Origin of the sequence: Buchnera aphidicola (Neophyllaphis podocarpi) (assembly GCF_964059055.1) — a bacterium.
Taxonomy (GTDB): domain Bacteria; phylum Pseudomonadota; class Gammaproteobacteria; order Enterobacterales; family Enterobacteriaceae; genus Buchnera_M; species Buchnera_M aphidicola_A.
Genome location: NZ_OZ060386.1, coordinates 173014 through 230684 on the forward strand (window position 1 = coordinate 173014; position 57671 = coordinate 230684).

At 23.1% G+C, this 57671-nt stretch carries 49 protein-coding genes, 1 other RNA gene and 1 pseudogene (2 of these 51 only partly in view); 17 read left to right on the forward strand and 34 right to left on the reverse strand.

Features of this window, described 5'->3' with window-relative positions:
- The 3 genes from nrdB to gyrA all read right to left on the reverse strand — a co-directional run.
- A protein-coding gene (gene nrdB / locus AB4W60_RS00815; RefSeq protein ID WP_343188783.1) for a class Ia ribonucleoside-diphosphate reductase subunit beta crosses the window boundary here: on the reverse strand, positions 1–423 show its 5' end (the start). Its footprint begins 708 nt before the window's first position; the window shows 423 of its 1131 coding nt (coding positions 1–423); its start codon is at positions 421–423; its stop codon lies beyond the left edge, outside the window.
- A gap of 72 nt (positions 424–495) precedes the next feature.
- Complete coding sequence (gene nrdA / locus AB4W60_RS00820; protein WP_367676248.1) at positions 496–2781, reverse strand: class 1a ribonucleoside-diphosphate reductase subunit alpha; 2286 nt, start codon at positions 2779–2781, stop codon at positions 496–498.
- 48 nt (positions 2782–2829) lie between these two features.
- Complete coding sequence (gene gyrA, locus AB4W60_RS00825; RefSeq protein WP_367676249.1) at positions 2830–5400, reverse strand: DNA topoisomerase (ATP-hydrolyzing) subunit A; 2571 nt, start codon at positions 5398–5400, stop codon at positions 2830–2832.
- A gap of 281 nt (positions 5401–5681) precedes the next feature.
- Here gyrA and AB4W60_RS00830 point away from each other — a divergent pair, with 281 nt between their 5' ends.
- On the forward strand, positions 5682–6416 hold the full coding sequence (locus AB4W60_RS00830; protein ID WP_367676250.1) for a DUF2076 domain-containing protein: 735 nt from the start codon (positions 5682–5684) through the stop codon (positions 6414–6416).
- A gap of 49 nt (positions 6417–6465) precedes the next feature.
- Here AB4W60_RS00830 and AB4W60_RS00835 read toward each other — a convergent pair whose 3' ends face one another.
- Positions 6466–7059, reverse strand: coding sequence for a peroxiredoxin C (locus AB4W60_RS00835; protein ID WP_343188787.1), 594 nt, complete (start codon positions 7057–7059; stop codon positions 6466–6468).
- A 173-nt stretch (positions 7060–7232) separates the two neighbouring features.
- On the opposite strand from AB4W60_RS00835, the gene ung reads away from it, so the two are divergent.
- The gene (ung, locus tag AB4W60_RS00840; protein ID WP_367676251.1) at positions 7233–7883 is read left to right on the forward strand and encodes a uracil-DNA glycosylase; all 651 of its coding nucleotides are present in this window, start codon (positions 7233–7235) and stop codon (positions 7881–7883) included.
- Positions 7884–7922: 39 nt separating this feature from the next.
- Here ung and grpE read toward each other — a convergent pair whose 3' ends face one another.
- Complete coding sequence (gene grpE, locus AB4W60_RS00845) at positions 7923–8609, reverse strand: nucleotide exchange factor GrpE (RefSeq protein WP_367676252.1); 687 nt, start codon at positions 8607–8609, stop codon at positions 7923–7925.
- A 108-nt stretch (positions 8610–8717) separates the two neighbouring features.
- Here grpE and nadK point away from each other — a divergent pair, with 108 nt between their 5' ends.
- Positions 8718–9599: an NAD(+) kinase gene (nadK, locus tag AB4W60_RS00850; RefSeq protein ID WP_367676253.1), complete on the forward strand. Its 882-nt coding sequence runs from the start codon at positions 8718–8720 to the stop codon at positions 9597–9599.
- 4 nt (positions 9600–9603) lie between these two features.
- Here the strand turns inward: nadK and ssrA are convergent.
- Positions 9604–9967, reverse strand: a transfer-messenger RNA (tmRNA) gene (gene ssrA / locus AB4W60_RS00855).
- A gap of 97 nt (positions 9968–10064) precedes the next feature.
- On the opposite strand from ssrA, the gene grxD reads away from it, so the two are divergent.
- Positions 10065–10373 (forward strand): Grx4 family monothiol glutaredoxin, encoded by a 309-nt coding sequence (gene grxD / locus AB4W60_RS00860; protein WP_343188790.1) that lies wholly within the window; start codon positions 10065–10067, stop codon positions 10371–10373.
- A gap of 83 nt (positions 10374–10456) precedes the next feature.
- Here grxD and rnt read toward each other — a convergent pair whose 3' ends face one another.
- The gene (gene rnt / locus AB4W60_RS00865) at positions 10457–11104 is read right to left on the reverse strand and encodes a ribonuclease T (RefSeq protein ID WP_367676254.1); all 648 of its coding nucleotides are present in this window, start codon (positions 11102–11104) and stop codon (positions 10457–10459) included.
- 120 nt (positions 11105–11224) lie between these two features.
- Here rnt and AB4W60_RS00870 point away from each other — a divergent pair, with 120 nt between their 5' ends.
- The 4 genes from AB4W60_RS00870 to ychF all read left to right on the forward strand — a co-directional run bounded on the left by AB4W60_RS00870 (position 11225) and on the right by ychF (position 13679).
- The gene (locus AB4W60_RS00870) at positions 11225–11845 is read left to right on the forward strand and encodes a Fe-Mn family superoxide dismutase (RefSeq protein ID WP_367676255.1); all 621 of its coding nucleotides are present in this window, start codon (positions 11225–11227) and stop codon (positions 11843–11845) included.
- 96 nt (positions 11846–11941) lie between these two features.
- Positions 11942–12100, forward strand: coding sequence for a hypothetical protein (locus AB4W60_RS00875; protein ID WP_367676256.1), 159 nt, complete (start codon positions 11942–11944; stop codon positions 12098–12100).
- A gap of 29 nt (positions 12101–12129) precedes the next feature.
- Entirely contained in the window at positions 12130–12516 is a 387-nt protein-coding gene (pth, locus tag AB4W60_RS00880; protein ID WP_343188869.1) for an aminoacyl-tRNA hydrolase, read from the forward strand.
- Positions 12517–12584: 68 nt separating this feature from the next.
- A complete protein-coding gene (gene ychF / locus AB4W60_RS00885) occupies positions 12585–13679 on the forward strand; it encodes a redox-regulated ATPase YchF (RefSeq protein WP_367676257.1) in 1095 nt (364 codons plus the stop codon).
- A 58-nt stretch (positions 13680–13737) separates the two neighbouring features.
- Here the strand turns inward: ychF and thrC are convergent, their stop codons facing one another.
- From thrC to thrA, 3 genes are read right to left on the reverse strand one after another with little or no spacing between them, the layout of a single operon-like run.
- Positions 13738–15027 (reverse strand): threonine synthase, encoded by a 1290-nt coding sequence (thrC, locus tag AB4W60_RS00890; RefSeq protein WP_367676258.1) that lies wholly within the window; start codon positions 15025–15027, stop codon positions 13738–13740.
- A complete protein-coding gene (gene thrB / locus AB4W60_RS00895; protein WP_367676259.1) occupies positions 15014–15964 on the reverse strand; it encodes a homoserine kinase in 951 nt (316 codons plus the stop codon). Before thrB ends, thrC begins: the two co-directional genes overlap by 14 nt.
- 17 nt (positions 15965–15981) lie before the next feature.
- Positions 15982–18432, reverse strand: a complete 2451-nt coding sequence (thrA, locus tag AB4W60_RS00900; protein WP_367676260.1) for a bifunctional aspartate kinase/homoserine dehydrogenase I — start codon at positions 18430–18432, stop codon at positions 15982–15984.
- Between the two features lie 393 nt (positions 18433–18825).
- Between thrA and hpt the strand changes: the two genes are divergently transcribed.
- Positions 18826–19359 carry a hypoxanthine phosphoribosyltransferase gene (hpt, locus tag AB4W60_RS00905; RefSeq protein ID WP_343183233.1) on the forward strand — a complete coding sequence of 178 codons (534 nt, stop codon included), beginning with the start codon at positions 18826–18828 and terminating at the stop codon, positions 19357–19359.
- Positions 19360–19448: 89 nt separating this feature from the next.
- On the opposite strand, the gene panC is transcribed toward hpt, so the two are convergent.
- From panC to dksA, 4 genes are all read right to left on the reverse strand, one after another.
- A complete protein-coding gene (gene panC / locus AB4W60_RS00910) occupies positions 19449–20243 on the reverse strand; it encodes a pantoate--beta-alanine ligase (RefSeq protein ID WP_367676261.1) in 795 nt (264 codons plus the stop codon).
- A 64-nt stretch (positions 20244–20307) separates the two neighbouring features.
- Positions 20308–21102 carry a 3-methyl-2-oxobutanoate hydroxymethyltransferase gene (panB, locus tag AB4W60_RS00915; RefSeq protein WP_367676262.1) on the reverse strand — a complete coding sequence of 265 codons (795 nt, stop codon included), beginning with the start codon at positions 21100–21102 and terminating at the stop codon, positions 20308–20310.
- 106 nt (positions 21103–21208) lie between these two features.
- Positions 21209–21721: a 2-amino-4-hydroxy-6-hydroxymethyldihydropteridine diphosphokinase gene (gene folK, locus AB4W60_RS00920; RefSeq protein WP_367676263.1), complete on the reverse strand. Its 513-nt coding sequence runs from the start codon at positions 21719–21721 to the stop codon at positions 21209–21211.
- Positions 21722–21815: 94 nt separating this feature from the next.
- On the reverse strand, positions 21816–22271 hold the full coding sequence (gene dksA / locus AB4W60_RS00925) for an RNA polymerase-binding protein DksA (RefSeq protein ID WP_343188801.1): 456 nt from the start codon (positions 22269–22271) through the stop codon (positions 21816–21818).
- 207 nt (positions 22272–22478) lie between these two features.
- Here dksA and truA point away from each other — a divergent pair, with 207 nt between their 5' ends.
- The 3 genes and pseudogenes from truA to secA form a co-directional block, all read left to right on the forward strand.
- Positions 22479–23252, forward strand: a complete 774-nt coding sequence (gene truA, locus AB4W60_RS00930) for a tRNA pseudouridine(38-40) synthase TruA (protein WP_367676264.1) — start codon at positions 22479–22481, stop codon at positions 23250–23252.
- Positions 23253–23454: 202 nt separating this feature from the next.
- Entirely contained in the window at positions 23455–25740 is a 2286-nt protein-coding gene (gene mrcB / locus AB4W60_RS00935; protein ID WP_367676265.1) for a penicillin-binding protein 1B, read from the forward strand.
- A 50-nt stretch (positions 25741–25790) separates the two neighbouring features.
- Positions 25791–28274, forward strand: a pseudogene (gene secA, locus AB4W60_RS00940) (preprotein translocase subunit SecA); the annotation flags it as partial.
- A gap of 99 nt (positions 28275–28373) precedes the next feature.
- Here the strand turns inward: secA and coaE are convergent.
- Positions 28374–28976, reverse strand: coding sequence for a dephospho-CoA kinase (coaE, locus tag AB4W60_RS00945; RefSeq protein ID WP_367676266.1), 603 nt, complete (start codon positions 28974–28976; stop codon positions 28374–28376).
- A 108-nt stretch (positions 28977–29084) separates the two neighbouring features.
- On the opposite strand from coaE, the gene AB4W60_RS00950 reads away from it, so the two are divergent.
- The 4 genes from AB4W60_RS00950 (at position 29085) to lpdA (ending at position 35644) form a co-directional block, all read left to right on the forward strand.
- Positions 29085–30140: a GMP reductase gene (locus tag AB4W60_RS00950; protein ID WP_343188805.1), complete on the forward strand. Its 1056-nt coding sequence runs from the start codon at positions 29085–29087 to the stop codon at positions 30138–30140.
- Between the two features lie 136 nt (positions 30141–30276).
- Positions 30277–32946: a pyruvate dehydrogenase (acetyl-transferring), homodimeric type gene (gene aceE / locus AB4W60_RS00955; RefSeq protein WP_367676267.1), complete on the forward strand. Its 2670-nt coding sequence runs from the start codon at positions 30277–30279 to the stop codon at positions 32944–32946.
- Positions 32947–32962: 16 nt separating this feature from the next.
- On the forward strand, positions 32963–34156 hold the full coding sequence (locus AB4W60_RS00960; RefSeq protein WP_367676268.1) for a 2-oxo acid dehydrogenase subunit E2: 1194 nt from the start codon (positions 32963–32965) through the stop codon (positions 34154–34156).
- A 60-nt stretch (positions 34157–34216) separates the two neighbouring features.
- The gene (gene lpdA / locus AB4W60_RS00965) at positions 34217–35644 is read left to right on the forward strand and encodes a dihydrolipoyl dehydrogenase (RefSeq protein ID WP_367676269.1); all 1428 of its coding nucleotides are present in this window, start codon (positions 34217–34219) and stop codon (positions 35642–35644) included.
- Positions 35645–35698: 54 nt separating this feature from the next.
- Here lpdA and AB4W60_RS00970 read toward each other — a convergent pair whose 3' ends face one another.
- The 18 genes from AB4W60_RS00970 to ilvB all read right to left on the reverse strand — a co-directional run bounded on the left by AB4W60_RS00970 (position 35699) and on the right by ilvB (position 55137).
- Complete coding sequence (locus tag AB4W60_RS00970; RefSeq protein ID WP_367676270.1) at positions 35699–36421, reverse strand: 5'-methylthioadenosine/adenosylhomocysteine nucleosidase; 723 nt, start codon at positions 36419–36421, stop codon at positions 35699–35701.
- A 56-nt stretch (positions 36422–36477) separates the two neighbouring features.
- Positions 36478–36816 carry an iron-sulfur cluster insertion protein ErpA gene (erpA, locus tag AB4W60_RS00975; RefSeq protein ID WP_343188810.1) on the reverse strand — a complete coding sequence of 113 codons (339 nt, stop codon included), beginning with the start codon at positions 36814–36816 and terminating at the stop codon, positions 36478–36480.
- Positions 36817–36896: 80 nt separating this feature from the next.
- On the reverse strand, positions 36897–38033 hold the full coding sequence (gene ftsZ / locus AB4W60_RS00980) for a cell division protein FtsZ (protein WP_343188811.1): 1137 nt from the start codon (positions 38031–38033) through the stop codon (positions 36897–36899).
- Positions 38034–38073: 40 nt separating this feature from the next.
- Positions 38074–39330 (reverse strand): cell division protein FtsA, encoded by a 1257-nt coding sequence (gene ftsA / locus AB4W60_RS00985; protein WP_367676271.1) that lies wholly within the window; start codon positions 39328–39330, stop codon positions 38074–38076.
- A gap of 10 nt (positions 39331–39340) precedes the next feature.
- Positions 39341–40042 carry a cell division protein FtsQ/DivIB gene (locus tag AB4W60_RS00990; RefSeq protein ID WP_367676272.1) on the reverse strand — a complete coding sequence of 234 codons (702 nt, stop codon included), beginning with the start codon at positions 40040–40042 and terminating at the stop codon, positions 39341–39343.
- Positions 40043–40083: 41 nt separating this feature from the next.
- Positions 40084–41004 (reverse strand): D-alanine--D-alanine ligase, encoded by a 921-nt coding sequence (locus AB4W60_RS00995; RefSeq protein ID WP_367676273.1) that lies wholly within the window; start codon positions 41002–41004, stop codon positions 40084–40086.
- Positions 41005–41023: 19 nt separating this feature from the next.
- Positions 41024–42451, reverse strand: coding sequence for a UDP-N-acetylmuramate--L-alanine ligase (gene murC / locus AB4W60_RS01000; RefSeq protein WP_367676274.1), 1428 nt, complete (start codon positions 42449–42451; stop codon positions 41024–41026).
- Positions 42452–42460: 9 nt separating this feature from the next.
- Positions 42461–43498 carry an undecaprenyldiphospho-muramoylpentapeptide beta-N-acetylglucosaminyltransferase gene (gene murG / locus AB4W60_RS01005; protein WP_367676320.1) on the reverse strand — a complete coding sequence of 346 codons (1038 nt, stop codon included), beginning with the start codon at positions 43496–43498 and terminating at the stop codon, positions 42461–42463.
- Between the two features lie 39 nt (positions 43499–43537).
- Positions 43538–44680 (reverse strand): putative lipid II flippase FtsW, encoded by a 1143-nt coding sequence (ftsW, locus tag AB4W60_RS01010; RefSeq protein ID WP_343188816.1) that lies wholly within the window; start codon positions 44678–44680, stop codon positions 43538–43540.
- Positions 44655–45995, reverse strand: a complete 1341-nt coding sequence (gene murD, locus AB4W60_RS01015) for a UDP-N-acetylmuramoyl-L-alanine--D-glutamate ligase (protein WP_343188817.1) — start codon at positions 45993–45995, stop codon at positions 44655–44657. Before murD ends, ftsW begins: the two co-directional genes overlap by 26 nt.
- 11 nt (positions 45996–46006) lie before the next feature.
- Positions 46007–47065, reverse strand: a complete 1059-nt coding sequence (gene mraY, locus AB4W60_RS01020) for a phospho-N-acetylmuramoyl-pentapeptide-transferase (protein WP_367676321.1) — start codon at positions 47063–47065, stop codon at positions 46007–46009.
- A gap of 5 nt (positions 47066–47070) precedes the next feature.
- On the reverse strand, positions 47071–48429 hold the full coding sequence (gene murF / locus AB4W60_RS01025) for a UDP-N-acetylmuramoyl-tripeptide--D-alanyl-D-alanine ligase (protein ID WP_367676275.1): 1359 nt from the start codon (positions 48427–48429) through the stop codon (positions 47071–47073).
- A complete protein-coding gene (murE, locus tag AB4W60_RS01030; RefSeq protein ID WP_367676276.1) occupies positions 48407–49912 on the reverse strand; it encodes a UDP-N-acetylmuramoyl-L-alanyl-D-glutamate--2,6-diaminopimelate ligase in 1506 nt (501 codons plus the stop codon). The genes murF and murE overlap by 23 nt, the downstream gene beginning before the upstream one ends.
- A 29-nt stretch (positions 49913–49941) precedes the next feature.
- Entirely contained in the window at positions 49942–51555 is a 1614-nt protein-coding gene (locus AB4W60_RS01035; RefSeq protein ID WP_367676277.1) for a penicillin-binding transpeptidase domain-containing protein, read from the reverse strand.
- Between the two features lie 131 nt (positions 51556–51686).
- Positions 51687–51968: a cell division protein FtsL gene (locus AB4W60_RS01040; RefSeq protein ID WP_367676278.1), complete on the reverse strand. Its 282-nt coding sequence runs from the start codon at positions 51966–51968 to the stop codon at positions 51687–51689.
- 1 nt (position 51969) lies between these two features.
- Positions 51970–52908 carry a 16S rRNA (cytosine(1402)-N(4))-methyltransferase RsmH gene (gene rsmH, locus AB4W60_RS01045; protein ID WP_367676279.1) on the reverse strand — a complete coding sequence of 313 codons (939 nt, stop codon included), beginning with the start codon at positions 52906–52908 and terminating at the stop codon, positions 51970–51972.
- A gap of 30 nt (positions 52909–52938) precedes the next feature.
- Positions 52939–53415, reverse strand: coding sequence for an acetolactate synthase small subunit (gene ilvN, locus AB4W60_RS01050; RefSeq protein WP_367676280.1), 477 nt, complete (start codon positions 53413–53415; stop codon positions 52939–52941).
- A gap of 15 nt (positions 53416–53430) precedes the next feature.
- Positions 53431–55137 (reverse strand): biosynthetic-type acetolactate synthase large subunit, encoded by a 1707-nt coding sequence (gene ilvB / locus AB4W60_RS01055; protein ID WP_367676281.1) that lies wholly within the window; start codon positions 55135–55137, stop codon positions 53431–53433.
- A 328-nt stretch (positions 55138–55465) separates the two neighbouring features.
- On the opposite strand from ilvB, the gene degP reads away from it, so the two are divergent.
- Complete coding sequence (degP, locus tag AB4W60_RS01060) at positions 55466–56926, forward strand: serine endoprotease DegP (protein WP_367676282.1); 1461 nt, start codon at positions 55466–55468, stop codon at positions 56924–56926.
- 68 nt (positions 56927–56994) lie between these two features.
- Here degP and dapD read toward each other — a convergent pair whose 3' ends face one another.
- Positions 56995–57671, reverse strand: the 3' portion of a protein-coding gene (gene dapD / locus AB4W60_RS01065) for a 2,3,4,5-tetrahydropyridine-2,6-dicarboxylate N-succinyltransferase (protein WP_367676283.1). 148 nt of this gene lie beyond the right edge of the window; the window shows 677 of its 825 coding nt (coding positions 149–825); its start codon lies beyond the right edge, outside the window — the gene reads right to left on this strand; the stop codon is at positions 56995–56997.

Consider the following 57671-nt stretch of genomic DNA (forward strand, 5'->3'; position numbering starts at 1 on the left):
TATATCTTCGAATATGGATGAAGGATCATTTACTAGGTTTCTTATTATATGTGTATATGATCTAGAATGAATAGTTTCAGAAAAAGACCATGTTTGTACCCATGTTTCTAATTCTGGAATTGAAATTAATGGTAAAAATGCTATATTAGGACTTCTACCTTGTATCGAATCTAATAAAGTTTGGTATTTTAGATTACTAATAAATATGTGCTTTTCATTTTTTGGCAAATTAATAAAATCTATTCTATCTTTTGATAAATCTATTTCTTCTGGTCTCCAAAAAAAAGAAAGTTGTTTTTCTGTCAATTTTTCAAAAATTTCATATTTTTGTTGGTCATATCTTGCTATATTAACAGGTTGGCCAAAAAACATTGGTTCTTTTAACTGATTATTTTTTTTTTGCGAAAAAGTAGTGTAATTCATATTAAAAACTTATTCCATTATTTATTTTCATAAAATATATTTTATATTATTTCTGTAAATAGTAAATAAATATTATATTTTGCAAGAACCGCTTTCACAATTATCATATGATAATTTATCTAATATGTCGTTTTGTTTATCTTCTGCTCCATCACGAGTATTTTGATAATATAATGTTTTTAATCCTAATTTATATGCAATTAATAAATCTTTAATTAATTGTTTAATAGGAATTTTTTTATTTATAAATTTATTTGGATCATAATTAGTATTAGCTGATATTGATTGATCAATAAACTTTTGCATAATACCTACTAACTGTAAATATCCATTATTGTTTGGTATATCCCATAACAATTCATATTTATTTTTTAATTTTTCATATTCTGGTACTACTTGACGTAGTATTCCATCTTTTGATGATTTTATACTAATATATCCTCTAGGAGGTTCAATTCCATTTGTTGCATTAGAAATTTGTGAAGATGTTTCAGATGGCATTATTGCTGATAATGTTGAATTTCTTAAACCATATTTTTTGATTTTATTTCTTAGTTTTTCCCAGTTTAAATGTAATGGTTCCAAGCATATTTTATCAATATATTTCTTATAGTTATCTATTGGCAAAATTCCTTTTGAGTAATTTGTTTCATTAAACCATGAACATTTTCCTTTTTCTTTTGCTAGTAAACACGATGCTTTTAATAGATAATATTGTATAGATTCAAAAGTTTTGTGTGTTAAATTTTTAGCGCTTCCATCTGAATATTTTACTCCATTTTTAGCTAAATAATATGCAAAGTTTATAACTCCTATACCTAAAGATCTTCTTTTTAATGCTCCTCTTTCAGCAGATATTATTGGATATTCCTGATAATCTAATACTTCATCTAATCCTCTTACTATTAAATTTGATAGTTCTTCTAGTTCTTTTAAATTTTTAATAACACCTAAATTTATAGCAGATAATGTACACAAAGCTATTTCACCATTTTTGTCATTTATATTTTTTAGAGGTTTTGTTGGTAATATAACTTCTAAACATAAATTAGATTGTTTTAATGGTGCTATACTAGGATCAAAAGGACTATGTGTATTACTATGATCTACATTATGAATATATATTCTTCCTGTAGAAGATCTTTCTTTCATTAACAATGCAAATAAATCTATTGCTTTTACTTGTTTTTTTCTTATTTTTTTATCTTTTTCGTATTTTTCGTACAATTTTTTAAATTTTTTTTGATCAGAAAAGAAATATTCATATAAATTAGGTACATCTGATGGGCTAAATAAAGTTATTAATTCATCTTTTATCATTCTTTTGTACATTAATTTATTAATTTGCAAAGCATAGTCCATATGTCGAACCCTATTTTCTTCTATTCCTCTATTATTTTTTAATACTAGTAAATTTTTTACTTCTAGATGCCATATGGGAAAAAATAATGTTGCAGCTCCTCCTCTAACTCCTCCTTGAGAACAAGACTTCACCGCCGTTTGAAAATGTTTATAAAAAGGAATACATCCTGTATGAAATGCTTCTCCATTTCTAATAGAACTACCTAAAGCTCTTATTCTTCCCGCATTAATTCCAATTCCTGCTCTTTGTGATATATATTTAACTATACTGCTTGCTGTTGCATTAATAGAATCTAAAGTATCATCGCATTCTATTAATACACATGAGCTAAATTGTCTAGTAGGAGTTCGAACACCAGACATGATAGGAGTTGGTAATGAAATTTTAAATGTAGATATAGCATTGTAAAATTTTTGTATATATTTCATTCTGATTTTTTCTGGATATTTTGCAAATAAACATGCTGATATAAGAATATATAAAAATTGTGCACTTTCATAAATCTTACCATTTATTCTATTTTGTATTAAATATTTTCCTTCTAATTGTTTTATAGCAGCATAAGAAAAATTCATATCTCTACAATGGTCTACAAAAGAATTCATAGTTTTATAGTCTGCTATAGAATATTTTTTTAATAAATTTCTATCATATTTTCCTATTTTTACCATATATTTTACATGATCATATAATTCTGGAGGTTCAAATTTTCCATAAGCTTTTTTTCTTAAATGAAATACAGTTAATCTTGCAGCCATATATTGATAATCTGGTTGACTTTGAGATATTAAATCAGCTGTAGATTTTATAATAGTTTCATGTATATGTATAGTTTTTATACCATTATAAAATTGTATATGGGATCTTAATTCAACCTGTGAAACAGATACATTTTTAAGACCTTTAGCTGCCCAATTAAGAACTTTATGAATTTTATCTAAGTTAATTTTTTCTTTTCTTCCATCTCTTTTAGTTACTAATAAACTATCATTCATTTTTTTACCTATATTTATTTATTCCTCAAGTAAAATTTAATAATTATATTATAGTAATATTTGTGCTTTATTAATAATATTTAATTTAGTCAAACAGGATTCAGCTACTCTCTGCAAAGCAACTACATTTTCTTTATCAGTTGTTCTTATTAAGATGACTCCTTGAGTGTTTCTTTTTAATACTCCTACTTCAGATACTCTGATTCTTACTAAAGTTCCAGCATCTGTGATAATCATAATTTGATCTTTTTCGAAAACTTGTATTGCGCCTACCATTTTACCATTTTTTTTAGTTATTTTTATAGATATTACTCCTTGTGTAGATCTAGATTTAATTGGATATTCTTCAATTTTAGTCCTTTTACCATATCCTCTTTTTGTTATAGTAAGTATATTTCTATTATCTCTAGGTACTATTAATGAAACTACTCTATCATTTTTCGATATTTTAATTCCTCTCATTCCAGATGCATTACGTCCCATATTTCTAACTTTATTTTCATGAAATCTAACAACTTTACCTAGAGACGTAAATAACATAATATGATCATTTCCGTTAGTTAATGCTACACCTATTAATTCGTCATCTTCTCTTAAATTTAAAGCTATAATTCCTGCGCTTCTAGGTCTACTAAATTGATGTAGAGAAGTTTTTTTTACTATTCCGTGAGATGTTGCCATTAGTATATTGATATTATCTTTATATTTATTAATTGGTAGAATTGCTGTTATTCTTTCTTTAGAGTTTAAAGGTAGTAAATTTACTATTGGTTTACCTCTAGCTATTCTGCTTGATTCTGGTAATTGATATACTTTCATCCAATATATTATTCCTTTACTAGAAAAACATAATATTGTATCATGAGTATTTGTTACTATTAGTTTATCAATAAAGTCTTCTTCTTTAATTCTTGCTGCTGATTTTCCTTTTCCTCCTCTTCTTTGTGCTTCATAATCTGATATAGGTTGATATTTAACGTATCCTGAATGTGATAATGTGACTACTACATCTTCTTTATTTATCATGTCTTCTATATTTATATCTATAATATTTTTATTTATTTCTGTTTTTCTTTTATCTCCAAATGTTTTTTTAATATCAGTTAATTCTTGTTTTATGATGTTTATCATTTTTACAGGATTTCTTAATATTAATTTTAGTTCTTTTATTTTTTTAATTAAACTATCATATTCTTTTATGATATTTTGTTGTTCAATTTTAGTTATTTTGTTTATTTTTAAATCTAGTATTTTTTCAGTTTGTTTTTCAGAAAAATAATATTTATCTTTTGTGATGTTTTTTGCTTGTTTTTTACTTTTAAACAATTCTATTTGATTATTTTGAATTTTTTTAATTATACAATTATTTATTTTCCATCCTTTAGATAATATTATTTTTCTCGCTTCTTTAACTTCTTTAGTTTTTTGTATTAATTTTATTATATAATCTATATTATTTATAGCTATCATTATTCCTTCTAATGCATGAGCTTTATTTTTAAATTTCAATAACTCAAATATACTTCTTTTAGTTATTATTTCTTTTCTATGGTTAATAAAAGACTTTATAATTTTTTTTAAAGACATGATTTCCGGTCTGCCTTTGTTTAAAGCAACCATATTTATTCCAAAAGAAATTTGTAATTGTGTTAGAGAATAAAGATTATTTAATACTACTTCTGGAACTGATTCTTTTTTAATTTCTATTATGATGCGCATTCCTTCTTTGTCTGATTCATCTCTTAAAGCACTTATTCCATCTATCTTTTTATCTCTTATTAATTCAGCTATTTTTTCTATTAATCTTGATTTATTTACTTGATAAGGAATTTCTTGGATAACTATAATTGTTTTTTTATTTTTAGAATTAGATTCTATTTTATGACGAGACCTTATATAAATTTTTCCTTTACCTGTTTTATAGGCTGATATTATTCCTTCTTTTCCGTTTATAATACCTGCTGTTGGAAAATCAGGGCCAGGAATGTGTTCCATTAGCTTATCTACTGAAATATTATTATCTTCAATAAATGCTATGCATCCATTTATAATTTCTTTTAAGTTATGCGGAGGAATATTAGTTGCCATACCTACGGCAATACCTGAAGCACCATTAATTAATATGTTTGGTATTCTTGTAGGTAATACTTCAGGCATTTTTTCTGTTTCATCATAATTAAATACAAATTTAACTGTATTTTTTTCTAAATCACTCAATAATTCTTTTGCTATTTTAGACATACGAACTTCTGTATATCTCATAGCTGCTGCAGAATCTCCATCGATTGATCCAAAATTACCTTGACCATCAATTAACATATATCTTAAAGAAAAAGACTGAGCCATTCTTACAATTGCTTCATATACAGAAGTATCTCCATGAGGATGATATTTTCCAATAACATCACCTACTATACGAGCTGATTTTTTATACGGTTTGTTATGTTCATTATTTAACATATACATTGCGAATAAAACTCTACGGTGTACAGGTTTTAGTCCATCTCTAACATCTGGCAATGCTCTACCTATAATTACTGACATAGCATAATCTAAATAAGAATTTTTTAACTCTTCTTCAAGATTAATTTTTACAACTTCTTTAGTAAGATTATTCATACAACTTTTCTCTTAACTAATATTGAGTTTTATAAATTATTAATATAAAGTATAACATATTGAATTTACTCGGTGAATGAAAAAAAAATCAATTATTTTTCTTTTTTTTAAAAATTTTGATCTAATTTTTTATAAATAAAAATTTATTTTTAAATAAAAGATTAATAATATATTAAAATTATTTTTTGTTTTAGATATATAGTTTTTATTATATAATCAATTGATTTAAGTTATTTATTTCTTAAAGTTAAATTAAAATAAATATAAATAGAGAATAAATTATGCATAATGAAGAAATAAGTTTAATAAAAAATCTTTTTTATAGATTAAAAGAAGCTGAAATTAGTTCTAATTCTAGGGATCAGAACGCAGAAAAAATTATAAAAAACTTATTAGATAATCAACCAAATTCTCCTTACTATATGATTCAAACTATTTTGATACAAGAAGAAGCTATTAAAAAATTAAATGCAAAAATTAATCTATTAGAAAACAAAATTATATCATCTAAATCTAAAACAAATAATAAAGGTTTTTTTTCTAATATATTTGGTCGAAATAATAATGAAAATGATACATTCAATAATAAACAATATTATCCTAATAATTTAATTAATACTGAAAATAATACTCCAACGTTACAATCATCTGATGTTTCTAGTAATTCTTTTACAAGAAATCCGCGAGGCGTTTCTTCTATTGTTGGTAGCAACAATAATAATAGTTTTTTAGGAAATGCTTTACAAACAGCTACTGGTGTTGCAGGCGGAGTAGTTATGGCTAATATGTTAACTAGTCTTTTTCATAACTCCAAAAATGATGATTCTTCCAATTCAGTTAATGAATCTTCATCTGCTACTCATTTAAATAATAATGATGATCATTACTCTAATTCTTTACCCGAAAATAATACACATAAAGATTATTGTGCATTTAGTGATGATGATAATGTCAGTGATAGTTCTGATATTAATGATTTTAGTGAAGTTTATGATGATGATGATAATTTAATTTAGTTAATTAGAAAACTAGGATAGAAAAATCTATCCTAGTTTTCTTTGTTGTTTAATATTTTTCTCTTAAGTATTTTACTATACCTTCTTGCGAAGCTTTTATTCCTTTCTCTCCTTTTTTCCATTCAGCAGGGCAAACTTCTCCATTATTTTGATGAAATATTATGGCGTCTATCATTCTGATAATTTCTTTTACATTTCTTCCATAAGGTAAATCATTTACTGTTTGATGACGTATTATTCCTTTTTGATCTATAATGAAAGATGCTCTAAAAGCTACACTCATACTAGGATGTTCTACTCCATATGATTTTTGAATTTCTTTTTTAATATCAGATACCATGATATATTTTATTTTTCCTATTCCCCCATTATGTATATCAGTATTTCTCCATGCATTATGAACAAATACTGAATCACATGAAACCCCAATAATTTTTGTATTTCTTTTTTCAAACTCTCTAATTGATTTATTAAATGTAATAATTTCAGAAGGACAAACAAATGTAAAATCCATAGGCCAGAAAAATAATACAGATATTTTATTTTTAGTGTATTTTTTAAAGTTAAAATTGTTAACTATATCACCATTTTCTAAAATTGCATCTGCATTAAAATCTGGCGCTTTATTAGTTACTAGTGTCATTTTTGCTCCATATTTCAGTTTTATATAAGTTTAATTATAATAAATATATTATTTCATATTTTTAAAATTTTTTAAAATAAAAAATTTTTGATATTTTTTAATATTTGATTTAAAATATTTCTCATAACTAAAATATAGCATAACTTTATTATGTATAAAATGAAGAATTTTACTTGGAAAAAATTACTACAACCAGAAAAAAAAAAAAATATTTCAATGAAATTATTAATTTTATAAATTTAGAAAAAAAGCATAAGATAATTTATCCTCCTAATCATAAAATATTTTATTTTTTAAAGATAACTGAATTTTATAGAGTAAAAGTTGTAATAATAGGTCAAGATCCTTATTATCAAACAAATCAAGCTAACGGCCTAGCTTTTTCTGTACCTAAGGGAATTAAAATTCCTCCTTCTTTAATTAATATATATAAAGAATTAAGTAACGATATTCTTGGATGGAAATTTCCTAATCATGGATGTTTATATAAATGGGCTATTCAAGGTGTTTTTTTATTAAATACTATTTTGACAGTTGAACATGGAAAACCTTTTTCACATTCAAATGTAGGATGGAATTTTTTTACAGATTATATAATTAGTTTGATAAATAAACATTTAACTGGAATAATATTTTTGCTTTGGGGATCTAAAGCTCAAAAAAAAGTTAATTTAATAGATTCTAATAAGCATTATATTTTAAAATCTTCTCATCCTTCACCGTTAGCAGCTCACCGTGGATTTTTTGGATGTAAGCATTTTTCTAAAGTTAATAAGATATTACTTTTAAATAATCAAAAAAAAATTGATTGGTCATTAATTTAATATAATAATTTAAATTATTATATTAAATTAATGTTATGGCTATTTATTATCAGAATAATTTTTATTCATAGAAACTTCTACATGAGCTTTTCGTATCACTTTATTTTTTATAATATATCCTTTTTTTATTACATTAATAATAAAATTATTTGGAATTATTTTAGATTTTGAAAATAATATAGGTTTATGAATATTTTTGTTATATATAACATTTTTTTTATTTTCTATTTGAACTCCTAATTTGATTATGTTATCTATTAAAGATTTATATATCAACAAAATACCTTCAGTTTTATATTTTAAAGTATTATTATTTTTTTCAGTAAAATAATTTATTGTTTTTTCAAAAACATCTAAAAAATTTATTATTTTTTTTATGAATTTTTCAAAAATAATATTTTTTATGTTTTTTACATTTTTTTTTGCTTTATTTTTAATATTTATTATTTCTGCTTGAGATCTTAATCTTATTTCTTTAATTTTATTTTCTATATTTTTAATTTTTTCTTCCAATTCGACTATTTCATCTGTTATAACATTTTCTTTTTCATCTGTTATAACATTTTCTTTTTCATCTGTTATAACATTTTCTTTTTCATCTGTTATAACATTTTCTTTTTCATCTGTTATAACATTTTCTTTTTCATCTGTTATAACATTTTCTTTTTCATCTGTTATAACATTTTCTTTTTCATCTGTTATAACATTTTCTTTATTTTTTTTCATTTAATTTTTACTGATTTATAAATTATTAGTATTTAATCTATTATAAAGATTCATAATTCTGCTTGCAAGAGAATGATTTGTATAATTTTGTATAAGGATTTTAATTTAATGAAGAAATACTTTAAACGTATTGGTATAATTGGTCACCCCAGATATTCTAGTTCATTTATTACACATGAAATAATTTTTAATTGGTTGCTAACTAATAATTATGATGTTGTAGTAGAGTCTAAAATATCTAAATTTATTAAAATTAATAAACCTAATACTGGTTCTATTAGTAATATTGGTCAATATTGTGATTTAGCTATAGTTATAGGAGGAGATGGAAATATGTTACATGCTGCGCGTATTCTTTCTTCTTATGATATAAAAGTTATTGGTATTAATAGAGGTAATTTGGGATTCTTAACAGATTTAAATCCAAATACAGCTTTAAATCAATTACAATATGTTTTAACAGGAAATTTTACAATAGAAAATCGTTTTTTACTTGAAGTAGAAGTTATCAAACATAATTCTAGTTTTCATTTAAATACAGCTGTAAATGAAGTTATTTTACATCCTAAAAAGTTAGCTCATATGATTAATTTTAAAGTTTATATTGATAATATTTTTGCATTTTATCAGAGATCTGATGGTTTGATTATTTCTACACCTACTGGGTCTACTGGATATGCATTATCAGCTGGAGGTCCTATAATTTCAACATCTTTAGAAGCAATAGTTTTGATTCCAATGTTTCCTCATACATTGACCGCTCGTCCATTAGTTATTAGCAATAATAGTATTATTTGTTTTGAATATTTGGACAAAATTCATAAATTGAAAATTAGTTGTGATGGTAAAATAGTTTTTTCTATATGTAGTTTTGATACTATAACTATCAAAAAAAGTAAATATTATTTGAATTTAATACATCCTAATAATTACAATTATTTTGAAACTTTAAATTCTAAATTAAATTGGTCTACGAAATTTTTTAAGTGATTTTATATGGAGCTGGCGGGATTCGAACCCGCGTCCAAAATTTTAAATTATTAAAGTTTCTACATGCTTAGTCTATATTTTTTATTTAATTAGTTTTATTTTTATAGACAAAAATAAAACTATTTGCTTGTTTTTATTTATCATTTGAGTTTCAAGCTTACTACAAATGTTTTCTCTTTATTTATGACTTTCTATTATTTACTTAAAGAGTAAAGTAAGTTAGAAAGGCTTTTGACAGTTTTTTAAGCTGCTAGAGCGTATTTTTCTTGTTTTGCTTTTATATTTAATTTCGGTTTTTAGCGAGGCAAACCGTTCCTCGGCATGAGCTTTAATTTTTAATTATTTTGTCGAATCCAAAAATCAGCCCCTAAATGATATTTGTAATTAAAAATTGTATTAATAATAAATTATATTATAATTAGTTTTTTATTTCAATATTTTTTAATTTTATTATGGAATATTTATATGAATACGTTGGAGAAAATCAAAAAACAAATTTCTGATAATCCTATAATAATTTATATGAAAGGATCTCCAGAAAATCCCAGTTGTGGTTATTCAGCTCAAGCTGTTCAAGCTTTATCTTCTTGTGGTAAACGTTTTGCTTATGTTGATATTCTAAATAATTTAGATATTCGTAAGGAATTACCTAAATTTTCTAATTGGCCTACTTTTCCTCAAATTTGGATTAATGGAAAATTAATAGGAGGATGTAATATTATTATTGAAATGTTAAAGGAAGGTAAATTACAGAAATTAATAAATAATGCATGATTAACTGGTCATTGTTAATATAAACATATTTTTCATTAGATATTGTCTTCTTTTTTAAGAAGACTTTATCATTTTTATATTTTTTATTTTCTTTTTTTTGTTTTTGGAGGCCATCCACCTAATGTTTTCCATTTATTAACTATCTCGCAGAATAAGTTTGCTGTTTGTAATGTATCATATAAAGCAGAATGAGCTTGGTTATTATCAAATGTAATTCCAATAGATTTACATGCTTTGGCTAGTACTGTTTGACCTACTACTAATCCACTCAAAGATGCAGTATCGAATGTTGCAAAAGTATGAAATGGACTTTTAATCCCAGATCTTTTACTAGCGGCCATTATAAAACTATGATCAAAACTGGCATTATGAGCTACTATTATAGCTTTACTGCAATTATTTTTTTTAATACCTTCTTGCACTAAATTAAAAATATTTTTTATTGCTTTATATTCACTTATTGCTCCTCTTAATGGATTAAAAGGATCTATTTGATTAAATTCAATTGATTCTTCTCTTATTATAGAACCCTTAAAAGGTTTTATGTGAAAATGCAATTTATTTTCTTTTTTAATCCATCCTGATTTATCCATATTTAATGTTATAACTCCAATTTCTAATATTGCATCAGTTTGTGCATTGAATCCTCCCGTTTCTAAATCTATAACTACTGGATAAAAACTTCTGAATCTATTTTTAATTAAGTTAAATTTTTCTTGATTTATAGACATTAGATTCTCATTTAAAAATTAGAAATACTTTAATTGCTGTAAATATATTATATTATATAGTGAATTAATTTTAATATTAACATATAATTATTTTTATACAATAAAACCTGGATTGAAAATATGAGTTATATTTTACCTAAATTAGATTATGCATACGATGATTTTGAAACTTATATAGATAAAAAAACTATGTTTATTCATCATACTAAACATCATCAATCTTATATAGATAATACAAATAAAGTTTTGAAAGATTTAGGATTATCTGAAGTTTCCGTAGAAAATTTAGTTGTTAATTTAGATAAATTTGAAAAAGATAAAAAAAACTTTTTAAGGAATAACGCAGGAGGTCACTTAAATCATACATTATTTTGGAAAGGATTAAAATTAGGTTCTAATTTAAAAGGCAAGCTCAAAAATTCTATCGAAAATAATTTTAGTACGATAGATAATTTTAAGCAGCAATTTGAAAAAGTTTCTATGAATCATTTTGGGTCTGGCTGGGTATGGTTAGTTAAGAATAGTAATAATTTAAATATAATTTCTACTTCTAATCAAGATAATCCTTTAATGATAAAAAATATTAAAAATAATATTTTTAATTTTCCTATATTTGGTATTGATATTTGGGAACATGCCTATTATTTAAAATATCAAAACAGAAAATTAGATTATATAAAATCTGTATGGAATTTAATTAATTGGGATGAAGCATCAGTTCGTTTTTTAAATAGTGATTAAATTATAATTTTCAGTAATACTTCAAATTAAAAAGTATTACTGAAAATATTTTTTAAAAGTAATTTCTTTTTAAGTATTATAAAAGGATTCAAAAATTTGAATATTATAAAGATGATTGTTGGTTTAGCTAATCCTATAATAGATTATAATCATACTCGTCACAATATTGGAGCTTGGTATATAAATAAATTTGCTAAATATCATAATAAAATTATGATTGAAAAAAAAAATTTTATTGTTATTTATCAAAATTAAAAATATCCAATTCAATTATTAAAATAATTATTCCTAATACTTTTATAAATTTAAGCGGTAAATCAGTTTCTTGTATTTCTAATTTTTATAATATAGAAACAAAAAATATTCTAATAGTACATGACGATTTAAATTTATCTCCTGGAAAGATTAAAATTAGATATGGTATAAGTCATGGTGGTCATAATGGTATTAAAAGTATAATTAATAATATGAAATTCAAGTCTAATTTTTATAGGTTAAGTATAGGAATAGGACGTCCAAAATATAAAAAAGATGTTATATCTTTTGTATTAAATAAGCCAACTTTAGAAGAAAAAAAATTAATTCTAAAATCTATCAATGATGCAATATATATCACAAATCTGTGGATTAAAAACGATTTTGATTCTATAAAATCTTATTTTAATAGTTAAATATTTGTTTAAATTAATTTATTTAGATAGATAGCAATATTTTTATATTTTAAAGGACATTAATAAATATGAGTTTTAAATGCGCATTAATAGGATTGCCTAATGTTGGTAAATCTACTTTATTTAACTCTTTAACAAATTCATCAGTATCTTCAGATAATTTTCCTTTTTGTACAATTAATCCTAATGTAGGTATAGTATCATATCACGATAAACGTTTATATAATATTGCTAAAATTGTATGTCCTCAAAAAGTCTCTCCTTCCTCTATAGAATTTGTTGATGTTGCTGGTTTAGTAAAAGGAGCTCATAAAGGTGAAGGATTAGGAAATAAATTTTTAAATAATATTAGAGAAACAGATGCTTTAATACATGTAGTTCGTTGTTTTACTGATAAAAAAATATTACATGTATCAGGAAAAATAGATCCTATTAGCGATATAGAAACAGTAAATTTAGAGTTAATATTTTCTGATATAGAACGTTGTAAAAAATTTTTATCTAAGAGACATGTACATTCATCAAATAAATTTTCTAACTCTTTAGAAACCAATGTTTTAACTAAATGTTTACTGCATTTAGAAAAATTTAATATGTTGAAAAATTTTATTTTTACTAATGAAGAAAATAATATTTTAAAGCAGTTTAACTTTTTAACTATAAAACCTTTAATGTATGTTGTTAATATGAATGAACATGATTTTCTTAAAGAAAACTCATTATTTAATGAAATTTTGCTTATAGCTAAAAAAAATAATATCTCAGTTATTCCTTTATGTTTTACTCTTGAATTTGATATATCAAAAATGAAATTATTAAAAGAGCGCAGAGAATTTATTAAAGATTTAAACATTAAAGAACAAGGATTGAATAAAGTTATTAGAGAAGGTTATAAAATGTTAAATTTATTTACTTATTTTACAATGGGCAAAAAAGAAGTTAAAGCATGGACTATAACAAAAGGTATGACTGCTCCTGAAGCTGCATCAAAAATTCATAGTGATCTCAAGAAAGGTTTTATTCGCGCTAAAGTAATTTCTTATCTTGATTTTATCTCTTATAAAAGTGAAATAAAATTAAAAAAACTTGGCAAAGTTTATACTCAAGGTAAAAATTATATTGTGCAAGATGGAGATATAATTAATTTTTTATTTAATATTTAGTTTATTTAGAGAAATACAAAACTTTTATTTGTTTTGTATTTCTAATTGATTAAATAAATTATTTTTCTAATAAAAACATACGTAATTTTTTAAAATCTGGTTTCATATTATATGATAGTAATGGAATATTTTTTATTTTTTCTAGTTCTTTTGGTAAATTAATTTTTTTATTTATTATGTTTTCTACAGTATTTTTAAATTTTGCCGGATGAGCTGTTCCTAAAAATAATCCAAACTCATCTTTTTTTATTTGATCTTTCAATAATCTATATGCAATTGCTGCATGAGGCTCAGAAATGTATCCTATATTTGATAGTTCAATTATAGTTTTTTTTGTTAATTTTTCAGATACACTTCCAAATCCTAATCTTTTTAAGTCCCACTTGTTTCTTTTAAATAATTCTTCTACTCTTGGCCAATTATTTGGTTGACTTATATCCATAGCATTAGATATAGTAGAAATAGTTTTTTTTGGTTCCCACTTTCCATTTAAAAGAAATCTTGGTACTGTATCATTAATATTTGTAGAAGCTATAAATGACTTTATTGGTAATCCTATAGATTTAGCTAGTAATCCTGCAGTTAAATCTCCAAAATTACCACATGGTATAGAGATAACTAATTTTTTTCTTTTTTCTTCAGATAATAAAGCAAATGCTTCAAAATAATAACATATTTGTGCAAGCAATCTACTGATATTAATTGAATTTGCAGAATTTAATCCTGTTACTTTTTTAAGTTCTTCGTCATTAAATGCCTTTTTCACTAAGGATTGACATTCATCAAAACTACCATTGATAGCAATAGTAATTATATTATTTCCTAAAGTGCAAAATAACTTTTCTTGTAATTCGCTTATTTTTCCTTTTGGATAAAGTATTATAACTTTTACATTTTTCATTCTATAAAATGCATGAGCTACTGCAGCGCCAGTATCTCCTGATGTAGCTGTTAATATTGTGATTTTTTTGTTTTCTTTATTTAAATGTAATAATATTTGTGACATGAAACGTGCGCCAAAATCTTTAAATGCTAATGTAGGACCGTGAAATAGTTCAAGACAAGCAATGTTATTTGTTACACTAACAATTTTAGGTTTTGTAAAATTAAAAGCTTTTTTGATCTTTTCATCTAAAATAGAAAATTTTATTTCATCTCCTATAAAATAATTTAAAATTTTACTACTTCTTTCTATAAAGTTCATTTTTAATAATTTTGTTAACGTACTTTTACTAAAATTAGGTAATTGCATAGGAAAAAAAAGTCCTTGTTTTTTTCCTAAACCTAATTTTACTGCTTGGGAAAAATTTACTATTTCATTTTTATCTTTAAGGTTATAAAGTTTCATATTTGTCTCCAATTGAACGAGCACCTTTTGTATCTAAATAACATATGCGCACAAATCCTTCTTCGTTTTGTATATAATTTTTTTTCAACCATACAGCCATTTTATTAGCTATATTTATTTTATTACATATTGTAAATATTGTAGGTCCAGAGCCTGATATTCCGCATGCAATAGCTCCTATCTTTTTTGCTGCTTTTTTTACAGATGAAAAGTTTGGTATTAATTTTTTTCTATATGGTTCTGCTATTATATCTTTCATCATTATTGCTGCTAAATCTGATTGTTGAGTATAACTTGCGTGAATAAATCCAGCTAAATATTTATTTTGTTGAACTATTATATTTTTATCATATTTATTAGGTAATAAAGCTCTTGCTTTTGCTGTAGATATTTCTATACCTGGCCAAGCTACAACCCATATCCATTCCTTAAAAATAGGTATATTTTGACTTATTATTTTTTCTTGACCTATTATTAATTGTAAACCTCCTAAGTAACATGGAGATACATTATCATAATGAATACTTCCTGCTATGGATCCTTCTATTTCTCCCATTAAGGATAGTAATCTTAATTTTGTTAGTGGTTTTCCGAAAAAGTTATTCATTGCTACTAAACTAGCAACAACAGAACATGCGCTAGATCCTAAACCAGAACCTATTGGCATATTTTTTTCTAATTTAATAGATATTGGTGTTATTTTTTTATCTATGATTTTGCAAAATTTTTTCCAGCATTTCCAAACAATATTATTCTTATAATTTTTTGGTAATTTTTTAGAAAATTTACCTTCATTTATTAAATTGAATTCTGTTGATTTTTCTATAGTTACACAATCTCCTAATAAATTACCATTTATTGGTGAAACTGCTGCACCTAAAATATCAAATCCAACATTTATATTACCTATTGAAGCCGGTGCATAAATTTTTATCATTATTAAACTCTTAACCTCTATGATAGAGTACGTAATATATCAGTGAATACTCCTGCAGCAGTTACTTCATTTCCTGCGCCATATCCTCTAATAACTAAAGGTATAGGTTGATAGTATTTAGTATAAAATGCTAACGCATTTTCTCCATTTTTTATTTTATACAAAGGATCATTATTATTAACAGAATCTATTTTAACATGACATGAACCATTTTTATTAATTATTCCTATAAATCTTAATACTTTTCCTTTTGTGTGAGCTTTTTTTACTTTAATAGAAAAAAATTCATCTAACTCTTTTAATTTTTTCATGAAAATTTTTGTGTTTGATATTTCTTTAAATTCTTTCGGTAGTAATGGTTCAATTTTTATATCTTTTATTTCTAGATTATATCCAGCTTCTCTAGCTAAAATTAACAGTTTTCTTGCAACATCTATACCTGACAAATCATCTTTAGGATTAGGTTCTGTATAACCTAAAATTTTTGCTTCTTTTGTTGCTTCCGATAATTTTACTCCTTCATCTAATTTACCAAATATATATGAAAGTGATCCGGATAAAATACCTCTAAATTTAATTAACTGATCTCCAGAATTCATTAGATTTTTTAAGTTTTCTATTATCGGTAGTCCTGCGCCAACATTGGTATCATACAAAAATTTACATTTATATTTTTTAGTTTCTTTTCTTATATTTTTATAATATTCCATCTCTAAAGTATTAGCTTGTTTATTGGATGTAACTATATTGCATTTTTGTTTAATTAATTCTAAATACTTATATGCTATTTTATTGGAAGATGTACAATCTACTATTATTGGATTATACAAATCATATTTTTTTATTTTTTCTATTAATTTTTTAATATCAAATATATTATTAGATTGTTTGAATATTTGACTCCATTTTTTAATATCAATGCCATCTGAATTTGTTATTATTTTTTTTGAATTTGCTATACCACATATTTTAAATTTTATATTACTTTGCTTCAAATATTTATTTTGTTTTTTTATTTGATTTAATAAAGCTTTACCTACTCCACCTATTCCTATTAAAAATATTTCTGATATTTTTTTATTATAAAAAATTTCTTTATGAATTTTTTCTACTATTATTTTATTATCTTTTTCGCTTATTATTAATGAAATAGAGTTATTAGATAAACTTTGTGATAATGCTATTATATTTGCTTTCATTTTATCTAAAATACAAAAACATTTTATGAATATATTTTTATTAAGATTTATTTTATTCCCAATTATAGATATTATAGATAAATTTTTTATAATCTCTATTTCATGTATTAATTTTTGTTTTATTTCAGCTTTAAATTCTTTATTAAGTATTTTAAATGTTTTTTTTGTTTCTTTTTCTCTTATACAGAAACTAATACTATGTTCTGATGATGATTGTGTTATTATAATAATATTTATTTTTTCTTTATGTAACTTATCGAAAACACGTTTTGATATTTTCGTTTTGCTTTGCATATAGTTATTTTTTCCTACAACATTAAATATAACTACATTATTTATGCTAGTAATTCCTTTGATCTTATTTTTTGTATTTTTATTTTTGCAAATTAAAGTACCTTTAAAATTAGGATTATTTGTATTTTTAATTACGCATGGAATATTATAATCTAATATCGGTAATATTGTTTTTGGGTGTAAAACTTTTGCTCCAAAATATGATAATTCTAAAGCCTCTTTATATGATATTGTTTTTAGTAGTTTTGTATTTTTTACTTTATTTGGATCTGATGTATATATTCCATTAACATCTGTCCATATCTCACAACTATTTGCTTTTAGACATACTGCTAGTATGGATGCTGAATAGTCTGATCCATTTCTTCCTAAAACTACTAACTCTTTACTTTTATAACCAGCGATAAATCCCGCCATTAGTATAATATTTTTTTTAAAAATTTTAATTTTATTAAAATTTTTTATTGATTTATATATATTTACACTTGCATCAAGATAATTTTTATTTGCTGAAATATATTTTATTGGATTAATTATTGTTGCACTTTCTTTTTGGGATTTTAGTAGTCTATACATTATATATATAGATATTATCTCACCTTTTGATATTATTTTTGCATAGATTTTATCTGGACATATATTTAATAATTGTATTCCAGTAATCATTTTTTTGATTTTTGTGAATTCTAGATTTATTTTATTTTCTGTTTTTTCAATTTCAAAGTCTTTATTTTTATCTTTTATTTCTTTTATTATTTTTAAAAAAATTTTTTTATTATCTTCTATTATTTCTTTACACTCCTCATTATTTACAGACTTTTTTATTAATAGTTCAAAATTATTTGTAGTTTTAGCTGGTGCTGATAATACAACTGCTATCTGTACTTTTTTTGTTTCATTTATTATTATGTTAGCTACATCTAAAAACTTTTTTGAGTTTGCTAAAGATGTTCCGCCGAATTTTAAAATTTTCATATTTTTTATTTCTCTTAATTTTATTATAAAAAAACCCGTATTTTATACGGGCTTTGATATTTTTATTATGTGTTTTCAGCCCACATTTTATATTTGGAGTTTTAATTAAAATTATTTTACAGTTAGGCTGTTAATATACATATTATTTTGTTTATATTTTTATTTAAATTATTTTTATTTGATTTTTTATTTTTTTTATAAAATATTTTAGCATTTATTTTAATATAATAAATATACTTAAATTGTTTATATTTTTAAATATTAAAATTAATGTATTTGTTTTTTATTTAAAATTTGTTTTATATTTTTTGTCAATTGTATTATTGTACATATATTTCTTTATTATGATATAATATCATGATTTTTTAAAGTAACATTATTAACTAAAATTTTATGAATCATACTGTTGAAATGATAATTTCAAAAAAAGAACTTCAAAATCGCATTAAAGAATTAGGGAAACAGATTACTAATAACTACAAAAATAGTAATAGTAAGATGGTATTAGTGGGCTTACTTAAAGGTTCATTTATGTTTATGGCTGATTTATGTAGAGCAATTGATATTGACCATTCAGTAGATTTTATTACAACTTCTAGTTATGGTAAAGGTATGATATCTAATCATAATGTTAAAATATTAAAAGATTTAGAAGAAGATATTTTTGATAAAGATGTAATTATTGTTGAGGATATTATTGATTCTGGAAATACTCTTAATAAAATAGTTAGTATTTTACATTTAAGGAAACCTAAATCTTTAGCTATTTGTACTTTATTAAATAAACCTGGTTATCGTGATTTGAATTTTAGTATTGATTATATTGGTTTTTCCATAACTAATGATTTTATGGTTGGATATGGAATTGATTATGCTCAATGTTATCGTCATTTGCCATATATTGGTAAAGTAGTATTATTTAAATAAAAATATAAATTTAAATATATAAATAAAAAGCTATTTATAATATTTTATATCATAAATAGCTTTTTATTTATATATTTAAATTTATATTTTTATAAATTTACTTTTATATTATCTATTAGTCTAATATTTTTTATTATTACTGATAAAAATACTATAATTTTTTTGCTATTTTTAGAGAATGGTGCTAGAGATTTTCTATCAGATACTTTTAATAAATCTATTACAAATCCTTTATTAGTTAATTTTTTCCTTGATATAAGTAATATTTCTTTAATATTTTTTTGTCTTTTTTTGATCTCTTTTTTTATATACTTTAAATTTTTATATATATCTAATGCTAACATAAATTGTTTTTTTGTTAAATGTATATTTCTAGAACTTATTGCTAAACCATTTTTATGTCTTATAGTAGGTACGCTTATTATTTTAATATCATAATTCATATCATTTACTAAATTTTTTATTATAAATAATTGTTGGTAATCTTTTTCTCCAAAAAGAGCTATATTTGGTTGTATTATATTAAATAATTTAGCTATAATTGTAGTTACTCCCCTAAAATGTTTTTTTCTTTTTTTACCTTCTAATATATTAGACAAATAAGGTACTTCAACAAAAGTATGTAGAGATTTTGTTTTTTTTAGTATTTGTTTTTCTTTTGGATAAAATATAATATCAACATTATTTTTTTTGAGAAGATTAAAATCTTGTTCTATGGTACGTGGATAGTTTTTTATATCTTTTTCATTGTTAAACTGCATAGGATTTATAAATATACTTACTATAGTAATGTTTGTTATTTCTTTTGCTTTTTTTATTATAGATAAGTGACCTTTATGTATATTTCCCATTGTAGCTACCAGAGAAATACTCTTATTTTCCATTTTTATTTTTTTAATTATTTTTTTATTTTCTCTATTTCTTTAATAATTTTCATATAATTATTTCTTAAAAAAAACTATGTTCTTTACTAGGATAAATTTCTAATTCTACTTCTTTTATGTATTTTTTTATAGATCGTATAATATTTTTTTTATTATTTGAAAAAATTTTTACAAATTTTGGAATTTTACCTTCTGTTAAACCCAAAGCGTCATGCATAACTATCACTTGGCCATCTGTATATTTACCTGCTCCTATACCTATTATTGGAATTTTTACTTTTTCTGTTATTTTTTTAGCTAATTTATAAGGAACACATTCTATTAATATGATTTGAGCTCCTGCTTTTTCTAAAGATAATGCTTCTTCTAAAATTTTATTTGCTGAATCTATTGTATTACCTTGAACTTTATAATTACCTAAAATATTAATAGATTGAGGTTTTAATCCTATGTGAGCACACACAGGAATTGATCTTTCTGTAAGTTTTTTTATAGTATTTTTTAACCATTTTCCTCCTTCTATTTTTACCATATTTGCACCTGATCTTATTATTTTTGATGCATTTTCATAAGACAATTCTTTTGTCGAATATGACATAAATGGTAAATCTGATATAATAAATGCATTAGGAGATCCTTTTCTTACTGCTTTTGTATGATATATTATATCTTTAGTTGTTACAGATATTGTTGATTTATTTCCTTGAAAAGTCATACCTAAAGAATCTCCAACTAACATTATTTTAATTCCGTCATTATAAAATATTTTAGAAAATGTATAGTCATATGTTGTTATTACAGCAAATTTATATTTCTTTTTTTTCCACTTGTATATATCTTTTATATTTATAGAGTTCATTTTTTTAGCCTTTATTACAATAAAATTATTTTTTAAATCTTATTTTAATAAACTATTTATTTAATGAATTATATTTATAAAATAAAAACATTTTATAAATAATATTTTATTTAAAATAATTATTTTTTAATAAACAAAAATAAGGGTAAATATTTTTTTTACTTAATTTTTTAGAAATTAAATGTATTGATTCTCCTTCAGGGGTTTTTATATTAGAATTTATTTCTAATATAGGTGTTATTACAAATGATCTATTTTTCATATCATAATGAGGAATTGTTAGTTTTTTGTTATTGATTGTAAAATTTTCAAATAAAATAATATCTATGTCTATTGATCTAGAATCCCATTTAAATTTTGTGCGAATTCTTCCTTGTTTTTTCTCAATTTTATTAATGTAATGTAGAATTTTATATGGATTTAATTTGGTTTTAATTAAAATAACAGCATTTAAATAATTTTTTTGTTTTTTTATACTTTTATAAGGTTTAGAATAATATATTGTTGATATATCAATTATTTTGCTATATGGAATATTTTTTATATTTATTATAGCATTTATTATTTGTTTTATTGGGTTATTAATATTACTTCCTATAGATAAATATACACTTTTCATTTGTTTTTTATTAAATTTTATTTATTTTTATATTAAAATTATAAAAACTATCAATAACTTCAATAATTATTGATAGTTAAAACAATAAATTTTTTTATCCGTTAATTTGTTTTTTTTTTATTTCTTCTAATGTTTTACAATCAATACATAGATCAGCTGTAGGATGAGCTTCTAATCTCCTTATTCCTATTTTTACTCCACATAATTCACAAAAACCAAAATTATTTTCTTTTATTTTTTTTAGCGTATATTTTATTTTCTTTAATAGCTTTCTTTCTCTATCTCTATTTCTTATTTCTATACTAAATTCTTCTTCTTGTACTGCTCTATCAACAGGGTCAGGAAAATTTATTGATTCGTTTTTTATATAAGATAAAGCTGAACTACTTTCTTTTTTAATTTTATTGTCCCATGCTTTAAGTATTTTTTTGAAATGGTTAATTTGCAATTTACTCATATATTCTTCTCCATTTATTTGTTTATATGGTTTTACTCCCGCAATATTTAAAATACTTAATATAGATGATTTATTATTTCGTTGTTTTTTCATATTTTCTCTTATATAATATTTTGTAATTATAAATTTTTAATCATATTATAATATTTTAACTTTTAAAATGCTTAAAATTAAATAAATTTAAATTTTATTTGATACAATAAAATTTAAATTTTTGATTTTTTTAGTATTATAAATACTATATAGATTATACTTAATCTAAATTAAAATAGTAAATATAATCTCTATAGGAAAAATTTAATGAAATTTGCTTTATGTATAGAATATAATGGTAGTAATTACCATGGTTGGCAAATACAAAAAGGTTTATCTAGCATTCAAAAAGAATTAGAATTTGTTTTGTCAAAAATTGCAGGGCAAAAAATATTAGTTCATTGTGGAGGTCGAACAGATAAAGGAGTACATAGTTTAGGTCAAATAGTACATTTTGAAACAAGTGTTATACGCAAAGATTATTCCTGGTTGATTGGTATAAATTCTCATCTTCCAAAAGATATTGTAGCTCATTGGATTAAAATTGTTCCTAGTTATTTTCATGCTCGTACCAGCGCTATTAATCGTTATTATAGATATTATATATATAATAATAAAATTAGAACTGCATTAAATTATAATAAAGTAACTCATATTTATAAAAAATTGGATTTAGATCTTATGTTACAGGCTTCTAAATTGTTTATAGGAGAGCAGAATTTTAATTCATTTAGATCTTCTTATTGCCAGTCAGTTAGTTCATTTAGAAATGTATTGTATATAAATGTTAAAAGAGATAATTTTTTTATAATAATTGATATTAAAGCAAATTCTTTCTTACATAATATGGTTAGAAAAATAGTAGGTTCTTTAATAGAAATTGGTTCTAAAAATAAAAATATAAATTGGATTGAATATATTCTTAATAGTAGCAAAAAAGTATATGTTCCTACAGCTCAATCATCTGGATTATATTTAGTATCTATAGAATATCCTTCTGAATTTAATTTTCCTCTTATGCAATCAAATTTTATTTTTTGAATTTATTTTTTGTATTTTTGATTTTATTTATTTTACAAATCATAAAATTTTAATGTAGTTTATTAAATCTAATAATTTTTATTAATAAAATTATTTTTTTTGAATATAAAATATATTTCTATTAAAAATTTAGCTCTTAATTTGTTTATTTTTAAAATTTGAGATTATGCATTCATATTAAGTTATAAGAAGAGAAATATAAATGAGTAGATTATATAAGATACTAATATTTTTTTTAATAAAGATACTATTTATAATATTTATATTTATATTTTACGGTTTATTTTTATATAATAAAATACATAATTTTATTGATGGTAAAATCTGGAATTTACCATCATATATTTATAGTCGTACTATAGAATTTACTGTAGGTTCTGCTTTTAGCAAAGAGAAAGTAATTTCAATTTTAGAGTGTAATTATTATCACCAATCTATTAATTTAACACATCCAGGGGAATTTGTTATTCATAAAGATAGCATAGATTTAATTAGACGTTCATTTAATTTTCCAAATCAATTTGAAAATAAAATTTATGCACGTATTATTTTTCAAGGCAATTGGATTATTAAAATCAAAAATTTATATGATGATACTAATATAAAATTATTAAAACTAGATCCTAAATTGATAGGGTTATTAAATTTCAATAATAATCATCAACGTTTATTTTTTCCTATTTCTGAATTTCCTAGTGTTTTAATTAATATGTTATTAGCTACAGAAGATAAAAATTTTTATACTCATGATGGTATTAGTTTTTATTCTATTTTGAGAGCTTTCATAGTAAATATTTATGCTGGAAAAACTATACAAGGAGGCAGTACTTTAACTCAACAATTAGTCAAGAATTTTTTTTTATCGCATGAAAAATCTTTTTTACGAAAATTAAATGAAGTGTATATGGCTGTTATTATGGAATTTTGTTATAGTAAGAATCGTATTTTAGAACTTTATCTTAATGAAGTTTATATGGGTCAAGTCAATAATAATGAATTGCATGGTTTACCTTTAGCTAGTATTTATTATTTTGGTTCTTATATAAATGAATTAAATATTGATCAATATGCTTTATTAGTTGCTATGGTAAAAGGAGCTTCTTTGTATAGCCCGTGGAATAATATTACTTTATCTTTACAGAGAAGAAATTTAGTTCTTTTTTTAGCATTAAAAAATAAAGTAATTAATCAATTTGTTTATAATAAAAATGTTTTATTGCCTATTAATGTTTATTATAAAAATGATGTAATCAAACCAGCACCGTCCTTTATTCAATTAGTTAAGTATGAATTATTATATAAATTAAAATATTCAATTGAATACTTAAATGGATTAAAAATTTTTACTACTTTTGATCCTTTATCACAGTATAATGCAGAAAAAGCTGTTAAAAATGTTATACCTTTATTGAATAAAAAACAAAATTTGTCAGATTTAGAAACTGCAATGGTTATTGTAAATAAATTTACTGGTGCTGTTAATGGTATCTTGGGAGGATCTAATCCAGAATTTGCGGGATATAATAGAGCTTTACAAGCCAGACGTTCTATAGGTTCTTTGGCTAAACCTGTAATTTATTTAACCGCATTATCTGAACCATATAAGTATGGTTTAAATACTTTACTTAAAGACGAACCATTAGAAATAAAATTAGATAATTTTAATATTTGGAAACCTTTAAATAATGATTGTAAATTTAGTAAACAGATAATTTTACTAGATGCTTTATCTTATTCTGTAAATATACCTACTGTTAATTTAAGTATTTCTTTAGGTTTTAAAAAACTTATAAAATCATGGATTTTACTAGGTATTTCGAAAAAACATTTGAACTATTTTCCTTCTGCTTCTTTAGGAGCTATTAATCTAACTCCATTTGAGATTTCACAGGTTTTTCAAACTATTGCAAATAAAGGTAAAAAATCTATTTTATTCTCTATTGATTGTATAATGAATAATAATCAAAAAATAATTTACAGTCATGTATATAAATATAATCAAGTTATTTCTCCTCAGGCATCTTATTTAATTTTATATGCTATGCAGCAGGTTGTTGCTAATGGTACTGCTCGTAGCTTAAATAATCTATTTCCTAATTTTGGTATAGCAGCAAAAACAGGTACAACAAGTAATTTAGTAGATAGTTGGTTTGCTGGAATTAATTTTGATCAAGTAGTCTTAACTTGGATAGGTAGAGATAATAATAAAACTACTAAGCTTTATGGAGCTTCTGGTGCAATGAAAATTTATTCTAGTTATTTAAATGGAATATATCCTTTGCCTTTAATTCTAATTCCTCCTAAGAATATTCAAATGTTTTTTGTAGATAGATTAGGGCATATTATTTGTGTAAGAAATCATTCTAAAAACAGAATTTTACCTATTTGGCTATTTAACTTGAATAAATATTGTAAAATTAAAAATAGTGATATTTTTGATAGCATACATACAAAAAAATTTAATTTTTTTAAATTTTTGTTTAAATAAAATTAATAGCACCTTATTTTATTTGAAATCTATTTTATAGAGATTTGTTTATGAAATTGATAAAATTTTTATCTAAAATATTTAAAAATTATAGTAAAACTTTTTTAGAGAAAATGTATAAAAAATTAAATAAAATCAATAATTTGGAATCTTATTTTAAAAAGATGAAAGATAGTGATTTTAAATTAAAAACTATAAAATTACGTAATAGTTTAAATAATGGTGATACGTTAAATTCTATTCTCCCTGAAGCGTTTGCAATGGTCAGAGAAGCTAGTAGTCGTGTATTTGGTATGAGGCATTTTGATGTACAGTTAATAGGCGGAATGGTATTAAATAATCAATGTATTGCTGAAATGAGAACTGGAGAAGGAAAAACTTTAACAGCTACATTACCAGCATATTTAAATGCATTGACTGGTAAAGGAGTTCATATAGTTACAATGAATGACTACTTAGCAAAAAGAGATGCTGAAAGAAATAGACCTCTATTTGAGTTTTTAGGTCTAACTGTTGGTATTAATTTATCGGGAATGTCAAATTACTTAAAAAGAAAATCTTATTCTGCAGATATAACCTATGCTACTAATAATGAATATGGTTTTGATTATTTACGCGATAACATGATTTATTCCTCAAAAGAAAAAGTACAGAGAAATCTACACTATGCATTAATAGATGAGGTAGATTCTATTTTAATAGATGAAGCTCGAACTCCATTAATCATATCAGGTTTATTAAAAAATAATTTAAGTATATATCAAAATATCGATGAAATTATACCTAATTTAATACGTCAAGATAAAGAAGATTCTGATATATTTAATGGTAATGGACATTTTTCAGTAGATGAAAAAACTAAACAAATTAATTTAACTGAAAGAGGTTTATTAAAAATAGAAAAAATTTTATTAAAAAGACATATTATAAAAGAAAGTTCATCTCTTTATTCTGATAAGAATATAATTTTATTACAGCATATTATTTCATCTTTGCGCGCTCATATATTATATACTAAAAATGTAGATTATATTGTAAAAAATGATGAAGTAATTATAGTTGATGAGCATACTGGTCGTACTATGCCAGGTAGACGTTGGTCTGACGGGCTACATCAAGCTATAGAAGCTAAAGAAAAAGTTACAATAAGGCACGAAAATCAAACTTTAGCATCTACAACTTTTCAAAATTATTTTAGATTATATGAAAAATTATCTGGAATGACAGGTACAGCCTGTACCGAATCTTTTGAATTTAAATCAATTTACAATTTAGATACAATAATAATTCCTACTAATCGTCCAATGATTCGTAATGATATGCCTGACTTGGTTTATATCACAGAAAAAGAAAAAATATATGCCATTATAAATGGTATAAAAAATTGTATAAAAAAACAACAACCTGTATTAGTAGGTACTATATCTATTGAAAAATCTGAATTAATATCAAGAGAATTACTTAAATTAGGAATAAATCATAATGTTTTGAATGCTAAATTTCATGCTAAAGAAGCTGATATAATTTCCCAGGCAGGTAAACCTGGCGCTGTAACTATTGCAACTAATATGGCTGGTAGAGGTACTGATATAGTATTAGGAGGAAGTTTAGAATCTGAATTAAAATTGAATAAAAATTTAGATAAAAAACAAGAAAAAAAAATAAAAAAAACTTGGAAAAAAAATCATTTAATCGTTTTATCTGCAGGAGGATTACATATTATAGGTACTGAAAGACATGAGTCTAGAAGAATAGATAATCAGTTGCGAGGCAGATCAGGTCGTCAAGGGGATAATGGATCTTCTCAATTCTATTTGTCTATGGAGGATTCATTAATGAGAATTTTTGCATCTAATAAAGTTATTACTATGATGCGTAAGCTAGGAATCAAATCTGGACAATCTATAAATCATCCTTGGGTTACTAAAGCAATCTCTAATGCTCAAAAAAGAGTTGAAAATAGAAATTTTGAAATTCGGAAACAATTATTAGAATATGATAATATATCTAATGATCAACGCTGCATAATATATAATTATAGGAATCAACTAATTAATACAGATAATATTAATTATGTTATATATAATATATTAGAAGATGTTATAAATTTTGTATTTTCTACTCATACTAAATTTAATAAAAAAAAAGATATAATTGATATCGTGAATTTAAAACATCAATTAAAACATGATTTTAATTTAAATTTACCTATTTCTTCTTGGTTTAAAAAACATAAATTGAGAACTGTGATTAATAGAACTATTAATTATATTAAATTATTCTTAAAATATAAAGAAGTAATAATTACTTCAAAAAAAATGAGAAAATTAGAAAAAGAAATTATGTTACAGAATTTAGATTTATGTTGGAAGGATCATTTATCATCTATGGATTATTTACGTCAAGGTATTCATTTAAGGGGTTACGCACAAAAAGATCCTAAACAGGAATATAAGAAAGAATCTTTTTTGATGTTTATTAATATGATAAAAACATTAAAATATTACTTAATTTCTAATTTAAGTAGATTAGATGTTATATAGTTATGTATTGTTAATATAAAAATTTTAGATAAAGTTTATATATAATATTTTTAATAAAAATTTCATATACGTAATTAAATATTTTTAAAATTATTTCATTTTTTTAATAAAAGATAAATTTATATATTTTTTATTAAGTTGATGTATTATTGATTTTATTTTTCTAATATCTCCGTTGTTTATTATAATATCATTTGCAAAAGAATTTCTTTTTTCTCTAGTTATTTGATAGGATATAATTTTTTTAATATTTTTAATATTTTCTTTATCTCTTTTAATAATTCTATTAATTTGAATTTTTGGATCTATATCTATTACTAATATTCTATCTACTTTTTTGTATAATTTTTTTTCTATTAATAAAGGTGTTACCCATAAACACCAGTTTTTTTTTACCTTTTTAATTTTTTCTGTGATTTTTTTATTTACTAATGGATGCAAAATACTTTCTAACCATTTTTTATTATTTATCGAAGATAAAAAAAATTTTTTTAGTAAATTGAAATTGATTTCTTTATTTTGTTTTAAGCCAAGTTTTTTATTTATTATTTTTTTTACTTTTTTATTATAATGTAAGATTTTTTTATTTTCAATATCAGAATCAATAACGTCTATTCCTATTTTTTTGAATTCGTTTGATATTGTTGTTTTTCCAGAACATATTCCTCCTGTCATTGCTACAATAAAAGTCATTTTTTTAGTTTTCTAATATGTTAAAAATATATTTAAATTATAGTTTAAATATATTTTTTATAAAGGTATTTTATGTAATAATTTTATTGTTATTATAAGGATAATATTATGCGTATTGAAGAAGATATTAAATTAGGATTTAAAGATGTATTAATTAGGCCTAAACGTTCTCTGCTCAAAAGTAGATCACAAGTAGAATTATCTCGTAATTTCATTTTCAAATATGCTAAATATTCTTGGTCAGGAATTCCTATTATAGCTTCTAATATGGATACTATAGGAACATTTAATATGGCTAGGGTTTTATCCTCTTTTAATTTATTAACTGCTATAAATAAATATTACTCTATAAAAGAATGGTATATTTTTATAAAAAAAACATCTCATAAAATATTAAATAATATTATTGTATCTACAGGAATATCTCATGATGATTTTATGAAAATTAAAAAAATTTTCTCTTTATCTAAAGATTTAAATTATTTATGTATTGATGTTGCTAACGGATATTCTGAGCATTTTGTTTCTTTTGTTAATAAAGTTAGAGATCATTTTCCTGATAAGATTATATGTGCTGGTAATGTTGTTACAGGAGAAATGGTTGAAGAATTAATATTATCTGGAGCTGATATTGTTAAAGTAGGCATTGGTCCTGGTTCTGTATGCACTACTAGAATTAAAACTGGAATAGGTTATCCTCAACTTTCGGCTATAATAGAATGTGCTGATGCAGCTCATGGATTAAAAGGACAAATTATTAGCGATGGTGGATGTTCTGTTACTGGTGATATAGCAAAAGCATTTGGCGGTGGTTCTGATTTTGTTATGCTTGGCGGTATGCTAGCTGGTCATTATGAATGCAATGGAAAAATTATTACTACAAATAATGGAAAAAAATTTATGTTATTTTATGGTATGAGTTCAGAATCTGCTATGAATATACATGTTGGAGGTGTTGCTAGCTATAGATCTGTAGAAGGTAAAACTGTTAAATTACCTTTTAAAGGTAGTGTTGAAAATACTATTTATGATATCTTGGGAGGTTTAAGATCAACTTGTACTTATGTTGGAGCTGGAAATTTAAAAGAACTAACTAAAAGAACTACTTTTATTCGTGTAAATGAACAAGAAAATTTAGTTTTTGATAACAAAAAAGATTTTTAGAAATTATATTTAAATTTATATGAATTAAATTTTATTTTTAATTTTAATTTTTAATGCAATTTAAATATATTTAATTTTATTTAAAATTAAATATTTAATTTTTTTGATTATTTAAACAAGAGGAATAATACTGCTTATGTCAGAATTTTTATATAATGACGTAGATCCAATTGAAACTAATGATTGGTTACAAGCAATAGATTCTGTGATCAGAGAAGAAGGTATTGAAAGAGCTAATTTTATAATAAAAAAACTATTACATAAAATTAATATAAAAAAAAAACTCTTATATCCAGTTTTAGGAATTAGTAATTATATAAATACTATACCTAATTCTGAAGAACCTAAATATCCTGGAAATCTATTTATAGAAAGAAAAATACGTTCTATAATAAGATGGAATGCTATAGCTATGGTATTAAAAGCTTCCAATAAGGATTTAGATTTAGGAGGTCATTTGTCTTCTTTTCAATCTTCTGCAACCATTTATGAAGTATGTTTCAATCATTTTTTTCGTGCTCATAATAAATATGATGGAGGAGATTTAGTTTATTTTCAAGGTCATATATCTCCCGGAATATATTCTAGAGCATTTTTAGAAGGTAGGTTATCAGAAGATCAAATAAACAATTTTAGACAAGAAGTTGATGGTAATGGATTGCCTTCTTATCCTCATCCTAAGTTATTACCAAATTTTTGGCAATTTCCTACAGTATCTATGGGTCTTGGTCCTGTTTGTGCTATATATCAAGCTAAATTTTTAAAATATTTAAATAACAGGTCTTTAAAAGATACTAGCAAACAAACTGTTTATGCTTTTTTAGGAGATGGTGAAATGGATGAACCTGAATCAAAAGGTGCCATTTCTATTGCTTCTAGAGAACAATTAGATAATTTAATTTTTATTATTAATTGTAATTTACAGAGATTAGATGGTCCAGTTATTGGTAATGGTAAGATTATTAATGAATTAGAAAGTATTTTTTTGGGTGCAGGATGGGAAGTTATTAAAGTAATATGGGGTGATAAATGGGATAGCTTGTTAGCTAAGGATTCTAGTGGAAAATTAATTCAATTAATGAATGAAACTTTAGATGGTGATTATCAAAATTTAAAATCTAAAGATGGAAAATATGTTAGAAAAAATTTTTTTGGAAAGTATAAAGAAACATTAAATTTAGTAAAAGATATGACTGATGATGAAATTTGGAAATTAAATAGAGGTGGTCATGATCCAAAAAAAATTTATGCTGCAATTAGTAAAGCAAAACAAGTTATTAATAAGCCAACATTAATATTAGTACATACTATAAAAGGTTATGGTTTAGGTAAAATTGCAGAAGGTAAGAATACTGCTCATCAACTAAAAAAAATAAATACAAAAGATATATATAATATAATTAATCGTTTTGATATAAATAAAAAAGATATTGATGTTAAAAATATTAACTTTATTTCTTTAAAGAAAAATTCTGAAGAATATAATTATCTACATAATCAGCGTAATAAACTTTGTGGTTATATTCCATATAGATTGTCTAATTTTAGCAAGAAATTAATTCTTCCTTCTTTAGATGATTTTAATTCTTTATTAATAGAACAAAAAAGACATATTTCAACTACCATAGCTTTTATTAGAGTTCTAAATATAATTTTAAGAAATGAATTTATTAAAAATTTGATAGTTCCAATTATTGCTGATGAAGCTCGTACTTTTGGTATGGAAGGTTTATTTCGAAAAATAGGAATTTATAATTTTAATGGTCAAAAATATACTCCTCAAGATAAAGAACAATTAGCATATTATAAAGAAGAAAAAAATGGTCAAATTTTACAAGAAGGTATAAATGAATTAGGTGCTGCTGCATCTTGGTTAGCAGCTGCAACTTCTTATAGTACTAATAATTTTCCTATGATTCCATTTTATATATATTATTCTATGTTTGGTTTTCAAAGAACAGGAGATTTATTTTGGGCAGCTGGCGATCAACAAGCTAGAGGATTTTTAATAGGTGCTACTTCAGGAAGAACTACATTAAATGGAGAAGGTTTACAACATGAAGACGGTCATAGTCATATATATTCTTTGACAATTCCAAATTGTATTTCTTATGATCCTGCTTATGCTTATGAATTTGCTGTTATTATAAATTACGGTTTATCTAAAATGTATGGTACTTCTCCAGAAAATGTTTATTTTTATATAACTACTACGAATGAAAATTATTATATGCCCGAAATGCCTAAAAATTCTATAGAAGGAATATGCAAAGGTATGTATAAATTAAAAAGGATAACAAACAATAATAGTTTTATCAATATTCAATTAATGGGATCAGGTGCAATTTTGCGACATGTACTTATAGCTAGTAAAATTTTATTAAAAGATTATAATATTAGTTCTGACATATACAGTGTTACTTCATTCACTGAACTAGCTAGAGATGGTTATGATTGTGATAGATGGAATATGTTGCATTTAGATCAAAAACCAAAAGTTCCTTATGTATCTCAAATTATGAATAACTCTCCAGCTATTGCCGCAACTGATTATATGAAGTTATTTGCTGAACAAATAAGAAATTATATTCCTTCTAATTCATATAAAGTTTTAGGTACTGATGGTTTTGGTCGCTCCGACAGTAGAAAAAAATTACGTAATTATTTTGAAATAGATGCTTCTTATATTGTAGTTTCTGCTTTATTTCAGTTGTTTAAAAACAATAATATAGAAAAACATGTAGTTTCTAAAGCAATTAAAAAATTTAATATTGATATTAATAAGATAAACCCTAGATTAGCATAGAGTAATTGAAAAAATTATGGATATAAAAATTTTTGTTCCTGATATTGGTACAAACAATGTCGAAATTACTGATATTTTAGTTAAAATTGGAGATTATGTTAAAAAAGAACAAGGTTTAATTGTTGTTGAAGGTGATAAAACATCTATGGAAATACCTTCTTCACATGATGGAATTGTAAAAAGTATAATGCTAAAAATCGGTGATTTTGTTAAAACTAATTCTGAAATATTAATTTTGAATATGAAAGATAAACCGCTCAAAATTACAACAAATTTTTCAGATGAAAAAAAAACAAAAGATAATTTTTTATTTCATGCTTCTCCTTTAATAAGACGTTTAGCTAGAAAAAATAATATAGATTTAAAAATCATTAAAGGTAGCGGAAGGAAAAATCGTATTTTAAAAGAAGATATTATTGCATATCAAGATAGTATTAAAAATTCTTATTCTAACCATAAAAATAAATTAGAAAATTATAGTTCTACGATTAATAGTAATGACCTTTATTTATCGGATAAAAATAAAATATTGCATTTAAAAAAAATTAAAATTTCTGCTGGTATTAATTTATTTAATAGTTGGAATTCTATTCCTCATGTTACTCAGTTTCACGAAATAGATATTACTAAAATTGAAAGAATTAGGAAAAAGTTTAATTCAAATAATTTTTTAAATGATAGTAAAATAACTTTGCTTTCTTTTTTAATTAAAGCATTAGTTTTATCGATTAAAAAATTTCCTTTATTTAATAGTTCTCTTTCTTTAGATAAAAAAAGCATCATTTTAAAAAAAAATATCAATATTGGAATCGTAGTAAATACTGATGATGGTTTATTAATTCCTGTTATAAAGCAAAATAATATCAAAAGTATAATTGATTTAGCTTTAAGAATAAAAAAACTAGCAAATAAAGCTCGCTCAAATAATTTATCTGTCAACGATTTAAACGAAGGTACGTTTACAGTATCTAATTTAGGTAGTATTAGTAGTAATTATTTTACACCTATTATTAATTTACCTCAGGTTGCTATTTTGGGTATATCTAAATCTTTTATAAAACCTGTTTGGAAAAAAAGAAATTTTGTTCCTAAATTGGTGCTCCCTGTTTCTTTATCTTATGATCATCGTGTTATTGATGGCGTTTATGCATCTAATTTTTTATCATTTATTTCTGGTATAATTTCAGATGTTAGTTTTTTGATTTTTTAAAAAAGTTAATATGTAATTATTTACTTTAAACTAAATATTTTGAGGTTTTTTAATAAAATTATGAATATTATAAAAAATAATACTGAAGTAGTTGTGATAGGTGGTGGTCCTGCTGGTTATTCTGCTGCATTTAGATGTTCTGATTTAGGTATAAAAACTATTATTGTTGAAAAATATTCTGATTTAGGAGGATCATGCTTGAATGTAGGGTGTGTTCCTTCAAAATATTTATTACATGTATCTAAAATTATTAAAGATTCTAATGAATTAGTTGAATATGGTTTTAATATTTCTAATGAAAATTTTAATATTGATATAGTTAAAAATCGCAAAAATAATATAATAAAAAATTTTAATTCTGGTTTATTGAATATGTCTAAAAAAAGGAATATCAGAATTATTAATGGAATAGCTGAATTTATAGATGATAATACAATTATTGTAAAAAATGATGCTCAAACTAATTATATAAATTTTAATAATGCTATTATTGCATCTGGTTCTAAATCTATAAAGTTACCTATCTTTGAATATGAAAAACATTATATATGGAATTCTTCGGATGCTCTTTCATTACCTTTCATACCTAAAAAATTATTAATTGTAGGTGGAGGTATAATAGGTTTAGAAATGGCTACTGTTTATCATTATTTAGGTTCTAAAATAGACATTATTGATAATTCAGATAAATTGCTTCCTATGATAGATCGAGATATAATTAATACTTATTATAAAATGACAAAAAAAGATTTTTCTTTTATGTTAGGAAGTAATATTTCTAATATAGAATATCGAAATAATACAGTTATAGTTAATTTAATAGATAAAAATAATATACAAAAAAAATATACTTATGATGCTGTACTTATTGCTGTAGGAAGGTATCCTTGCACAGAATTACTAAATATATCTAAGATTGATATTAAATGTAATTCTTCTGGTTATATTAATATAGATAATCAAATGCGTACTAATATAAATAATATATATGCTATAGGAGATGTTACAGGTCAACCAATGTTTGCACATAAAGGAATTCATCAAGGGCATATTGTTGCAGAAGTTATAGCTGGATATAAACATTATTATGATCCTAAAATTATACCTTCAATAGCATATACTATTCCTGAAATATCATGGGTAGGAATTAATGAAATAGAAGCTAATAATCTTGGTATAGAGTATGATTCAGTTCTATTTCCGTGGAATTATTCTAGCAAAGCTATTATTGAGAATTCTTCTTTTGGTATTACAAAATTGATTTTTAACAAAAAAACTAATAAAATTATTGGTGGTAGTATAATTGGTCATAATGCAGGAGAATTGATTTCAGAAATTAGTCTTGCTATTGAAATGAATTGTGATGTAGATGATATTGCACTTACAATACATGCTCATCCTACTTTGTATGAAACAATAGGATTAGCATCTCAGATTTATAACGGGTCTATAACTGATTTACCAAATCATAAATTTAAGACTATTTAATTTATTTTGTTTTGAAAGTGATTTTTCATTATCATTTTCAAAACAAAATATTTTTTAAATTTTAGTTTTTATAAATAATTTATTATTAATAATAAAATTAATTATTAATTCAATAATTTTACATGTTTTAATTGATACTAAAGAAACAAACTTTTTAAAATTTTTTGTAGAATTTTTATTTGATTTATCTGATATAGATTTTATAATAATTAAAGGTATTTTAAATATATAACATACATGACTTATTGCAGCACTTTCCATTTCTACTGCTACTGCATCAATAAAGTTTGATTTTATATTTTTTTTCTGAGTTTTGTTTCTTATGAAATAATCTCCGCTAACAATTAATCCTGAAGTAAATTTATATTTTGCTTTAATTGCAGATTGTATTGATATTTTATGTAATAATTTATTGATTACAAAAAATTGAGGGCATCTAGGAATTTGTCCTATTTTATATTTAAAATTTGTTAAGTTTACATCAAAATATGATACTTTATTAGGAATGACAATATCTCCTATATTTAATGAATCAATTAAACTTCCAGCTGATCCGGTATTTATTATAATATCTGGATTGAATATTTCTATAATTTTCATGGTTGCTATTGATGCTGATACTTTACCTATTCCTGAAATTATTATAAATATTTTTGTTTTTTTTAGTTGTCCAGTATATATATATATATCGTTTTTTTTAATTTTTTTTAATTTTTTTATTCTATCCAATAAAAAAGTATGCTCTTCTTTAAGAGCACCTATTATTCCTATTCTCATATTTTTTTAAATATTTTATTTTTTGTAATTTATATTTTTTATATGATAGTTATATTTCAAATACCAAAAGATTCACCGCAGCTACAAGTAGTTTTAGCATTTGGATTTGATATTGTAAATTTTGATCCATAAACATTCTCCAAATAATCTAATGAACTACCTGTTAGATATTGAAGACTTATATGATCAATTATAATAATTATATTTGATTGTGTTATTAAAATATCATCATTATCAATTTTATCATCTAATTTAAAACCATATTTAAAACCACTACAACCTCCTCCGTTAATATAAATTCTTAGTTTAAGTTTTGTGTTTTTCTGATTTTTAAGTATATGTTTTATTTTTTTTATTGCTGTTTTTGTTAAAAATAATTTAATTTCATTTTTCATTTTTAATTATTACAATAAATTTTTTATTAAAATATGTTGTTAATAGGAATATTTAATTGAATTTATTTTTTATATGAATTTTATTTTTTACGTAAAAATGCTGGAATATCCAAATATTCTTTTTCTTTTTTTATTTTTTGATTTATATCTACTGATCTATTAATTTTTTCTTGCTTAGACAAAAAAGAAAAATATTTGTTCTGTTTTTCCATTATAGTCTTTTTATGAGACTGATTATTGAATATTTTTATATTTTGATTTTTTTCTACTCCTATTCCAGTAGCTACTACTGTTACTCTTAATTCATCATCTATTTCTGTATCTAATGAAGTTCCAATAACAACAGTTGCATCATCTGAAGAAAATGTTCTAATAATATTACCTATCGTTTCAAATTCTTCTAAACGCAAGTTTAATCCGGATGTAATATTAACTAAAACTCCTTTTGCCCCAGATAAATCAATATCTTCTAGAAGTGGGCTGGATATAGCCATTTCTGCTGCTTCTTCTGCTCTTTTATCACCCTTTGATATTCCTGATCCCATCATAGCATAACCCATTTCAGACATTACTGTTCTAACATCTGCAAAATCTACGTTCATTAATCCCGGTTTTGTTATTAATTCAGCTATACTTTGAACTGCATCTTTTAAAACATTATTTACAGTACAAAAAGCATCTATTAATGATGTACCTTTTCCTAATACTTTTAATAATTTATCATTAGGTATAATAATTAAAGAATCAACATATTTAGATAATTCATTAATACCTTGTTCTGCAAATAATGTTCTTTTTTTTCCCTCAAAACTAAAAGGTTTGGTTACTACTGCTACTGTTAATATTCCTAAATTTTTTGCTATTTCAGCTATTATTGGAGCTGCTCCTGTTCCTGTACCTCCCCCCATACCTGCAGCGATAAAAATCATATCTGCTCCTTCTAAAGATGATTTGATTTCCTCTTTATTTTCTTCAGCAGCTGTGCGTCCTATTTCCGGATTAGCTCCTGCCCCTAACCCTTTTGTTAAATTATTTCCTATCTGAATAGTATTTTTTACTCCTATTTTTATTAAAGCTTGAGAATCTGTATTTATTGCAAAAAAATCTACACCTTCTATTTGTTCTTTAACCATGTATTCAACAGCATTTCCCCCTCCTCCTCCAATGCCAATAACCTTAATGATAGCCTCATTTGTTTGTTCTTTAGATTCAATCATATATTTATATATTCCTAATTTTTTATAAATTTTAGATATATTAAAATTCTTTTTTTAACCATTGATATATGTATTTTAAATAACTATTAAAATTTTTTATATTTTTGTTATTTATTTTGTTGTTTATTCTATTTATTCTTCCGTAATGAAGTAAACCTACTGGTGTTGAATATATTGGATCTTTTATTATTTCTGTTAATCCTTTAATTTTTATAGGACATCCTATTCTAATATTTTTATTAGAAAATATTTTTTTTGCACATGGTACTAGATATTTAATCTTAGATCCTCCTCCGGTTAATACAATACTTAAAGAAATTTTTTTGTTTATTTGATATTCTAAAATATCTTTAATAGCACTTATTTCTACGTTAACTAATTGCAATAATTCTATATATCTTGCTTCAATTACTTGAAATAATTCGTATTTTAAAATTGGTTTTATATCTTTATTTTTTAATTTTATAAATTTAATTTTTTCTTGTTTTTCAATATTTTTATGAATACAAGATCCATAATTTATTTTTATAAATTCTGCATCATTTTTTAATAAGTTAAAAGCATAAGATATATCGTCTGTAACTATATTTCCAGCATAAGGTATAACTTTATTATATTGTATTACCTCATTTACAAAAATAGTAATATCTATAGTACCTCCTCCTATATCAATAACGCATACACCAAATTTTTTTTCTTCTTCTGTTATAACTGCATAACTTGAAGCTATTCCAGAAAAAATTAACTTATTTATTGTAATATTACATTTTTCTATAGATTTTATAATATTTTTAGCTAGATTATTGTCACATGTTGTTAAATGCACATTAGCTTGCATTCTTATTCCAGATAAACCTATTGGATTTTTTATTCCATTTTGATCATCTATAGTATATTCTTGAGGTATTACATGTATTACTTTTTTTTTATTGCTAATTTTAACAGATTGAGCAATGTATATTACATTTTCTACATCTTCTTTGTTAACTTCTTCATTAGAAATTGCTACTATTCCTCTTTCGTTTTGACAATTTATATTTTTTCCGGATATTGATACAAACAAAGAAGATATATTACATTTAGCTATATTTTCGGCATTAGTAATTGCTATTTTAATACATTTTGTTACAGATTCTAAATCTACAATTTCTCCTCTGATAACTCCTTTTGAATTACAATTTCCTATACCTATTATATTGATACTTTTTTCATCTAATATTTCTCCTACTAAGACAGTAATTTTGTTAGTACCAATATCTAAACTAACTATTAGTTCTCTATCTGTAGGTTTTTTCATATATGTTAACCTATTTTAAAAATTTATTTAATTTTTGATACTTTACAGCTATTCCATAATTATAACGTAAATCTATATATACAATTTTTTTCTTATAATATATTTCTTCTTTATGTAGTATAGGCCAAATTATTATTAAATTTTTTAATTTTTCAATTTTGTCTTTATTACCTATTTCTATTATAATGTTTGAGTTAGTTATTAATTTGCATGAGTATCTTGTTTTCATGTAAAATTCTTTTATCTTTATTCTTTTATCTTCTAATATTTTATTAATTTTTTTATATATTACTAATATTTCAGTTTGCTTATTTTTTAATCCATATATTTTAGGAAGGTTATTTTTTATTTGATATATTTTAGGTATATAAAATATTTTAGCATTTACATCTATCATGTAGATATCATTCCAATAAGCAATAGGTTCATATAAAATCAGATTTATTTTTAAATTATTGTCTATTGTTTTTATTTTAATATTTTTTATCCACTCAATATTTTTTAATTTATTTTTTATATAATCTAAGTTATTTTCTATATTTATACTATAATTTATTAATTTTTCTGTAGTTTTTTTAGTTTCATATTGATTTATATATTTATTATTGTTTAAAACAATTATTTCTGATATTTTATATTTAAAGTATTTATCACATTTTATATATATTTCTTTAAATAAAAAAAATATTAATATTATTAATATAGATATCAAAAAAATTTTTTTTTAATTATCATTTTATTTTTACTATATTTTCACTTATTTAAGTTAGCTGATGTTAAAATTTTTAAAATTAATTCTTTAAATTCTATACCTGCTTTCTTTGCAGCTAAAGGGAATAGACTATCATTTGTCATTCCCGGAATAGTATTTGCTTCTAATAACCATATTTTATTATTATTATCTATTATCAAGTCTATTCTACCAAATCCTGTACAACCTAAAATATTCCAGGCTTTTTTTACTATTTTTTTTATTTTTTTTTCTTTTTTTATATCTAAACCACAAGGACATATATATTTTGTATTTTTTGATATGTATTTTGCGCTATAATCATAAAATAAATTTCTTGAATATATTTTAATTATAGGTAAAATATTATTTTCTAAGATTGATACGGTATATTCTTTGCCTTCAATAAAAGGTTCAATGATTATAGATTTATATTTACTTAAAGCTTTTTTAATTTTGTTTTTTATTTCTTTACTATCTTTAACTATTATTGAACCTATACTAGAACCTTCATTATTAGGTTTTATAAATAATTTTGTCCCTAACTTTATTTTTATTTTTTCTATATCTAATTTTTTTTTTGTAATATTATTTATATGTATGTACTTTGATACAGGTAGATTATATCCTTTCCATATTAATTTAGTTCTTATTTTGTCCATTGCTATTGCAGATGACATTACTCCGCTTCCTGTATAAGGAATTTTTAAAGATTCTAAAATAGATTGAATTATTCCGTCTTCTCCATTTTTTCCATGTAATGCTATAAAAACTTTTGTGAATCCCTCATTTTTTAGTTTAAATATTGGAAAATTAATTGTATCTATTGCATAAGCATTAATTCCTAATTTTATTAGTTCTTTTAGAACATTTTTTCCAGACAGTAAAGATATATTTCTTTCTAATGAATTACCTCCTAATAATACAGCAATCTTTTCACTCATTTTTATTACCTCTAGCATTCTAACTTTTTGATTTATATTTATAAAATAGTTTTAGGATTTTATTTAAATCACCAGCTCCTTGTGTGATAATAACACTATTATTACATAATATTTTTTTTAAATAGATAATTATTTCATTGTTATTATTAATAGCAATAGATTTATTAATATTTTTTTTATTTATTGCTTTACTTAGTATTTTATTATTTATTTTATTTATTTTTTTTTCTCCTGATGAAAATATATTTAAAATTAATATTTTATCAGCTTTTAGCAATTCTTTAACAAATTGATTAAAAAGATTTTTAGTTCTTGTATATCTATGAGGTTGAAATATCATTATAATTTTTCTATTAGGCCATCCATTTTTAACGGTAATTATATTTTCTCTAATAGCTGTAGGATGATGCCCGTAATCATCAATGATGATTACATTGAAAAATTTTTTGTTAATGTTTTGAAAAATAAATTTACCTATAATTTCAAATCTTCTTTTTGTACCTTTATAGTTTTTTAATGCTTTAATTATATATTTATCTTTGATTTTTTCTTGTTTTGATATTGCTATAGCGGCAGTTGCATTTAATGCATTATGTTTACCTGGTAAATTTACAGATACATTCATCGTTTTATCATTTTTAATTGATAATTTAAAAAATCCTATTTGTTTTTTTTGTTTGTAACTAATTATTCTTAAATCTGCATTCTTATTAAATCCATAAGTAATAATTTTAGATTTTATTTTTTTTATTTTATTTTGAATTATTTTATTGTCTAAACATGCTATAACATATCCATCTTTAGGAATATTATTTGCAAATTTTATAAAAGTTTCTTGTAATTTGTTAAAATTTCCTTTGTATTCATGTAAGTGATCTGTATCTATGTTTGTTATAACTATATTTTTTGGTTTTAAATTTAATAATGATGCATCACTTTCGTCTGCTTCGACTATTATATTAGAATCTTTTCCTGTTGCAGAATACTTTCCTATTAATTTTACTAATCCTCCATTAACTAAATTAGGTCTAAATCCCCCTTCGTAATATATACTAAAAATCATACTAGTAGTAGTAGTTTTACCATGTGTTCCTGTTATTGCTATACTATTACTTACCATTTTTATAATTTCTGATAAAATTTCTGATCTATGTAATATTTTAATACCATATTTTTTTGCTGTGGTTAGCTCTATATTATTTTTTTTTATAGCACTAGAAAATACAACAATATCTGGATTATTAATATTTAATTTAGAGTGAATATTATATATTTTTACTCCTAGTTTTTTTAGATATCTTGTTATTTTGCTTTGTTTTATATCTGATCCACTAATTTTGTATTTTTTTTCTGCTAATATAGTTGCGATACTTCCCATCCCAGTACCACCAATTCCTATAAAATGAATTTTTTTAGTATTCTTTAATAATAATTTTTTTGTTTTCATGAAAATATTTTATAAATCATTAATTAAATTAAAAATTTTTTTAGTAGAATTTTTGAAATCAATTTTTTGTGATTTACATATCATTCTTACAATTTCTTTTCTATTCCAAATTTTTAAAATTTCTAAAATTTTCTTTACAGATAAGTTTTTTTCGCTTATAATTTTTGCAATTCCCATTTTTTTTAAAATTAATGCATTAAAATATTGTTGTTTATCTTTATGATTATAAGGTATAAGTATTGATGGTAAATTTATACTTAATATTTCACTTACTGTTAATGCTCCTGATCTACCAATAATCATATCTGTCCATTCATAAGCTTCATCTATGTTTTTTATAAAATTAACTATTTGATGTTGAAATAATTTATTTTTTAAGTATATTTTTTTTATTCTAAAAAAATCTTTATTTCCAGTTTGATGTAATATTTTGATATTGTTTTTAAGTTTTTTTGCTACTTCAACTATAACATTATTTAGTATAATAGATCCTTGACTTCCTCCTAATATCAATATTCGAATTTTTCCTTTTCTTTTTTGAAATCTTTTAAGAGGTTTATTTATATTTAATATTTCTTCTCTTATCGGATTTCCCACAATATAAGCATTGTTTAAAGTATTAGAAAAAGCTTGCATATTTATATTGGAAATTTTTGATAATATTTTGTTAGTTATTCCTGCCACTGTATTTTGTTCATGTACTAACAAGGGAATTTTACATATTTTTGCAGCTATTCCTACTGGTCCAGATACATAACCACCCATAACTAATATTACTTTAGGTGAAATTTTTTTAATTATTTTTATAGATTGATAACAAGCATATAAAATTTTTATAGGAGATAATATCAATGTTTTGATTTTTTTTCCTACAATACCTTCAATATTTATAAAAAATATTTTTATTCCATATTTCGGAATCATTTTAGATTCTATGCCATTTTTTGTGCCAATCCATATTACTTGCCAATTATTTTTTTTGAAATATTTTGCTAAGGTAATACCGGGAAATACATGTCCTCCAGAACCTCCTGCCGCTATTAAAATTTTTTTTTATTCATCATTATAGACCTTCTTAATTTTTATTTATATAAAATAATTTTTTATTTTGTTTTCAAAATCTATTCTTAATAGCCAAAATATAGCAATTGATGTTATAATAAGGCTAGAACCTCCATAACTAATCAAAGGTAATGTCAATCCTTTAGTTGGTAAAATTCCAGTTACTACTCCTATATTAATAATAGTTTGTACATATAACCAAATGCTAATTGATATTGCAAGAAATCCTGAGAAAATTTCTTGGTTTTTTAATGCAATTTTTCCTATATACATAGCATTTATTGCTATTTTTATAATTATTGATAAAACAAATAAAGTGCCTACATAACCAAGTTCTTCAGCTATAATAGAATAAATGAAATCAGTGTTAGATTCTGGCAGATATTCTAGTTTTTGTATAGAGTTACCTAAACCTACACCAAATATATGCCCTCTACCAAAAGCTATAAAAGATTGTATAATTTGGTAACCATTTCCAAAGGGATCTTTCCATGGATCTATAAATGATATAATTCTTTTAATTCTATATGGAGTGTAAATAATTGTAGGTACTATTGTAATAATACATAATACTATCATCAATATAAAATTTTTTAATTTAAATCCTGCAAGGAATAATAATACTAAAGTAGTAGTTAATAATATAATCACAGTTCCTAAATCTGGTTGAGATATTATTAAATATGATAATATTATTAATATGAAAATAGGTTTATAGAAATTCCATGGTGTTTTATTTATTGTTTTAATATTTTTTTTTAAATAGCTAGATAAATAACAAAAAAGTGAAATTTTAGATATTTCAGATGGTTGAAAATTTATAAATCCTATATTTACCCATCTAGATGAACCATTGACTGAATTTCCAAGTATTGAAACAATAAATAGTAGTATAATAGATAGAATTAAAATTTTTTTACTATGATAATCCCAAAATATCATAGGTATACGTAAAAATATTAATGATAAACTTAATGCTATACATATATATAAAAAATGTCTTTCTAGAAAAAAAAAATAATTGTTATATAAATTTTTTCCTATATTTATAGACGTAGAAAATACCATAATTAATCCAATTACATATAAACTAATTAGTGACCATAATAAGTCATAGTTATACATATTTTTTATTTTTTTTTTATATAATTTTGTTTTTTTTGTCATAAAAATTTTTTACTAACTTAATAAACATATTACCTCTATGTTTAAAATTTAAAAATTGATCTGTGCTAGCACAGGCTGGTGATAATAATACTGTGTCTCCACTTTTAACTTGTATAAATATATCTCTCATTGCTTCTTTTAGATTTTTATATTTTTTAGTTTTTTTTGGGAGAATTTTTGCTATTTTATTTTTATCTTTTCCAAAACAATATATTGTTATAGAATTATGTTCTAGATATTTTTTTAATTCTAAAAAATTAGTGTTTTTTCCATCTCCTCCAAGCAGTATTCTGATTTTAGATTTTGTATTCAAATCTTTAATTGCAGCTTTAGTGCTCCCTATATTTGTTGCTTTTGAATCATTTATCCATTTTATTCCATCTTTATGACATATTAATTCAAATCTATGTTTTAATCCTTTAAAGTTTACTAATTCTTTTTCAACTTTTTTTATTGGTATATTTAAAATATTTACTATTGCTATAGCTATCATTGCATTTATATGATTATGTAAGTTTTTTAATTTCATTCTACTTACATTAAATAATTTTATATTTTTATTATATATCCATAATTTATTTTTATGTTTTTTTAAATAATAATCTGCATTTTCTGAATTAAAACTAATTTTTTTACTTGTTATATTTTTATTTGGGTATGTTAATTTATCTTCTAAATTAAAAAGACATATTTCAGCATTATTATATATTTTATTTTTAATGTTAGAGTATTCTTGTATATTTTCATTATATCTATCCATGTGATCTCTACTTAAATTTATTATAATTGATATCTTTGTTTTTAATTTTTTAGTTGATTCGAGTTGAAAACTAGAAATTTCTAAAATTAATATATCAAAATTATCTTCTATAATATTAAGTACTGGAAATCCTATATTTCCTCCTATTGTAACTCTATATTTTGATTTTTTTAACATGTTTAACAACATAGTAGATACAGTACTTTTTCCATTTGATCCTGTTATAGCTATAATACTTAATTTAGTTTCTCGACAGAATAACTCAATATCTCCAATAATTTCAATTCCTAATTTTTCAGCTAAGTTAAATATAGGATTTTTTAAATTTATTCCAGGGCTTACAACTATAATATTAGCGTCTAATATCCATTTTTTATTTATTTCACCTAAATAATACTCAATATTTTTTGGTATTTTTTTTAATTCTTTATTTATATATGTTTTCTCATCTAACACCTTTGGTATAATATTTTTTCTTAAAAAAAATTTTATACAGGACATTCCTGTTTTTCCTATCCCTATAATAACTATATTTTTATCTTTGTAATTTTGCATTATTTAAATACTCATAATGATATAATTCCAATTAAAAATAGTAATAAAGATATAATCCAAAGTCTAACTGTAATTTTGGATTCTTTGTATCCTTTAATTTCATAGTGATGGTGTATAGGAGCCATATTAAAAATACGTATTTTAAATATTTTAAAACAAATAACTTGTATTATTACTGAAATAGTTTCTATTACCAAAACTCCGCCGATAATTATTAATAATATTTCTTGGTGTAGTAATAAAGCAATGATTCCTATAGTTCCACCTAAAGATAATGATCCTATATCTCCCATAAATATTTCTGCTGGATAAGTATTAAACCACAAAAAAACTATTCCTGACCCTATAAGTGATGTACAAAATATAATCAATTCACCTGCATTACATATATATTGTAAATTGAAATAATTTGATAAATCAATGTTCCCGCTAATAAAGGATATTATAGCAAATATTGTAGCAATTAGAATAACAGGTATTATTGCTAAACCATCTAAACCATCTGTGATATTAACACTATTACTAGTTCCTACAATTACAAAATACATTATAATTAAATAAATCCAATTAATTTTAAAATTTATATTTTTTATGAATGGAATAGGTAATTCATGTTTTTGATTTATACAATCGATAAATACAAAATATATTATTATAAGAGATATTATTGATAAAAATAAATATTTATATTTTGCAGTTATACCTTTGGAATTTTTTTTTGTTATTTTATAATAATCATCTATTAATCCAATTATTCCATAACTTATTAATATATATAAAATATACCATATATAATTATTTAATAAATCTGACCAAATAATTACAGATATAATAGTTGAAATTATTATAGTTATTCCTCCCATAGTAGGAGTATTTTTTTTGTTATAATGAGATGATGGTCCTTCATATCTTATTACTTGATTAAATTGTAAATTACTAAATAATTTTATTATATGTTTTGTTATATACACAGAAAATATTATTGAAGTTATAAAACTACATATAGATCTGAAAATTATATAAGTAACAAATTTGTATTTTATATCTAAACAATCTAAATTTTCTATTATTCACATTAACATGTTATTTTCTCTTGTATTTTACCTAGAATTTTTTCCATTTTTGAATTACGAGAACCTTTTATTAAAACTATAATATTTTTTTTATGCATGATTAATTTTTTTACTTTATTAACAAGTTCCTCATGTGTATAAAAATGTTGTCCTTGTTTATTTTGTTTACTGATATGTTGACTTAATTTTCCTATACTAAATATTCTATTAATTTTAGAATTTTTGATTTTATTTCCTATAAATTTATGATAATAAGTTGATTTATCACCTAATTCATGCATATCTCCTGTTATTATTATTTTATATCCATTAATTGAATTTAAAAAATTTATTGCTGCATTCATAGATCCTATATTCGCATTATAAGTATCGTCAATAAGATATTTTTTTTTGCTTAATTTAATTATTTTTAGTCTTCCTGTTATTTGTTTTAATTTTGTGATTGTATTTTTTATTTTTTTTAATGGTAAATTCATACAACTAACAATAGCTGTTGCTGCAAGTATATTAGATATATTATGGGTTCCCAGTAAAGGAACTTTTATAGGTATCTTATTTTTTCTTGTATTTAAATTGAATTTTAGTCCTTTTGTACTTATATAAATATTATCTGCAAAAAAATCAGCTTTTCTTTTTATGGAAAAACATAAGACTTTTTTGTCTTTTATTGATTTATTCCATATTTTCCATTTATTACTGTCAGAATTTATTATAATAATTCCTTTTTCATCTAAATTTGAAAATATTTCCTGTTTTGCTTTAGCTACTCCATTTATTGATTTAAAACCTTTTAAATGAGCATAATGTATATTATTTATTAAAACTATGTTTGGTTTTATAATTTTATTAATATATTTTATTTCTCCTGGATTATTAGCTCCTACTTCAATTACTGCATATTTATGATGTTCTTTTAATTTTAGTAACGTTATAGATACTCCAATCTTATTATTTAAATTTTTTGGTGTAAAAATTGTTTTTCCTTTTTTTTTTAATATTTTTGCAGTTATTTCTTTTACTGAAGTTTTTCCAGATGATCCTGTTAATGCTATTAATGTAACATTTGTTGTTTTTCGTAACCATGAAGCTATTTCTTCTAATGCTTTTGATGTGTTTGTTACTAATATTTGAGGTATATTATATTGTACTTCCTTTTCTATTAATAATCCTTGAGCTCCCTTAATTATTGCTTCATTGATAAAATGGTGAGCATTAAAATTATTACCTACTAAGGCTATAAACAAAGATCCTAGTGTTATTTTTTTGCTATTTATTATAATATTATCAATTTCAGTATATATATTATTAATTATTTTACCCGATGTGATTTTTGCTATTTTATTTAAGGATATTTTTATCATATAATTTTTTATTTAATATTTTTAATACGGTTTCTTCATCTGAATATTTTATTTTATTTTTTCCTATCATTTGGTAATTTTCACTTCCTTTTCCTGCTATTAAGATGATATCATTCATACTTGAATTATTTACAGCAACTTTTATAGCCTTTTTCCTATCAGGAATTACATAAGCTTTTTTTGGATTTGTAAAACCATCCAAGATATCTTTTATTATTTTATTTGGGTTTTCTGTTCTTGGATTATCATTTGTTATAAATACTTTATTTGATAGTTTTTCTGCTATTTTTCCCATTATAGGTCTTTTTGTTTTATCTCTATCTCCGCCGCAACCAAAAATACATGTTAGTTTTTTTTTTGAATATATTGAATTTATTATTTTTATTACTTTATTTAATGCATCTGGAGTATGAGCATAATCAATTATTATTTTAGGTTTATTTGATACATAAATTTGTTGCATTCGTCCTATTATAGGTTTTATTTTTTCTACTGTTAATATAATAGAAGATAAAGAATATCCCAAAGATAATAAAGCAGCCATAGATAACAATATATTAACTACATTAAAATTTCCTATTAAATTAACTGATATATCCCCATTTCCCCAGCTTGAATTAAAATCAATGATACTTCTAGTATTCTCATGCTTAACTTTTTTTGCATATATCCATCTTTCTCCATATTTACATTTTAAATTTGTAGTAGCAATATAAATTTTATTTCTTGATTTTATTTTTTTAAACCAATTCATTCCTATTTTAGTGCTTATATTTATAATTGGATTTTCAATTTTATGATCAGAAAATAGTTTCCATTTTGTTTTTTCATATTTTTTCATATTTTTATGATAGTCTAAATGATCTCTACTTATATTTGTAAATATTCCTACTTTAAATGGTATGCTAGATACTCTATATTGATCCAATGCATGTGATGATATTTCTATAGCAACTGTGTTAACTCTATTTTTTAGAAAAAAATTTAAATAAGACTGTATATCAATAGCTGAATCTGTTGTATTAATAGTTTCTATTAATTTTCCGTATAATCCATTTCCTAATGTTCCTATAACAGCACTTTTATCTCCTAACAAATTAATCCATTGTGAAATTAATTGAGTTACACTTGTTTTACCATTGGTTCCTGTTACACCTATTATATTTAATCTATTTGATGGATTGTTATAAAAATTTCCTGCTATCTTTGATATTTTTTTTCTTATATTTTTTATATAAATAATAGGTATTTTGTTTATATATTTTATTTTTTTATTTTTTACTTTAGACCATGAAATTACAGCATTAGCACCTTTATTTATTGCTTCTTTTATAAATTTATTCGCATCTATTTTATTACCTTTTATTGCTATAAATAAATCTTTTTTTTTTATATTTTTACTATTTATTTTTATATTTCTTATAAGAATTTTTCTTAATTGATAATTATTTATTCCTAATAATTTATTTAATTTTATATTCATATAATAATTTAAAATTTAAGATAAGATTTTTAGTTGTCTGGTTTTGTATTAGTTAATTTTAATATATTACTCATAATTTCGCTAAATATGGGAGCTGAAACTAAACCTCCATAATATTTTCCTTGGCTAGGTTCATTTATCATAATTACTAATGCAAATTTAGGGTTTCTTGATGGAGCTATACCAGCTGTATATGCTATATATTTATTTATATATTTTTTGTTTGTTCCAACTTTTTTTACTGTACCAGTTTTTACTGCTACATGATAACCTTTTACTGCAGCTTTTACCCCGCTTCCTCCGGTAGTAGTCACGCTTTCCATCATTCTTATAACTTTTTTTATTATTTCTTTTGGAAAAATTTGTTTTTCATTTTTTTTGTTTTTTAATTTCAAGATTGATACAGGACGAAAAATGCCATAGCTTCCTATAGTAGAATATAATTGTGCTACTTGTAATGGAGTTACCATTAATCCATATCCAAAAGAAAATGTTGCTTTTTCTAGCTCACTAGGATGAACATGTTTATATAATACTCCTTTTCTTTCTCCTACTAATCCTATGTTAGTTAATTTACCTAATCCAAATTCATAATATGTATTTTTAAGTAATATTGAAGGCATAGATAAAGATATTCTAGATACTCCAACATTACTTGATTTTTTTATTATGTCTTTAGCATTTAATTGTTCATATGTATTTAAATCTTTAATTTTATACCCTTGTAATTTAAAAGGCATTGTATTTAAAATAGAATTTTCTTTAATTAAACCTATTTGTAGCGCTTTCATTATTACTATTGGTTTAACTATAGAACCTGGTTCAAATAAATCAGTAATTGCTGTATCTCTTATAGTTGAAATGTTTTTAATATTACTGACATTATTAGGGTTAAATGAAGGGGAATTTACTATAGATAGAATTTCTCCTGTTTTTATATCTATTAAAATTGCTGTACCTGATTTTGCTTTATTTTTTTCTACTGCTTTATTTAATATTTCATATGTAATATTTTGAAATTTTTTATCTATACTTAGTATTATATCTATAGATTTAGTTTTGCTTTTTACTAATATGTTTTCTATTATATTGCCTTTTCCATCTTTTATGACTTTTCTTATTCCATATTTTCCTTCTAGTAATTTATTAAAACTTTTTTCTACTCCTTCTATACCTTTTCCATCAATATCTGTAAATCCTACAAGTTGAGCGGCTACTTTACCTGATGGATAATATCTACGATATTCTTCTATAGAATGAATACCTGGTATCCTTAATTTTTCAATATAATCAGTAATTTCTAATGGTATTTGTCTTGCTATGTATATAAATCTTTTTGTTTTATTTTTTTGAATTTTTTTTATTATTGAGTTAATATCTATTGATAGAATATCTGCTAGTGCATTCCATCTTATATCTTTTTTGATAATATTTTTTTTTTCTATGTTTTTAGGATCTACCCATATTCCTTTTACTGGTACACTAATAGCTAAAGGTTTTCCGTTTCTATCACTTATTGTACCTCTTATTACCTTTGTATTTTTAAATCTTAAAAATCTAGCATTTCCTTCTTTTATTAATTTATTAGTATCAATAATTTGTAAGAATGTTATTCTTATTACAATTAACAATATGAGAAACATAATTAAATAATTTATAAAATTGAAGCGCCATTTTGTATATATAAAAAATTTTTTTTTCTGTATATTTTTTCTTTTAAGTTATTCATAATTTTTTCTATATTTTAATGTTCAAATATTATGTTTTCTTGTTTTTAATTCATTAATTTCATTTGTAATTTTAAAATTGAAATTTGTTTTATTTTTATACTTGTATTAAATGTATTTAATTCTATACTTAAGTTTCTTAATTCAATATTTAATTTTCTATTTTCTAAGATTAATTTTTCTTTTTTTTGTACTAATGAATGAGTTTGGTATATTATTATTACAACTAAAATAGCAGATAAAATTACCGAAATTAATAATAAAATTTTCGCTAGATGATTATTATATAAGTCATATATAATAAATTTTACTAAATCTTTATTTTTCATATTATTTGTTTAATTCAGCTACTCTTAATATTGCGCTGCGTGCTCGTATATTATTTTGAATTTCATTTTTACTTGGAAATATTCTCCCAATAATTTTTAATATTTTAGGATTTATTTTATCTAATTGTATTTTTGTTAGAGGAATATCTTTAGGTAAATTAATTTGTTTGCTATTATTAATCATAAAATGTTTAATAATTCTATCTTCTAAAGAATGAAAACTAATAGTTAATATTCTTCCTTTATTTTTTAAAATTTTTAAAGAATCTTTTAAAGCAATCTTTATATCTGACAACTCATTATTAATAAAAATTCTAATAGCCTGAAAGCTTCTTGTAGCAGGATTTTTATTCTGATATTTTTTAGGAGTAGATTTTTTGATTATTTCAACTAGTTCTTTTGTATATTTGATTGGAGAAATTTTATTTTTTTTAACAATAGCTTTTGCTATTTTTTTTGCATATCTTTCTTCTCCTAATTTTTTAAGAACTTGACTTATTTCTTTTTCGCTACTTTTTTGTAACCATTCTGCTGCTGTAATACCTTTTGTGTTATTCATTCTCATATCTAAATAACTATTTCTTAAAAATGAAAAACCTCTGTTTTTATCTGCAATTTGCATTGAAGACATACCAAGATCTAATATTATACCATCTATTTTTTTTATAATATTAAATTTTATTGCATATTTTAATATCATTGCGAATGATCCATGTATTACTTTTATTCGGTGATCTTTAATTCTTTTTGCAATTTCAATTGCTTTAGGATCTTTATCTATAACAAATATTCTTCCATATTCATTTAATTTATTTAAAATTTTATTAGTGTGACCGCCGCAACCGAAAGTTCCGTCTATATAAATTCCATTTTTTTTTATTTTTAAATTTTCTATAGTTTCATTTAACAATACTGTTATATGTTGTGATTTATTTTTCATTTAGCTATAATTTATTTTTTGATTTATACTTTATCCGCGTGTTATTCCTATAATTCCTGAACGTACTATTTCAATTACATCTGATATTTCTCTAATAATTTTTAAAAAAGCATCTAATTTATTACTATTACCAGAAAGTTGAACAGTGTAAATATTAGATGTTACATCTACTATATTACCTCTAAAAATTTCTGTGTTACTTTTTATTTCTTCTCTGATGTTTTCATTTGTTTTAATTTTTACTAACATTATTTCTCTTTCTACATATTCTCCTTGGCTAAAGTTTTGTATTCTTAAAACGTCAATTAGTTTATGCAATTGTTTTTCTATTTGTTCTAATACTTGAATTTTACCTACAGTTAATATAGTTATTCTTGACATAGTAGGATCTTCTGTTGGAGCTACAGTCATGCTTTCTATATTATATCCTCTTTGTGAGAATAGTCCTATAACTCTAGATAATGCTCCTGATTCGTTTTCTAGAAGTATTGATAAAACTCTCTTCATTTTTCCCCTTATTTTTTAGGATCTTAGTCTCATTTCGTTCATTCCGCCTTCTTTAATTTGCATTGGATAAACATGTTCAGAAGGATCTATAATAATATCTAAAAATACCAAGTTTCCTTTTTTTAATTCTGATATTGCTTTTTTTATTTTATTATTTATTTCTTCTTTTTTAGAAATTAATATTCCTATATGTCCATATGATTCTGCAAGTTTTATAAAATTAGGTAAAGATTTCATATATGAGTGTGAATGACGACCTGAATAAATTATATCTTGCCACTGTTTTACCATTCCAAGAGAACTATTATTTAAATTTACAATTAATACTGGTATTTTATATTGCATTGCTGTAGATAGTTCTTGTATGTTCATTTGAATACTTCCATCACCAGTAATGCAAACTACTGTTTCATTTGGTAAAGCCAGTTTAACTCCTAATGCTGCTGGTAAACCAAATCCCATAGTTCCTAAGCCCCCAGAGTTTATCCATCTTCTAGGTTTATTAAATTTATAGTATAAAGCAGCAAACATTTGATGTTGGCCTACATCTGATGTTAAAAAGGCTTTTCCTTTAGTTATTTTCCAAATAGTTTCTATAATTAATTGTGGTTTGATTTTTTTGCTATTGGTATTATACTTTAAACTATTTATATCTTTCCATTTTTTTATTTGATTCCACCATTGAGATAAATCTTGTTTCTTGTTTTCACTTTTTTTTAATATTTTTATCATTTTTTGTAATATTAATTTTGCATCACCGACTATAGGAATGTCAGATTTTATTGTTTTTGATATTGATGTTGGATCTATATCTATATGTAGTATAGTTGCATTAGGACAGTATTTTTCTATATTATTTGTTGTTCTATCATCAAATCTTGCTCCTATTGCAAATATAGTGTCTGCATTATGCATTGTCATATTAGCTTCATATGTACCATGCATACCTAACATAGATAAATTTTGTTTATGTGTTCCTGGAAACGAACCTAAAGCCATTAATGAAGTAGTAACTGGAATATTTAACATTTCTGCTATTATTTTTAATTCATTATGACAATTTGATATTATAACTCCTCCTCCAGCATAGATAATTGGTTTTTTAGAATTTATCAAAATTTTCAATGCTTTTTGTATTTGTCTGCTATGTCCTTTAACTTTAGGGTTATATGACCTGATATTTACATTTTTAGGCCAAATATAATCTTGTGTATTTAAAGAGCTTAATATATCTTTAGGAATATCTATAACAACTGGTCCTGGTCTTCCTGTAGATGATAACCAAAAAGCTTTTTTAAATATTACAGGTATATCACTTGTTTTTTTTACTAAAAAACTATGCTTTACTATTGGTCTAGATATTCCTATCATGTCACACTCTTGAAAAGCATCGTATCCAATTAATGAAGATGATACTTGTCCTGAAATTACAACCATAGGAACTGAATCCATGTAAGCAGTAGCTATTCCTGTAATTGCATTTGTTGCTCCTGGTCCAGATGTAACTAATACAACTCCTATTTTACCTGTAGCTCTAGCATATCCATCTGCCATATGAGTTGCACCTTGTTCATGTCGTACTAATATATGTTTTATTCCACCAATTCTTTTAATAGCATCATATATGTCTAATACTGCACCTCCAGGATAGCCAAAAATATGTTTAATTCCTTGATCTATAAGTGATTTAACTACCATTTCAGCACCGCATAATTGTGTCATATATATTCCTATTTCTATAATTTAATATATTATTCATATAAAGATTATACATAATCTTTATATGTTTTTATTTAAGTTATTTTTTATTAATTTTTTGTTTTTTGTTATTTTTTTTTATAAATGATATTATTTTATATTAATAAATTTTTATCTTAAATTAGTATTTATTAAAATGTTTATTTTTAATTTATATAAAATACTATGTTAATTTTATTTATCTTTTTTATTTTAATAAAATAATTTGTGTGTATTTTATATAATAGATTATGAATATTTTTATAATGTAAAAGATTTCTGATATTTTATTATAACATGAGACAATCAACTAATGAAGAAAATAAATTTAGTATTAAAAAGTTTTACTTCAATAATTTTATTTATGTTAGGTTCTTTTTTATTTATGTTTCAAGCTGTTTATGCTTCTTCATCATATAATAATTCTTTTTATACCAATGACTTACCTACTTTAGCTCCTATGTTAGAAAAGGTTATGCCTGCAGTTATTAGTATTAATATTGATGGGCGAGCTTCTTTGTATGCTCATAATAGTCATTTATCTCCTTCTAATTCTAAATCTTTTTTTGGAGAAAATTCACCATTCTGTCAGGATGGATCTCCATTTCAAGGATCACCTTTATGTCAAGGAAATGGAAATCATAGTTCTACTCAAGAGAGATTTAGAGCTTTAGGTTCTGGTGTTATTATTGATGCAGTAAAAGGATATGCTGTTACTAATAATCATGTAATTGAAAATGCTGTTAAAATTCAGGTTCAACTTAATGATGCTCGTCACTGTGATGCTCAAATTTTAGTTCAAGATTCTAGATCTGATATAGCGTTAATTAAATTAAATGATTGTAATAATCTTACTTCTATAAAAATAGCAGATTCTAATTCTGTAAGAGTTGGAGATTATGCAGTTGCTATAGGTAATCCTTATGGGTTAGGTGAAACCGTGACATCTGGAATTATTTCTGCTTTAGGTAGAAGCGGATTGAATATTGAAAATTATGAAAATTTTATTCAAACTGATGCTGCTATTAATAGAGGAAATTCAGGAGGAGCTTTAATTAATTTAAACGGAGAACTAATAGGAATAAATACAGCTATTTTAGCTCCTGACGGTGGTAATATTGGTATTGGTTTTGCTATACCTGGAAATATTGTAAATAATTTGGTTAAACAAATGGTTTCTTTTGGTAAAGTAAAACGTGGTGAATTGGGTATAATGGGTACTGAATTAAATTCTGAATTAGCTAAAGTTATGCAAATTGATGCACATAGAGGTGCTTTTGTTAGCCAAGTATTACCAAAATCAGAAGCTGATAGATCTGGCATTAAAGCTGGTGATGTGATAGTTGAATTAAATAGAAAAAAAATATATAGTTTTTCTGCGTTACGTGCAGATATAGGTTCTTTACCTGTAGGTACAAAGATAGAATTAGGATTATTACGTAGTAATGGTAGGATAGAATATATTAATCTTACTTTACAAAAATCTGGTAATGTTGTAGTCAAGGAACAAATAATAGATAAATATAACAGTATAGAGGGCGCTGATTTTATAGAGTTTAAAATAAATGGAAAAAATATAGTAAAAACTATTGAAGTTAAATATGAATCTAAAGCATATCGCATAGGATTAAGAAAAGATGATATTATTTTATCTATTAATAAAATAAAAATTTCTAATCTTAAAATTCTTCGTAATCTTCTTCATACTAAACCATCTGTTTTAGCTATTCATGTTCAACGTGGTTCAAATACACTTTATTTATTATTACAGTAAAAATATTAATATTCAACCTCTCATATTTATGAGAGGTTGAATATTTTTTTATTTTTAATATTTATTTTTTAATCAATGCTTCTTAATAGTTTATTTATTCCAACTTTACTTAAAGTTTTTAAATCTACTTTTTTAACAATAATTGCACTGTACAAGCTATATTCATTATTTTTTGAAGGAATATTACCTGGTACTACTACTGATCCAGATGGTACTATACCATAATATATTTTTTTATCTTCTCTATCATATATCTTAGTGCTTTTTCCTATATAAACTCCCATTGATATAACAGATCCTTTTTTTATTATTACTCCTTCTACTATTTCAGATCTAGCACCTATAAAACAATTATCTTCTATAATTGTAGGATTAGATTGCAAAGGTTCTAATACACCTCCTATACCTACTCCTCCTGATATATGTACATTTTTTCCTATTTGCGCACACGAACCTATAGTTGCCCAGGTGTCAATCATGCTACCTTCATCAATATATGCTCCTATATTTACATAAGAAGGCATTAATATGCTTTTTTTTCCTATAAAAGATCCAAATCTAGCAGTTGCTGGAGGTACTATTCTTATTTCTTCTTCTATGAATTTTTCTTTATTATATTCATTGAATTTTAATGGTATTTTATCAAAAAATAAATTTTCTGACCCTTTTATAACTTTGTTTTTTTTAATTTTAAAATATAATAATATAGCTTTTTTAATCCATTCATTAGTAGTCCATATACCTT

Bases quoted from the DNA above. Each gene is read 5' to 3' on its own strand.
- truA (WP_367676264.1), top strand. From the start codon at position 22,479: ATGAAATTTGCTTTATGTATAGAATATAATGGTAGTAATTACCATGGT.
- mrcB (WP_367676265.1), top strand. From the start codon at position 23,455: ATGAGTAGATTATATAAGATACTAATATTTTTTTTAATAAAGATACTA.
- murC (WP_367676274.1), bottom strand. From the start codon at position 42,451: ATGAAAACAAAAAAATTATTATTAAAGAATACTAAAAAAATTCATTTT.
- ftsZ (WP_343188811.1), bottom strand. From the start codon at position 38,033: ATGATTGAATCTAAAGAACAAACAAATGAGGCTATCATTAAGGTTATT.
- aceE (WP_367676267.1), top strand. From the start codon at position 30,277: ATGTCAGAATTTTTATATAATGACGTAGATCCAATTGAAACTAATGAT.
- AB4W60_RS01035 (WP_367676277.1), bottom strand. From the start codon at position 51,555: ATGTTTCTCATATTGTTAATTGTAATAAGAATAACATTCTTACAAATT.
- nrdA (WP_367676248.1), bottom strand. From the start codon at position 2,781: ATGAATGATAGTTTATTAGTAACTAAAAGAGATGGAAGAAAAGAAAAA.
- ftsW (WP_343188816.1), bottom strand. From the start codon at position 44,680: ATGACAAAAAAAACAAAATTATATAAAAAAAAAATAAAAAATATGTAT.
- AB4W60_RS01040 (WP_367676278.1), bottom strand. From the start codon at position 51,968: ATGAAAAATAAAGATTTAGTAAAATTTATTATATATGACTTATATAAT.
- AB4W60_RS00870 (WP_367676255.1), top strand. From the start codon at position 11,225: ATGAGTTATATTTTACCTAAATTAGATTATGCATACGATGATTTTGAA.
- murF (WP_367676275.1), bottom strand. From the start codon at position 48,429: ATGATAAAAATATCCTTAAATAAAATAGCAAAAATCACATCGGGTAAA.
- murD (WP_343188817.1), bottom strand. From the start codon at position 45,995: ATGCAAAATTACAAAGATAAAAATATAGTTATTATAGGGATAGGAAAA.
- ftsA (WP_367676271.1), bottom strand. From the start codon at position 39,330: ATGAAAAAACCTACAGATAGAGAACTAATAGTTAGTTTAGATATTGGT.
- nadK (WP_367676253.1), top strand. From the start codon at position 8,718: ATGAAGAAATACTTTAAACGTATTGGTATAATTGGTCACCCCAGATAT.
- grpE (WP_367676252.1), bottom strand. From the start codon at position 8,609: ATGAAAAAAAATAAAGAAAATGTTATAACAGATGAAAAAGAAAATGTT.
- gyrA (WP_367676249.1), bottom strand. From the start codon at position 5,400: ATGAATAATCTTACTAAAGAAGTTGTAAAAATTAATCTTGAAGAAGAG.
- ilvB (WP_367676281.1), bottom strand. From the start codon at position 55,137: ATGACACAATTATGCGGTGCTGAAATGGTAGTTAAATCACTTATAGAT.
- thrA (WP_367676260.1), bottom strand. From the start codon at position 18,432: ATGAAAATTTTAAAATTCGGCGGAACATCTTTAGCAAACTCAAAAAAG.
- AB4W60_RS00835 (WP_343188787.1), bottom strand. From the start codon at position 7,059: ATGACACTAGTAACTAATAAAGCGCCAGATTTTAATGCAGATGCAATT.
- thrB (WP_367676259.1), bottom strand. From the start codon at position 15,964: ATGATAAAAATTTATGCACCGGCTTCAATAGGTAATATAAATGTTGGA.
- hpt (WP_343183233.1), top strand. From the start codon at position 18,826: ATGAATCATACTGTTGAAATGATAATTTCAAAAAAAGAACTTCAAAAT.
- thrC (WP_367676258.1), bottom strand. From the start codon at position 15,027: ATGAAACTTTATAACCTTAAAGATAAAAATGAAATAGTAAATTTTTCC.
- folK (WP_367676263.1), bottom strand. From the start codon at position 21,721: ATGAAAAGTGTATATTTATCTATAGGAAGTAATATTAATAACCCAATA.
- rnt (WP_367676254.1), bottom strand. From the start codon at position 11,104: ATGTCTATAAATCAAGAAAAATTTAACTTAATTAAAAATAGATTCAGA.
- degP (WP_367676282.1), top strand. From the start codon at position 55,466: ATGAAGAAAATAAATTTAGTATTAAAAAGTTTTACTTCAATAATTTTA.
- dksA (WP_343188801.1), bottom strand. From the start codon at position 22,271: ATGAAAAAACAACGAAATAATAAATCATCTATATTAAGTATTTTAAAT.
- ilvN (WP_367676280.1), bottom strand. From the start codon at position 53,415: ATGAAGAGAGTTTTATCAATACTTCTAGAAAACGAATCAGGAGCATTA.
- AB4W60_RS00960 (WP_367676268.1), top strand. From the start codon at position 32,963: ATGGATATAAAAATTTTTGTTCCTGATATTGGTACAAACAATGTCGAA.
- grxD (WP_343188790.1), top strand. From the start codon at position 10,065: ATGAATACGTTGGAGAAAATCAAAAAACAAATTTCTGATAATCCTATA.
- AB4W60_RS00995 (WP_367676273.1), bottom strand. From the start codon at position 41,004: ATGAGTGAAAAGATTGCTGTATTATTAGGAGGTAATTCATTAGAAAGA.
- erpA (WP_343188810.1), bottom strand. From the start codon at position 36,816: ATGAAAAATGAAATTAAATTATTTTTAACAAAAACAGCAATAAAAAAA.
- panC (WP_367676261.1), bottom strand. From the start codon at position 20,243: ATGGAAAATAAGAGTATTTCTCTGGTAGCTACAATGGGAAATATACAT.
- ychF (WP_367676257.1), top strand. From the start codon at position 12,585: ATGAGTTTTAAATGCGCATTAATAGGATTGCCTAATGTTGGTAAATCT.
- AB4W60_RS00950 (WP_343188805.1), top strand. From the start codon at position 29,085: ATGCGTATTGAAGAAGATATTAAATTAGGATTTAAAGATGTATTAATT.
- panB (WP_367676262.1), bottom strand. From the start codon at position 21,102: ATGAACTCTATAAATATAAAAGATATATACAAGTGGAAAAAAAAGAAA.
- murE (WP_367676276.1), bottom strand. From the start codon at position 49,912: ATGAATATAAAATTAAATAAATTATTAGGAATAAATAATTATCAATTA.
- AB4W60_RS00970 (WP_367676270.1), bottom strand. From the start codon at position 36,421: ATGAGAATAGGAATAATAGGTGCTCTTAAAGAAGAGCATACTTTTTTA.
- lpdA (WP_367676269.1), top strand. From the start codon at position 34,217: ATGAATATTATAAAAAATAATACTGAAGTAGTTGTGATAGGTGGTGGT.
- rsmH (WP_367676279.1), bottom strand. From the start codon at position 52,908: ATGAAAAATAAATCACAACATATAACAGTATTGTTAAATGAAACTATA.
- coaE (WP_367676266.1), bottom strand. From the start codon at position 28,976: ATGACTTTTATTGTAGCAATGACAGGAGGAATATGTTCTGGAAAAACA.
- AB4W60_RS00830 (WP_367676250.1), top strand. From the start codon at position 5,682: ATGCATAATGAAGAAATAAGTTTAATAAAAAATCTTTTTTATAGATTA.